Origin of the sequence: Streptomyces sp. NPDC048504, from assembly GCF_043200035.1 — a bacterium.
Classification (GTDB): domain Bacteria; phylum Actinomycetota; class Actinomycetes; order Streptomycetales; family Streptomycetaceae; genus Streptomyces.
The window spans coordinates 284,342-340,864 of the sequence record NZ_JBICXA010000012.1 but is presented as its reverse complement, the minus strand read 5'-3'; the positions used below and the strand labels follow the sequence as shown (position 1 = coordinate 340,864).

Below are 56,523 nucleotides of genomic sequence, written 5' to 3'. Positions count from 1 at the left end.
ACGGTCTGCCAGGGGCCGTACCGCTCAGGAAGATCCGGCCAGGGCACCCCGGTCCGGGCCCTGAACAACACCCCGTTGACCACTTTCCGATGATCCGCCCACTGCCCACCGGGCCTGCCGTTGGCGGGCAGCAAAGACTCGATCTTCTGCCACTGCGCATCCGTCAGCTCGTGTCGCCGCACCATACGGAGCTGCTGCCCGGCAAACCCCGAGATCCACCCAGCCCACCAAGAGCCATCAGAAACGGCCTAGCCCCGACCGTCGAGGCGGTCGCCTACTTCACCGTCTCCGAAGCCCTGGCCAACATCACCAAGCACGCCCCCGACGCCACCCGGGCGGACGTCGCCGTCGAGATCCGCGACGGTAGGCTCCGGGTCACCGTCGCCGACGACGGTCCCGGCGGCGCCGACCCCGCCCATGGCTCCGGCCTGGCCGGACTCGTCCGCCGGGCGGCCTCCGTGGACGGCGCGTTCACGATCAGCAGCCCCGCCGGAGGCCCGACCGTCATCACCGTGGAGTTGCCGTGCGCCGTCTCGCCGTGATCGCCGAGGACTCGGTCCTGCTCAGGATCGGCCTCGTCAAGGTCGTGGAGATGGCCGGCTACGAGGTCGCCGCCGAAGCCGGTGACGCCGACGCCCTGCTCGCGGCCGTCGCCGAACACCGCCCCGCCGTCGCCGTCGTGGACGTCCGTATGCCGCCCGCCCAGTCCGACGAGGGGGTGCGCGCGGCCCTGGTCATCCGCCGCGAGTGGCCGACGACAGCGGTCCTGCTGCTCTCCCAGTACGTCGAAGAGCGGTACGCCGCCGACCTGTTGACGACGAACACGGGCGGGGTCGGCTACCTGCTGAAGCAGCGTGTCGCCGATGTGGAGGACTTCATCGACGCCCTCCGCCGTGTCGAGGCGGGCGGCACCGTCCTGGACCCCGAGGTCGTGGCCCAGCTCCTCCTGCGCCGGGCCAGCGACCCACTGGACCGACTGACCCCACGTGAGCGTGAGGTGCTGACCCTGATGGCCGAGGGGCGCTCCAACTCCGGCATCGCCCGACAACTCGTGGTCAGCGACAGTGCGGTGGCCAAGCACATCAACAGCATCTTCACGAAACTCGATCTGCCGTCGGTCGACAGCGATCATCGCCGGGTGCTGGCGGTACTGCGGTTCCTGAGTTCCGGGTAAGGGATGTGCTCCGCAGAGCGCAGTAATTAATTGCCTTTCGCGTGAGGCCCCCAGGAGCTAACGTCCCAACCGCCAGTGACCGCCCAGAAGTTGGAGCCCAGAGATGCCCGGTCGTCCGGGCGCGCGTTGACGGCATAGGCCGAGATCGGCCCGTCATCGCGTGCCGCCCTTGATGTCGCTGCGGCACAGCGAGCCTTTCCCTCCCCGCTCGAACCGTGGGCGCGTCCTTCGCGCGCGCCGGGTCGCGGGTCTCGTTGTCGGCAACTCAAAGGGTTCCTGTGCCGTCCACTTCGAACAAAGACTTCCGCTGGCTCTGGCTGGGGCAGACAGTCTCCCAACTCGGCGAACAGACAAGCCTGGTGGTGCTGCCGCTCTTCGCCGTCCTCACGCTCGACATCGGTGCCGGACAGCTGGGCGTCCTGCGCGCGGTGGAGCAGGCGCCGATCCTGCTGCTCTCGCTCCTCGTCGGTGCCTGGGTGGACGGATGGCGCACGCGCACGGTGATGGTGGTGGCCGACGTCGGCCGAACCCTGGTGCTGGGCGTCGCCGCCGTAGCCGGATCGCTCAACTGGCTTGGTCTGCACGCCCTGTTCGTGCTGGTCTTCGTCGCCGGGGTCCTGTCCGTGTTCTTCGACGTGGCCTACCAAGCCTCTCTCGTACGGCTGGTGACGTCCGATCAGTTGGTGCGGGGCAACAGTGTGTTGGAGGGCAGCAGGTCCGCCGCTCAGATCGGTGGGCCCGCTCTCGGCGGCGCGTTGGTGACCCTGCTGTCGGCGCCGGTCGCCGTCGCCTCCAGCGCGCTGTTCTTCGCGCTGTCGTTCCTGTCGGTCCGACGGATCCGCCGTACCGAGTCCGTCCCGGAGCGCTCGGAACGTTCCCCTCGCGTAGGGCGGCGGATCCATGAGGGTCTCCGTTTCGTTGTCGGTGAATCCTTGCTGCGGACCGTTTGCTTCGCGGCAGCCGCCTTTCAGTTCTTCTTCGCGGCGATGATGACCGTCTATCTGCTCTTCCTCCCCCGGGAACTGCACCTGTCGGGCACCGCCGTAGGCCTGGCGCTCGCGGCGACCGGTCCGGGCGCACTCGTCGGCGCGCTGTTGGCCGCCCGGCTGCCGGGCCGGTTCGGATGCGGCCGGGTGATCGTGGTCGCGGCGGCACTCGGCGACGGCGCGTTCGCGTGTGTGCCCGCGCTGCACGGTTCGACCGCGATGACGATGGCCGTACTCCTCGCGGTGAACTTCGTGTTCGGGATTGCCGGGCAGTTGGTGAACGTCACGGTCATGGCCGTCCGGCAGGCGGTGACTCCGGACGGGTTGCAGGGGCGGGCGGCGGCGACGATCACGTTCGTCGGCATGGGGTTGTCGCCCCTGGGCTCGCTGTTCGGCGGGTTCCTCGCCCAGGAGTGGGGGCTGCAGACCGGCCTCCTGGTGTCGGCCGTAGGCATGGTGCTGTCCCCGGTGGTGCTGGCGCTGTCCCCGCTCGCACGCCTGGGTAGGGATCTTGACGCTCTCGTACGTGATCGGCCTGGTGCCGAGTAGGGGAGTGGCGGCGGGACCTTGGTTAATCTGCACGGGTGACTGTTGACCTGACCCTGCTGCCGCGTGTCGCCCATCGAAGACAGGAGGTCACCGCGCCCCGTCTCCGCGGACTCCTCGCGTTGCTCGCCGGCGACCTGCGCACCGGCTGCAGTACCGAGCGGCTGGTGGAAGGGCTCTGGCCGGACGAGTTGCCGGAGCGGCCGGGCAAGGCGCTGCAGGTCCTCGTGTCCAGGGCGCGGGCGCAGCTCGGCGCGGACTTCATCGTCAGCACACCCACCGGTTACCGGCTCGCCCTCGCCGAGGACCAGGTCGACAGTTCCGCCCTGCTGCTGCATGCCGCCGCCTGCGCGGACCGGGCCAGGGCCGGGGACCACGCGGGATCGCTGGCCGCGGCCGAGGCCGGGCTCACGCTGTGGGAAGGCACCCCCGACCAGGGTGGTGACAGTGATGACCCGGTCGCCGCGCTGCGTGCCGAGCGCGCGCCCGTCCGCGACACGCTCGTCCGCGCGCAGGCCCTCGCGCTCGCCCGCCTCGGCCGGCACGCGGAGGCCGCCGGACCACTGGCCGCGGCCGCCGAAGCGCATCCGCGGGACGAGGAGGTGCTCGGTGAGCTGCTCCGGGGCGAGGCGGCGACGGCCGGCCCGTCCGCCGCGCTGACCCGGTACGAGGCGTACCGCCGTGAGTTGCGCGACGAACTCGGCACGGACCCGGGGGCCGGACTCAAGGCCGTACAGCAGGAGTTGCTGCGTGGCGAGGCGCCCGTGGCCAGGCACGGGGTGCCGCACGAGCCGAACCCGTTGCTCGGCCGGGACGAGGACATCGCGGCCGTCGAAGGGTTGCTCCGCTCCTCGCGCGCCGTCACCGTCGTAGGACCCGGTGGTCTCGGCAAGACGCGGCTCGCGCACGCCGTCAGCCGTCGGGCCGAGCAGCGCGTGGTCTACTTCGTGCCGCTCGCCGGCGTCACCGCGGACGCGGACGTGGCCGCCGAGGTCGCCTCCGCGCTCGGCGCCGGTGCCATGAACGGGCCGGGCTCGGCTGACCCGGTGTCCGGCATCCTCGGCGTGCTCGGCTCCGGGCCCGCGCTGCTGGTCCTCGACAACTGCGAGCAGATCATCCGGGGCGCGGCCGACCTCGTCCAGGCACTCGTCTCGTCGTCCAAGGACCTACGGGTGCTCGCCACCAGCCGATCCCCGCTCGGCCTCACGTCGGAGGCGGTCTACGCGCTGCCTGAACTCGGCCTCGGTGTCTCGGCCGAGTTGTTCACCCAGCGGGCCCGGGCCGCCCGGAGCGGGGTGGAGCTGCCGCCGGACGCGGTGGCCGAGCTGTGCCGGCACCTCGACGGGCTGCCGCTCGCCGTGGAGTTGGCGGCCGCGCGGGTACGCGTCCTGTCGGTGCCGGACATCGCCCGCCGCCTCGGCGACCGGTTCGCGCTGCTGCGCGGCGGGGCACGGGACGTCCCGGAGCGCCACCGCACCCTGCACGCGGTTGTCGAGTGGAGCTGGAACCTGCTCGCCGAGGACGCCCGGGCCGCGCTGCGCACCCTGTCCGTCTTCCCCGGCGGCTTCTCCGGCGAGGCGGCCGAACAGGTGCTGGGCGACGACGCGTTGCTCCTGCTGGAGCAGCTGGCCGACCAGTCGTTGCTCACCGTCGCCGACACCCCGGCCGGTGTGCGGTTCCGGATGCTGGAGACCGTACGGGAGTTCAGCGCGGCCAGGCGTACCGAGGCGGGGGAGGACGAGGCGGTCGTAGACCAATTCCTTGTCTGGGCGCGGGACTTCGGGGTCGGGCATCACGACTGGTTCTTCGGCTCCGAGCCTCGGTCCGCCTGGGAGAGGATCAGGGGTGAGCAGGACAATCTCGTGCTGGCCCTGCGGTACGCCCTGGCCCGTACGGACTGTCCCACCATCGCCGCTCTCACCGCTGTCCTCGCCGCCCTGTGGTCCACCGGCTCCAGCTACCCCCGCCTCACCGCGCTCGCCGCGGACACCGGCCCGCCGTTGTCGCACTACTACCCCGAGCCCGAGTACGTCGAAGTCACCCGGGCCGCCGCGGTGTTGTGCACGGCGAGCCTGTTCATGGGCTACGGTCCGCAGGTCATACGCCAGCTCGTCACCCTGCGACGGCTGCCCGCGGCCCCGCCAGACACCCTGCTGCGCGCCATCTCGGCCGTGCTGAGCGCGGTCCCCGAGATGCTGCCCCCGGACTACGAAGTGCTGCGGAAGCTCTGCGACAGCGAGCAGCCGCTGCTCGCCGGCATCGCCGAGTGCGTCGCCACCTATGTCTGGGAGTACGAGCACGACATCGACCGTTCGCTCGCCTCGGCCCGTCGGAGCATCGAGGCGCTGGCGCCAGTCGATCACCCCTTCCTCCAGGTTCTGGGGCACGCCCGGCTGAGCGAGCTGTGCCTGCAGACGGAGCAGGGCGAGACGGCGTACGCACATCTCAGGGCGGCGCTCGCGGCGTTGCCACGCCTCGGCGACGAGCACGACTCCATCGGCGTCCGCTGGGGACTCGTCCTCGCCTGCCTGCAGCGCGGCGAACCCGACGAGGCCGAGCACTGGCTGCGGCAGGCGGAGGACCACAATCCCGCGCAGAAGGACGACGTCTACAGTCCTGACTTCGGCGGCCGCGCCGAGATCGCGCTCGCTCGCGGGCTGACGGAGGTGGGGCTCGGCCTGTGGCGGCGCAACGTGGAGGCGATCCCCGAGGCCGGCTCGACGCAGAGCGACGACCCCTTCTTCGACCGGTGGCTGCTCCAGGTCCAGTCGGCGGCGGTGACGGCGCACGCGCACGCCGGCCGGCTCGAACTCGTCGCGGAGGTGGTCGACCGACTGCGGCAGCGGATGCGGACCCTGCTCTCGGGGCCGGACCGATCGCCCATGGAACTCCCCGTGTTCGGGACGGGGTTGCACGCCCTCGGCATGGCGGGGCTGGTCTCCGGCGACGCCTCCGCCGTACGGATGATCGCGCTGGCCGAACGGCTGCGGGTGTTGCGCGATTTCCAGCCGACCATGTCGGCGGACCGTGCCCGGCGGGCGGTCGGGGCCGCCGGAAACGCTGCCGGGGCGGCGTACGCCGACGCGGTGTCGGAGTACGCCGCCCTGGAGCGGGACGAGTTGCGGGAGGCGGCCCGCGCTGCCATGACGGCTACTTCAGGCCGCGGTTGAACTGTGACGTCGACCAGCGGTAGCCGAGCACGGTCAGGCCGACGCACCAGGCGAGCGCGATCCACCAGTTGTTGCCGATCCCGGTGCCGAGCAGCAGGCCGCGCAGGGTCTCGATGGTCGGAGTGAAGGGCTGGTACTCGGCGATCGGCCGGAACCAGCCCGGCATCGTGTCGGCCGGGGTGAAGGCGCTGGAGATGAGCGGGAGGAGGATCAGCGGCGTCGCCATGTTGCTGGCGGCCTCGGGGTTGGGGCTGGCCATGCCCATTCCGACCGCGATCCAGGTGAGTGCCAGGGCGAACAGTACGAGCAGTCCGACCGCCGCCAGCCACTCCAGGAACGTGGCGTCCGTGGACCGGAAACCGATGGCCACGGCGACGGCACCCACGAGCACCAGGCTGGCGAGCACCTGCAGCACACTGCCGACGACGTGCCCGATGAGTACGGAGCCGCGGTAGACCGCCATCGTACGGAAGCGGGCGATGAGGCCCTCGGTCATGTCCATGGAGACGGAGATCGCGGCTCCGATCACGGTGCTGCCGATGGTCATCACCAGGAGGCCCGGGACGAGATAGGCGATGTAGTCGGAGCGGTCGGCGCCACCGCCACCGATGCCCGCGCTCATCACGTTTCCGAAGACGTAGACGAAGAGCAGCAACAGCATGATCGGCGTGAGCAGCAGGTTGAGGGTCATGGACGGGTAGCGCCGTACGTGCAGCAGGTTGCGGCGCAGCATCGTGGACGAGTCGCGGACCGCGAGGGAGAGGGTGCTCATCGGACGTTCTCCTTGGGCTGGTTGGGCACGCGGGGCTGGTGGGCGACCTTGGCGCCGCCGGTCAGGGCGAAGAACACGTCGTCGAGGTCGGGGGTGTGCACGGTCAGCTCGTCCGCCTCGATGTCGGCGGCGTCCAACCAGTCGAGGATGGCGCGCAGTTCGCGCTGGCTGCCGCCGCTGGGGATCTGCAGCGAGAGCGTCTCGTCGAACCGGGTGACCTCGCGCAGGGCCGTCGCGGCGGACTGGTAGGTGACCGGGTCGGTGAAGCGGAGCCGTACGTGTCCGCCGGGGACGAGCCGCTTCAACTCCTCGGCGCTGCCTTCGGCGACAAGCTTGCCGTCGTTCAACACCGCGATGTGGTCGGCGAGTTCGTCGGCCTCGTCCAGGTACTGGGTGGTGAGGAAGACGGTCGTACCGCCGGAGACCAGCTCCCGGATGATGCCCCACATGTTGTGGCGGCTGCGGGGGTCGAGGCCGGTGGTCGGTTCGTCGAGGAAGATGATCCTAGGGTTGCCGACCAGGGTCATGGCGAGGTCGAGGCGGCGCTTCATACCGCCGGAGTAGGTGGAGGCGGGCTTCTTCGCGGCCTCGGTGAGGTCGAAGCGCTCCAGCAGCTCGGCGGCGACCAGCCGTCCCTCCTGCTTGGACAGGTGGTGCAGATCCGCCATCAGGAGCATGTTCTCCTCGCCGGTGATCAGGCCGTCGACGGCGGAGAACTGCCCGGTGACACCGATCGCGGCCCGCACGGCCTGAGCGTCGGTGGCCAGGTCGTGGCCGCCGACCCGCAGCTCGCCGACGTCGGCGGTGACGAGCGTGGAGAGGATCTTGACGGCGGTGGTCTTGCCGGCGCCGTTCGGACCGAGCAGGGAGAAGACGGTACCGGCCGGGACGGCCAGGTCGATGCCGTCGAGCACTGTCTTGTCGCCGTAGGCCTTGCGCAGCCCGGTGGCCGAGATCGCGAGTTCGCGGGTCGTTGTCGTCATGCCGCAGAGCTTGCGGGAGGGCGCATTCAGCGCGGTTTCACGGTGGTTTCAGTGCCCTGGAACCCGTGGGCTCGCTGACAGGGAGCACGGGCGGAGCCGCGCCGATAAGCTGATGGTGCTCGGCACATCAGCGCGCACCCAGCCAAAACTCCCCACCGCAGCACAGGAGGAATCGTGGCCGGACAGTTCGAGGCGACAGCCGAGGTCAACCGCCCCGTCGAGGAAGTCTTCGCCTTCCTCGCCGAGGGCACGAACGACCCCAAGTTCAGCCCGAGGGTCCAGGAGATCACCAAGACTCCGGAGGGCCCGACGGCCGTGGGCACCGTCTTCACCAGCACGGTCAAGGACGCCGGTATGAAGACGGGCCGGAAGTTCCGGATCACCGAATACGAGGCCCCGCACCGCATCCGCTGGACCGAGGCCTCCAAGAACGTCGTGACGGCGGCCGAAGGCGGCTACGACCTGGAATCCACCGGCCCGGGCACGACCCGGGTGCGGATCTTCAACGTCCTCGAAGGCCACGGCGTCGGCAAGCTCCTCGTGGGTTTCGCCCTGGGCGCGGCCCGCAAGGACGCGCCCGCGTTCGGGCAACGCATCAAGACGGCGGTGGAGGAGTCCTGACGGACCAGTTCCTAAGAACTCGCTGTTGCTGTGCGGCTGTTGTACGCCTCCACCTCCAGAAGCGGATGACCTGAGGTCAGAGCCCCGGTCGGCCAGGACAGGGCGACGGTCTGGGACTCGTCGGGCAGCAGCCACAGGTAGTTGTGGCTGTACAGCGTCGGCAGCACGCGCCGGCCGGTCGCGCCGTCCTTCAGCGAGAGGCGGACCATCGCGGCGACGGCCGGCCCGTGATTGCGGACGGTGGCGGTCAGTTCGGTACGCGTCCCGGAACGGGACACGCGCCCGAGCGTCGCGGAGACCTTCGTCCGCGGCGCCTTGCCCAGTGCCCGCATGGCGGCCGGCGTGCGGTAGCGCCAGTAGGTGTTGCGCGACAGGACCCGGCCGTCGCCGCCGGTCAGCGTCAGGCGGAGGAGATGCAGGTCCGGCAGGTCGTCGGTCCAGGCCGCGGTGAACGCCTTCGTGGTCGTGGCCGGTGCCACGTCCAGTCGGGTGCTCTTGTTCCCGCCGAGCCGACGACCCGTCAGATCCATCAACTGGGCCGAGACCACGGCGTTCTTGAGGCCGTCGCGCGTGTGGTTGACCGCGATGACCCGCCCCTCGGGATCGGCCTGGACATGCAGGGGCTCGCAGGCCGAACGGGCGCCGTAGTACGTGCCGTTGACGTCGAAGTCGTAGTCGTAGGTCTGCCAGACCGTGCTGTGCCACGCGGGGTGGGACATCCACAGCATCAGGCCGCTGGCGTTGTCCCAGAGGTTCGCGTTCCAGGCCTCGAACATGGCGCGTGTGTTCTCGTAGTTGACGAACTGGGCCTTGCGCGCGAAGTCGTCCAGGCCGGTGGCCGTTCCGAGGCGCGCTTCCACGGCCGCCTTGTAGGTCTGCGGTGCCTGGTTCCCGCGCTCGCTCCAGTCGTGGTAGTACCACGCGCCGCGAATCGGCCACTCGGGCTCGTCGCCCGTCATGTTGCGCATGCTGGCGGCGGTGGAGACGACGGGCATGCCGATCTCCGTGTGGAACCCAAAGTCCTTGCTGCCGTAGGTGGTTGGATCGAAGTACTTCTCCGGTTCGACCCAGCCGTACGGGCCGCCGCCGGTGATGATGCCGCCGGCCGAGTTGTTCTGGTAGAGGATGCCGGGGGCCTGTCCCTGCACGGCCTCGCGCATGCCCTGGTCGATGGCGGCCGGCGGGTTGCCCTCGTTGGCGCCGCACCAGATGACCACGCTGGGGTGGATGCGGTAGCGCAGGACGTTGTCCCGGGCGATCGAGTTGAAGGCGTCGTGGTCCGGCGGGTCCATGCCCCACGCGTTGGGGAAGTCGTTCCACACCAGGATGCCGTGCTCGTCGCAGGCGGCGAAGAACTCCTCCCGGTCGGACGTGCCCACCCAGTTGCGGATCATGGTGAAGTTCATGTCGCGGTGCATCCGCACGGCCGCGTCCATCCGCTCCGGCGGCATACGGCGCAACAGCTCGTCCCAGCCCCAGTTGCCGCCCCGGGCCAGGACCCGCACCCCGTTCACGCTGATCTTCAACGGGTCGGGGGTGTTGGATACCGACTTCACGTCGGTCCAGGTGTCCGCGTCGTCCGACACCTGGATCACATAGGTCTTCGGGTAAGCCGACTCCCAGAGGATGGCGACCCGGTCGAAACGTCTTGAGGCGCCGAGATCGACCTGGATCCACTGGTGGTCGTCGTACTCCGAGGACCAACGGGTGCTCGTGTCACCGTCGGTGGCGTGTGCGGCCGGGTGGTCGGGGTCCTCGGTGGACGCGGTCGTCCTCTGGTGCAGGGCCAGGTCGGTTCCGGGCGCGGTGCTGTCGACGACGCCGAGGGACCACAGGGAGTTGCCCCAACTGGTGTTGCGCAGCCCGCAGTTGATACGGACGTAGCGGGCGGTCCGGGCGGCGAAGTCCTCCACCTGCAGGCTCGCGTTGCCGTTGTCGAACGGCAGCGGAACCGCGCTGTTGTCCACCGCAGCGGCATCGGTCCAGGTGACGTTGTCGGCGGAGACCTGCACCAAGTAGGTCTTCGCGTACGCCTGTTCCCAGACCAGGTCGACCCCGTCGACGGACTGCACGGACCCCAGGTCGACCCGTATCCACTGGTCGTCCGCGTAGGCCGAGGACCAGCGCGTGCCGGGATCACCGTCGGTGACGTTGCCGGCGGAGTGGTCGTCCCCGTCCGTGCTCGAAGCGTCGGCCTGCGCGTGCAGGGCCAGGTCGGTCGCGGGCCGAGCACTGTCGCGTACGGCCAGGGTCCACAGGGAGTAGCCCCAACCGGAGGCCCGGGTAAGGCACTTGACGCGCACGTAGCGGGCCTGTCGCCGGTCGAACGTCACGGACTGGGTATACGGGTCGCCGGAGTCGGCGAACGGCAGCGGCACCTCGTACTCGTAGCCGAACTGCCGGATGCCGAACCGGGTGGTGCGGCGGTCGCTCTCGGAACCGTCGAGCGTCGCGGTGATCGTGAGCTTGTGGAGGGCGGGGTCGCCCAGTCCATTGGGCCACCACAACTCGGGGTTGAGCAGCCGTAGTTGACCGAAGGCGGCGGGCGTGAACGTGACGTCGACGCTCTCTCCCGTCGGCACGGTGACGACCTTGCTGACCCGCACACCGTCGAAGGCCGCCGAGACCGTCGTCCTGTGGTCGGCGGTGTCGGCATTGCGGACCGGCACGACGATCGTCAGCTCGGCGACCGACACCTGGGGCAGGTTCGGCAGCACGGTGTCGACACGCGGATCGCCGATCACGACATGGCCGGTCGTTCTCAGCCGGACGTGGTTCCAGATGCCGGCGGCCCGGTCGCGTACCGCCGGCATCCAGTCCCAGCCCGAAGAGGCCAGGTAGGTGGGGGAGTTGAGGTTCATCTGGTTGGCACCGGCGTCCACCCAGGACTCGCCGGCGGGGCCCTTGTCGCCGGGGCTGCCCGGTACCGGCATGGGCGTGATCTTCACCGCGAGCGCGTTCGCGCCGCCCGTGGAGAGCAACTCGGTCACGTCGTGGGCCGAGCGGGCGAACGGGTAGGTCAGACCGCCCACATGGTGACCGTTGAGCCAGATGTCCGCCGCGTGGTTGATGCCGTCGAACTCCAGCCAGGTCCGGCGCCCGGTCCCGGTGCGCAGACCGCGCGGCAGCTCGAACTCCCGCCTGTACCACCACGCATGACGTGACAGGGCCTCGGGGACGTGGAGGTTGTTCAGTCCGGCCACGGGGTCGGGCAGCTTGCCCTGGTCCACGAGTGAGCCGAGTACCGTGCCGGGGACGGTGGCCGGCAGCCAACTGCCGGTGTCCACCGACGTCTTCGACACCTTTGAGCCGTCGCCCTCGGCCCAGTCGTCCAGTGTCAGCCGCCAGCCGGACTCCACCGGGACCGTGCCGTCCTCGGCCACCGTCAGCTTGGGGGCCGGTCCGGAGTGGGTGCCCCAGTCCGTCCAGCCCGTGGCCGACGGCCGGTGGCCGGCGACGGTGCCGTAGACCTCGAAGCCGTTCAGGCCAAGGGGGTTGGGGTTGGAGCGACGGGTCGAGGTCAGCCGTATCCAGCGGGCGGTGACCGGGCGCGGGGGCTGGATGTCCACCACTCCGCCCGTGCCCGCCGTGGTGCGGTACACGCTGGTCCAGGTCGTGTGGTCGGTCGAGGTCTCGACGACGTACTCGGCCGAGTAACTGGACTGGATCTCCTTGCCCGTTGTGCCGTCGGCCGGGTTGCCCGTGGTGGGAGGCGTGAACACCGGGTCGCTCGCGTCGGCCTCGAAGGTGAGGCGGATCGACGTGACGGCGCACGCGGCCTGCAGATCGATCGCGATCCACTGCGGGTCGCCCGCCGCCGCCCGCCATCCGCTGCCGCGCACACCCGGCGAGGCGAGCCGGTCCACCACGAACGAACCCGGGGTCGGCGCGTAGGCCGTCGAGGAGACGGACACGGGGCGGTGGAGCGCGAGTTCGCCGGGTGTGCCGGGGGAGGAGGGCACGGTCGTCGAGCTGTCGGCGGCGGTGGCGGTCGACATGGGCAGCAGGGAACTCAGCCCGAACCCCGCGAGCAGGGTGGAACCCGTGGTGACGACGGAGCGGCGCGACAGGCGTGGCGAACCCGATTGATCTGTCATGAGCGTGATGTCCCATCAAACGTCGGCGGCACTGACAACGTTGCCAAAGGCTGTGACGCGAGGGAGGCTGTGTCAACCCCTGATGCGGCGTTCTAATAAATTAGGAATTAATATTGACAGGGTTTCGGTCCCGCGCCACAGTCGTCGCCGTGACGCCGGAAGCCCCTGTCGCAGTGCGGCCCGCGTCACGTCCTCCTGCTTCCCAACCCTCGGGAGAGGCAAGTGACTTCACATCCGCAGGTCCGCACACCCGCGGCTTCGAGACGGACGCGCCGCGCCACCGTCGTCGCCATCGCGACCGTACTGGCGGCGACCGCCGCCCCGGTGGCCACGGCACAGACCGGCGCCGACCAGGGCGCACCCGACTACTACGACAGCGGTCTCGCGCCGACGCCGTACATGGGCTGGAACACCTACTACGGTCTGGGCGCGCCCACCGAACAACAGGTCCGCTCGGTCGCGGACAAGCTGGTCAACAGCGGTCTGCGGGACGCCGGTTACGACATCGTGTGGCTCGACGGCGGCTGGCAGTCCGACAACCCGCGTGACGCGAACGGGCGGTTGGTCGCCAATCCGGACCGATTCCCGTCCGGCATCCCCGCGTTGGTCTCCTACCTGCACAAGCGCGGCCTGAAGGCGGGCATCTACACCGACGCCGGCACCTACGACGGCGGCAAGAGCTGCGGGCTCGGCAGCAGGGGCCACTACGACGAGGACGCGCGGCAGTTCGCCGGCTGGAAGATCGACGCGGTCAAGGTCGACTTCCTGTGCGGGATCGGCGCCAAGCTCGATCCGGGCCCGGCGTTCAAGGAGTTCAGCGACGCGGTCGCCAAGTCCGGCCGCACGATGCTGCTGAACCTGTGCAACCCGCTCACCGACGACTGGGGCCTGCCGCACACGCCCGAGCAGGACGCGCACAACACGTACGTCTACGCCCCGACGATCGCCGACTCCTGGCGCACCGGCACGGACATCGCCTGGGGCACCCCGAGCCCCGGACAGTGGCCCAACATCCTGCGCAACATGGACGCGAACGCCTGGCACCCCGAGGCGCAGGGACCCGGGCACTACAACGACCCGGACTACCTCATCCCCATGCGTCAAATGGCTGATGGCTCGCTGGAGTTGACGCAGGAGGAGTCCACCACGCAGTACTTGATGTGGGCCGAGATGGGCTCGCCGCTCGTGCTGGGTTCCGACCCGCGCACCCTGTCCGACTCGATGCTCGCCACCCTGCGCAACCCGGAGATCATCGCCGTCGACCAGGATCCGCTTGCTGTCCAGGGCGTCCGCGTGGCCAGCGACTCGGTCGGGGACGTGTACAGCAAGGTGCTGGAGGGCCACGGGCAGCGCGCGGTCGTCCTGCTCAACCGGTCCGACCAACCCGCCCTGCGCACCGTGCAGTTCGCGGACGCCGGGCTCGGCGGGCCGGTCAAGGTCCGGGACCTGCGGGCTCGTACCGACCGGGGCACGCACACGGGGTCCTACACCGTCGAGGTCCCCGCGCACGGCACCGCGCTCCTGAAGCTGACCGGGGCGGACGCCCTGCCCGGTACGAACCTCGGCCGGAAGGCCACGGCAAGCCCGGCCGTCGTCCGTGACGGCGACACGTTCACCACCTTCCTGCGCGGACCGCACGGCTCGCTCGTGCAGCAGGCCGACGGCAGGACCCGTGACCTTGGTGGTCCCACGAAGGGCGAGATCCTCGGCCAGCCCGCCGCGTACGCCTCGGCCGGCGGACGGATCGACGTCTTCGTGCGCGGCGCCGACTCCCGGGTGTACCGGCGGGTCTACGTCGGCGGCCGCTGGGGAGCATGGCAGAGCCTGGGCGGCCGGGTGGCCGACGCGCCGTCGGTCGCGTTCACCGACCCCGCGCACTGGACGCTGTTCGCCACCGGCACGGACGGGCAGGTCGTGCAGCGCGGGCCGTCGACCGGCTGGACCTCGCTCGGCGCACCCGGTGGCCGGGCGGTGTACGGGCGGCCGTCCGCTGCCGTGGACGCTCAAGGGCGGGTGTATCTCGCCGTGCGCAGCGCGGCCGACGACGTGTGGACGCGGTCCCGGGATCTGTCGGGGGAGTGGTCGCCGTGGGCGTCGGCCGGCGGGACCGTCAGCGGGAGTCCGACGCTGGTCGCCGTAGGGGATGCCGTGGTGCTGTACGCGCGGGCCGCCGACTACACGCTCTGGCAGCAGCGGTACGAGAACGGTGCGTGGCAGGGCTGGACCAAGCAACTGGCGTTCCCCAGCGCCGCGTTCGACGGTGCGCTCGGGGCGGTGGCCGGGCCGGGTGGGGCGGTCGACGCGGTGTTCCGCGGAGTCGACGGCTATGTGCACCTGACCCAGTTCAACTAAATTAGTAATTATTCTTGACGTGGTGGGGACGCCACGTGAATCTGGAACCGCGTGCATCTGGATCCGCGCGGGATCCACAGGGAGCCATCCATGACGAATCATCAGCCCGACCGACGCCGGTTCCTCGCCGGACTCGGTGCCGCAGGGACGGCGGCGCTGCTCAGCGGCTGTGTCACCTCGACCTCTTCCAGCAAGAGTTCCTCGAAGGGAGCGGTGACCCTCCAGTCCAACCTCTCCGCCCCGCAGGCCAAGGCCGCGATGGAGGACCTCGTCGCCGCCTACGCCAAGAAGGGCTCCGACCGCGCGAGCCTCAACACGGTCGCCGCGGAGACCTTCCGCACCCAGCTGCCGACGTACCTCACCTCGGCCAACCCGCCGGACGTCTACACCTGGTACCCCGGCTCGGTCGCGGAGGCCTACGCCAAGAAGAACCTGCTGCTCGACCTCGATGACGCATGGTCCTCGTCGCCGGACCTCAAGCGGTACTCCAAGGCGCTCAACTCGCTGTGCACGTCGACGAGTTCGGGCAAGAAGGTCTTCGTGCCCACCACCTACTACTGGTGGGGCATGTTCTACCGCAAGTCCAACTTCGCCAAGTGGGGCGTGAGCGAGCCCAAGAGCTGGGACGACTTCCTCGACCTGTGCGACAAGCTCAAGAGCAAGGGCGTCACCCCGATCGGGCTGGGAGCCGGCGGCGGCACGGCCTGGGTGGCCTCGGCGTGGTTCGACTACCTCGACATCCGGATCAACGGTGCCGAGTACCACCGCCAACTTCTTGCCGGGAAGCACCGGTTCGACGACCCGGAGGTGCGCAAGGTCTTCGACCGCTGGCAGGAGGTGCTGCCGTACTTCGACCCGAACGGCGCCGCCGTCGCCTTCCAGGACGCCACGACCTCGCTGCTCAACGGCCGGAGCGGCATGATGCTCATCGGCACCTTCTTCGCCGACGCGGCACCGAAGAACGCCCTCGACGACATCGACTTCTTCCGCTTCCCGGTCATCGACGCGAAGGTCCCGCTCGCCGAAGAGGCGCCCACGGACGGCTACTTCGCCAGTGCCCGCACCGGCCGGCACGACCAGGTGATCGACCTGATGAAGTACCTCGCCACCGCCGAGGCCCAGGAGATCTACATCAAGGGCTCCTCCGGCACCGTCCTGCCCTGCAACCCCGCCGCGAAGGACGCCGGCACCGCGCTGGTCAAGAAGGGCCGCAAGCACGTCGATTCGGCCGTCGAGATCACCCAGTTCTTCAACCGGGACTCCAGCGACGCCCTCCAGCCCACCGCGGACAACGCGTTGACGAAGTTCCTGGCCAAGCCCAAGTCGATCGGGAGCATCCTCACCGACTGGCAGCGCGACGCCGAGAAGATCTGGAACGCGTGACATGGCCGTGCTGACCGCGCCCGACCGGAAGTCCCCGGCCCGAACGCCCGCCCAGGGCAAGCGGGTTCGGGGCCACCGGCGCACATCCCCGCTGGTGCTCCCGTTCGTCCTCGTCCCGCTTCTCGTCGAGGCGGTGTGGGTGTTCTGGCCCGCCGTGCAGGGCTTCTACCTCGCCCTCACCGACTGGGACGGCGTCTCCCCGCCGACGTTCGTGGGCCTGGGCAACTTCCGGGAGATGGCCCACGACGACGTCTTCCGCAGCGCGGCCGGCCACACCGTCCTCTGGCTGGTCCTCTTCGGCGGCCTGTCCGCCCTGCTCGGCCTCGCCGCCGCGCTCCTGCTCCAACAGGAGCGCCGTGGCGTCGGTTTCTACCGCGCGGCCCTGTTCCTGCCGGTCGTCTTCTCCCTGGTCGCCACCGCCCTGGTCTGGCAGGCGATCTACCAGCCCGACGGCGTCCTCAACCAACTCCTGCAATCCGTAGGCCTCGGCAGCCTGCGCCACGCGTGGCTCGCCGACCAGGACACCGCCCTCTACGCCGTGATCGTGCCCGCGCTCTGGCGCCAGATCGGCTACGTCATGGTCCTCTACCTGGCCGGCCTCAAGGGCATCGACCCGGCCCTGTACGAGGCCGCGAAGGTCGACGGCGCCAGTGCGTGGCAGCGCCTGCGGCACGTCACCCTGCCCCAACTCCGCAGTGTCAACGCGGTGGTGCTGTCGGTCATCGTCATCGACTCGCTGCGCTCCTTCGACGTCGTGTGGTCTCTGACCCGAGGCGGCCCCTACCACTCCTCCGAACTGCTGAGCACCTACATGTACTCAACCGCCTTCCAGTCCCTGCGACTTGGCTACGGCTCCGCACTCGCCGTCGTCATCTTCGTGCTGGCCTTCGGCGTCATCTGCTCCTACCTCGTCCGCGCGTTCCGGGAGGCCGACTGATGTCCGCCAACTCCACGGCCCTGCGCCGAAAGCGGGCCGCGACCGCCGGATTCCACCTGGGAGCGGGGGCGTTGGCGATCCTGTGGCTGCTGCCCATCGCCCTGGTCCTGGTGACCAGCCTGCGCTCCTTCGACGACATCGCCGCCCACGGACTGGGCAGTTGGCCGCACTCCTTCACCCTCGGCAACTTCCACCAGGCCTGGGCCGACGGCGGCCAGCCGCGCGCCCTCATCAACAGCCTGATCGTCACCGTCCCCTGCGTCCTGATCACCCTGGCCCTCGCCGCGATGGCCGCCTTCGCCCTCAGCCGCTACGAACTCCCCTTCCGCCGCTCCCTGTTGCTCCTCATGCTCGGCGGCAACCTCCTCCCGCCGCAGATCCTCCTCATCCCGGTGTCCAAGCTCAGCGAAGTGATGGGCATCTTCGACACCCTGCCCGCACTCATCGGCGTACAGATCGGCTTCGGCGTCGGCTTCTACGTCTTCGTCCTGCACGGGTTCATGCGGTCGATCCCGGCGGAGATCCAGCAGGCGGCGGTCGTCGACGGCGCCGGCCCCTGGCAGATCTTCTGGCGGATCATCCTCCCGCTGACCCGGCCCGCCCTGGCCGCGCTCAGCGCCCTGTCCTTCACCTGGATCTTCAACGACCTGCTCTGGGCCATCACCGTGCTGCGCAGCGACACCAAGATGCCCATCACCGCCGCGCTCATCGGACTTCAGGGCCAGTACGTGTCGATGTGGAACGTCATCGCGGCCGGCTCCGTCATCGCCGCCGCACCCACGGTCGCCGTGTTCCTGCGCTTCCAACGGCACTTCGTGGCCGGGCTCAACCTCGGGGCGGTCAAGTGACGTACCAGCGCTGGACCTTGCGCACGGAGAACACCAGCTACACCGTGCGCCTGTCCCCGGACGGCCCGTGGGCCGAGCTCGACGCGTGGGGACCGCTCGGCGTCGAGGACGGTCCCTCCGCCCTGGACTGGTCGCGACGCACACACTTCATCACACCCGCCGACGCGGCACCTGCCGAGTATCTCCCGTACGGGCTACGGCCGTTCACCGGATCCGAGCTGGTGGCGTCACGTCCGGACGGCGAAGACCGGGGAGTGTGGTGGGAGTTCACAGGCGCGGAGACGGACGAGGGAGCACTACGACTCGCCTTCCACGACGAGCAGTTGGGCCTCCGGACCGTCCTCCACTACGAGACCGTCCCGGGCACGGACGTGATCCTCCGCCGGACGGAGTTCACCGCCACGGACGAACTCCGCCTGGAACGCCTCGACTCGGCCGCCGTGAACATCCCCGTCGCCGGAGTCGCCCGCCTGACCTACCTCACGGGGCAGTGGTCGCAGGAATTCCAGCGCACCCAACTCCACCTGCCCAGAGGCACGTTCACGATCGGCAGCCTGCAAGGGGCGCCGGGCCACGCGTACGCGCCCTGGCTCGCGGTGCAGGACGGCGAGTCGCAGGCCGTGTACGGCATCGCCCTCGCCTGGCCCGGCAACTGGCACATCACCGCCGAAGCCGAACCCGGCGGAGCCGTGCGGGTACGGGCGGGCCGCGTCCCGCACGAGGGAGCGGTGATCCTCGCACCCGGCGAGACCCTCACCACCCCCCAACTCGCCTGCGCCTTCAGCCCGGAGGGCCTCGACGGACTCTCCCGCGTCTGGCACCGCTACGAACGACACCTCTCCGGCGAGCGCCTGCACCGCCCCCGCAAGGTCCTCTACAACTCCTGGGAAGCCACCGGCTTCGACATCGACGCGGCCGCGCAACTGGAGCTGGCGAAGACAGCCGCCGACATCGGGGCCGAGCTGTTCGTCGTGGACGACGGCTGGTTCACCGGACGCGCCGACGACACCGGGGGACTGGGGGACTGGTGGCCCGACCCGGCCGCCTTCCCGCAGGGATTCGACCAATTCATCGCGGACGTCAGGGCGTTGGGCCTGGACTTCGGTCTGTGGATCGAGCCCGAGGCAGTCAGCCCCGGGAGCCGTCTGTACGCCGAACACCCCGAGTGGGTCTACCGGATCGAGGGCCGCCCCGGCCGCCTCGTCCGCAACCAGCTCCTCCTCGACCTCGGCCGGACCGACGTCCAGGACTTCGTCATCGGGACGCTCGACCGGCTGCTCGGCACCCACGCCATCAGCTACCTCAAGTGGGACATGAACCGCCCGCCCACCGAGCGCGGTCGCCCCGGTGCCGGCCGCGTGGACCTGGACGCCGAGCATGTCGCCGGATACCTGCGCGTTCTCGACCACCTCCGTTCCGCCCACCCCGACGTCACCGTCGAGGGCTGCGCGGGCGGTGGCGGGCGGATCGAGCACGCGACCCTCGCGCGCACCGACGTGGTCTGGCCCAGCGACAACACGGCACCGCTGGACCGGCTTTCGACCCAATACGGCTTCCTGCACGCGCACGCCCCGCACGTCATGAGCTCCTGGGTGACCGACGCGCCCGGTGTCTTCGATCCCCGCCCGCGCAGCCTCGCCTTCCGCTTCGTCAACGCCATGTGCGGGGTGCTGGGCGTCGGCGCCGACCTGCGCGCGTGGACGCCGGAGCAGCGGGCCGAGGCCGCCCGGTGGATCGGCCGGTACAGGGAGGTGCGGGACGTGATCCACCATGGTGAGGCACGGCTCCTCGGTACGCCGGAGGAGCCGAGCTGCGGGGTGCAGTACGACGCCGGGGACCGGACCGTCGTCGCCGCGCTGAGCACCGGGCGGCTCGACGGGGCGCCGCTCGTGCCGGGGCGTCCCGACCGGCTCCGGCTGCGGGGGCTCGACCCGACGGCTCGCTATCGGGACACGGCGACGGGAACGACGTACAGCGGAGCCCATCTGCTGCACTACGGGCTGCCGTTCGCGTGGAGCGCCGATCATGATGCCGACCTGATCGTGCTGATGCGTGAGTGAGCCCCTTATGTTTCCAGCAAGCCCTTACTCGTGAACAACGCGCAGGACGCGAAGGAGTCGAACCCCGATGGACCAGTCCGCACGACGGCATGGCGCCCGTTTCACCGGACGCACGGCCGTGGTCACCGGCGCGGCCTCCGGCATCGGAGCCGCCACGGCCGTACGCCTCGCCGAGGAGGGAGCCGCCGTCGTGCTCGTCGACATCGCAGAGGAGCGGGGCGAGGCGGTGGCGGAGCGGATCGGCAAGGACGGCGGGCGGGCGCGGTTCGTGGCCGCCGATGTCGCGGTCGAGGACGACTGGGCGCGGATCGTCGGCGCAGCGCACGACTTCGGGCCCGTCGACGTCCTCGTCAGCAACGCCTTCACCGTCGACGTCACCCCGGCCCACGAGATGACCCTGCCGTCCTGGCAGCGGCAGCTCGACGTCAATCTGACCGGCAGCTTCCTCGGGTTCCGGGCGGTGCTGCCCGATCTGAAGGAGCGGCGGGGGGCGGTGGTGCTGACCTCGTCCGTGCACGCCCACAAGGGCATCCCCGGGCATCCCGCCTACGCCGCCGCCAAGGGCGCGCTGCTCTCCCTGTGCAGCCAACTCGCCGTCGAATACGGGCCGGTTGTGCGCGTCAACGCCGTTCTGCCGGGACCGATACTGACCGCCGCCTGGGACAGAGTGCCGCCCGAGGAACGGGAACGCAGCATCGCCGAGACGGCCGTACGCCGCTTCGGCACGCCCGAGGAAGTGGCCGCGGCCATCGCGTTCCTCGGCGCCGACGAAGCCTCCTACATCACCGGGACGAGTCTCGTGGTGGACGGCGGCTGGAGCGTCGTCAAGGCCTCCGCATGACCACGCTCCCCAATCAGCAGAAAGGCTGTACGACATGACGCCCTATGCCCGTCGAGGCGTCCACGGCCAGACCGTGGAACTCCTCGCCCGCCGCATCCTGGGCGGTGAGATCGCCGAAGGGGCCACGCTCGATCTCGTGGCGCTGCAGAGCGAGTTGGACGTGAGCCTGACCGCGCTGCGCGAGTCGCTCAAGGTGCTCGCGGCCAAGGGGATGGTCGACGCCCGGCAGCGGCGCGGCACCTTCGTGCGCCCTCGCGCCGAGTGGAACCTGCTCGACGCCGACGTACTGCGCTGGCAGTTCGAGGGCGCCTCCACCAGCGAGTCCGACCGGGCGTTGCTGCACAACCTCGCCGAAGTGCGCGCCATCATCGAACCCGCCGCCGTACGGCTGGCCGCCCAGCGCCGCACCGACGCGGACCTGGCCGCCCTGGACGGCGCCCTCGACGCGATGGGGGAGCAGGGCAGCGACGCCGCCCACGCCGTCGAGGCCGACCTCGCCTTCCACCGTGCCCTGCTCGCCGCCACCCACAACGAACTCCTCGAACGCATGGAGATGGTGATCGAGTCCGGCCTCGCGCACCGCGACCGCATCGTGCACAGCGCCCCGCACAGCGAGGACCCGGTCCCGGCCCACCGCGCCGTCCTGGACGCCGTACGCGACCAGGACCCGCAGTCCGCCGAGGCCGCGATGCGCGCCCTGCTCGACCAGGCCGGCCGCGACCTGGACCGCCTGGACGACTCCGAGGAAGAGGGTTCCCCCGTGGACTCCGCACAGGACTCCGAGGAAACGGAAGGCTCCCGGTCTCAGTGAAGATCACCCGTGTCGAGACCTTCCTCGTCCCGCCCCGCTGGCTGTTCTGCCGCGTCGAGACCGACGACGGCGTGGTCGGCTGGGGCGAACCGGTCGTCGAAGGACGCGCCGAGGTCGTGCGCGCCGCCGTCGACGTCCTGGCCGAACACCTCGTCGGCCAGGACCCGTTGCGCATCCAGGACCACTGGCAGGTCATGTCCAAGGGCGGCTTCTACCGGGGCGGCCCGATCCTCTCCAGCGCCGTCGCGGGCCTCGACCAGGCGTTGTGGGACATCGCCGGGAAGACCTACGGCGCCCCCGTGCACGCCCTGCTCGGCGGCCCGGTGCGTGACCGCGTCCGGGTCTACGCCTGGGTCGGCGGCGACGAACCCGCCCAGCTGAGCGAGCAGATAGCCGCCCAGGTCGAAGCCGGTTTCACCGCCGTGAAGATGAACGCCGCCGGAGCCACCTCGCCGATCCCCACCCCCGCCGAGACCGCCGCGATCGTCGCCCGCGTGGCCGCCGCCCGCGAGGCACTCGGCCCCGACCGCGATGTCGCCGTCGACTTCCACGGCCGCTTCACCGCCGCCGGTGCCCGCCGCGTCCTCGCCGAACTCGCCCCGCTGCACCCGCTGTTCGTCGAGGAACCCGTCCTGCCCGAGCACGGACATCAGCTGGCCGACTTGGTCGCGTCGAGCCCGATACCGCTCGCCACCGGCGAACGCCTTTACGGACGCGCCGAGTTCCTGCCCGCACTCGCCGCGGGCATCGCCGTCGCCCAGCCCGACCTGTCCCACGCCGGCGGCATCTCGGAGGTCCACCGCATCGCCTCCCTCGCGGAGGCCTACGGCGCCCAGCTCGCCCCGCACTGCCCGCTCGGCCCGATCGCACTGGCGGCCAGTCTGCAGGTCGCGTTCGCCACCCCCAACTTCCTCATCCAGGAGCAGAGTCGGGGCATCCACTACAACAAGGACGCCGACCTGCTGTCCTACCTCGTCGACCCGACGCCCTTCCGGTTCGTCGACGGTCACGCGGTGCGCGGTGACGCCCCCGGCCTCGGCATCACGATCGACGAGGCGGCCGTACGCGCCGCCGACCGCACCGGCCACGCCTGGCGCAACCCCGTGTGGCGGCACCCCGACGGCTCCTTCGCGGAGTGGTGACCGTGCCGCTGGACATCGTCACCGACCTTGCACACGGCGGGCGTTGGACCTCGTTGCGCACCACGGGAACGGGACGCGAATGGCTGTGGCGGCGTGCCGCGCCCGAGCGGGACAACGTCTCCCCCGGCGACAGCTTCGTGGACGCGGGCGGGCTGGAGGAGTGCGTAGCGACGGTCCGGGGCGCTCCCGACCACGGTGACGCCTGGTCAAGACCCTGGACGCGGGAAGCGGGGGCGGATGTCCTGCGCTGCGACCGCTTCGGCTTGGCGCGCACGGTGCGTGCCACCGCCGACGGGGCCGTGGCCGACTACGTCCTGACGGCCGACGCGGGATTCCGCTTCGTGTGGGCCGCCCATGCCGTGCTCGACCTCTCCGACCATGCCGGGCTGCACATCCGCAACGGAGCGCATACCCGGCTTTTCCCCGAAGCGGCGCCGCTGTTGGACCGTGCGTGGCCGGACGGTGCCTCTTGGGTGGAGGGCGACTGGCCCGCACCGTGTGGACTGCGCCTGGACCGGTTCGGGCCGGAGGACGGCACCGCCGTAGGAGCCGTCGTGGACGCTTCTCACTGCTGCGTCCACGACCAGGCCGACCGGCTCTCACTCGCCCTCGAAGCCGATGGACAGCCCCTGTCCATCGCGCTCTGGCGCAACCTGGGCGGCTTTCCCGCCCAACACCCGTACCGCAGCACGGGCGTTGAACCGATGCTCGGCCGCGTCTTCGACCTCGCCGAGGCGGGTCCCGGTGACGCCGCCCGGGTACCCGCCTCGGGCGAAGTGCGGTGGCGGCTGACGCTGACCACGAACTGCCGTTGTGCCTGAACCGACCTGTACAGGAAGGGAATTCGTCACATGGATCTGCGAGCGGCCCTGGCCGCACACCGCCTCGTCGCGATCATTCGCGGCACCGATCCCGAGGCCGCGGTACGCACCGTACTGACCCTCGCCGAGGAGGGCGTCGAACTGATCGAGGTCTCCCTCACCGGTACGGACGCCCTGTCCGTCATCGAGCGGGCGCGCAAGGAACTCGGCCCCGACCGACCCCTCGGTGCCGGCACGGTCCTGACCGCCGATGACGCCCGCGCCGCCCGTCGGGCCGGCGCGAACTTCGCCGTCACCCCCGCACTGGGGGACGGCATCCGCGAGGCACACCGGCTCGAACTGCCGGTAATCGCGGGTGTGTTGACCCCCACCGAGATCCTCGCCGCACGCCCCCTCGGTGTCGCCGCGCTGAAGATCTTCCCGGCCGCGGAGGCCGGAGGTCCCGCCTATCTCAAGGCGTTGCGCGGCCCGTTCCCGCACGAGGTGTTCGTACCGGTGGGCGGCGTCGACGAGTTGGCCGCGCGGGAGTATCTGAACGCCGGAGCGACCGCCGTCGGCGTCGGCTCGCCCCTGGTCGGCGACGCGGCCGACGGCGGCAGCCTGACCGCGCTGCGCGCCCGTACTCGCTCCCTGCTGACCGTCGTAGAGGAAGCCTCGTCCGTGCGGGAGGTGTCATGACGAACGGATGGCGGTTGGCCCAAGGCGGGGTCGTCTGTATCGGGGAGACCATGGCGGCCCTTGCCCCCGACCCGTCCTCGTCGCTGGAGTGTGCCGACGATCTGCGGGTGTCGGTGGCCGGGGCCGAGTCGAATGTGGCCATGTATCTGGCCGACCTGGGCATTCCCGTCTCGTGGCTCTCGGCGGTCGGGGACGACGCGTTGGGGCGGCGGGTGCGTGCCGAAGTGGGTGCGGCAGGGGTCGATGTGAGCGGTGTGCGGTGTGATCCGGAGCGGCCCACAGGACTGCTCGTGAAGGAGCCGACCGGTGCGCGGACCCGGGTCCACTACTACCGCGGCAACTCGGCGGCCTCGGCGATGGGACCCGAAGTACTCGACGACGACAGACTGAGATCGGCCGCCGTCCTCCATCTCACGGGCGTGACACCGGCGTTGTCCCCGTCCTGCCGGAGCCTGGTGGCCACCGCGCTCACCGTCCCGGCCGCCGAACGGCCGTATGCCATCAGCTTCGACGTCAACCACCGCCCCGCGCTGTGGCCGCCCCGTACGGCCGCCACCGTGCTGCGCGACCTGGCCGACCGGGCCGACATCACCTTCGTCGGCCTCGACGAGGCACGGGAGTTGTGGGACCCGGACCTCCAACCGGCCGACGTACGGGCACTGTTGCCGCACCCGCGCCTCCTCGTCGTCAAGGACGGCGGCCATTCGGCCATCGCCTTCAGCGACGAAGGTGTGCGGACCGTGCCCGCGCTGGACACGGACGTGGTGGAACCCGTCGGCGCGGGCGACGCGTTCGCCGCCGGAGTTCTGACCGGGCTGCTGCGCGGGGACGGGATCGAGCGTGCGCTGCGGTTGGGACACATCACGGCGGCATCCGCCCTCAAGGTGACCGCCGATCACGGGCCGCTGCCGGAGAGCGCCCGGATCGAGCGGCTCCTTGAGCTTCCGTCGAGCGAGTGGGCGGCCGGGGCCGGGAGCGGTCTCCGCGGGTGACCAGGTGCGTCATCGCGGTCGGTCAAGGTTGGGGTGACGCGTCGACGTCGCCCGACTCAGGAGGACCCGGCAGGGCATCCGTGGCGTTGGGGGTGGGGGACACCGACGGGCCGTTCGCGGGCCTGACCGGTGGCTCCCGGACCTCGTGGATCGCCACGAACAGGACGCCGATGACCGCGGCGGCCACGACGAGCAACGCGACGGCGGTGCGCCGGACGGGGTGGAGGGCCGGGAGCCGGAACAGCCGGGGCCGACCGGTCGGCGGGGCCGAGGGACGCAGCGCGTGCAGGTCGACGGAGTCGGCCCGGGCGCGCAGGGCGTTGCGCAGCCGTTCTTCGAGGGGGTCCGGAGGAAGCCCGGAACCGAGGTCCTGCTCGATCATCGGGACGCCTCCGGGGTCACGCGTGTCGTCATCGGGACGCCTCCAACTCTCGGCGCAGGGCGGCCAGTGCGCGGCTCGCGGTGGACTTGACCGCACCGCGGGACAGGCTCAGGGTGTCGGCGATCTGGGCCTCGCTGAGATGGGACCAGTACCGCAGGACCAGCACTTCACGCTGCCGCCGGGTCAGCCGGTGCAGGGCGGCGATCACTTCCCCGTGCTCCTCGCGCAGCAGCACGGGTTCCTCGGCGGAGGGCGCGTGGCCTTCGCGTTCGGGGACGTGGGCCCGGACCGTACGGCGGCGGCGCAGCACCGAGCGTGAGGTGTTGACCACGCTGGTGCGCAGGTACGCGTCGGGGTTGTCGAGGCCGGTCAGGCGCTCGCCGTGGCGGCGGTAGAGCGCGGCGAACACGTCCTGCACCACGTCCTCCGCCGTGGGGAGGTCGTCCACCAGGAGCAGGGCCAGCCGGACGAGGGGCAGACGTCGGTGGGCGTACAACTCGTCGATACCGGGTTCACCGAGGTCGGCGCGGACGGCCGGTGCGTCCGGCGCCACCGGGAGGTCCTCGCGCGGCTGAGACACCCCGCGCACCAGATGCCGTAGCGCGCGTCGCAGCGCGTCCGACCAGGTACGGGCCGGGAAACGTGGGGGGCTGTACCTGCCCGTCGGTACACCGTGGGCCGGGGTCGTCGCCGCGTTCATGGATCTCCAGGACAGCAAGGTCTTCGTACATGCGCCCGGTGTCGCCGGGCGGGCGGTGGGGCCGCCGGGCAGGTACGCGGCGGCTCCACCTCGGCCACGGTCCGCCGAATGGCGCCTGGCCGATCAGCGGCAGTCAGCCGCGCGCGTCACCGCTTGGCGGGAGCAGGCTTGGCGTCCTGGGCGGAGTGGTCCGGGGCGCCGTCATTCCCGCCGGGCACGGCGTCGACCGGAGTGCCCTTGCTCGGGTCCGGGGCGGTGCAGTCGTCGCCGGGCACCGCGTCGACCGGGTCGTCGCCGAGGAGGGTGTACGACACCTGCTTTCCCTTGAAGGGGCCGGCGACCCCGCTCGGCACCGCCTCGACCGGCTCCGGGCACTGGTCGGCGGGCGTGCCCTTGGCGGGCACCGGCTTCGGGGCGGGCGCGGAGTTGTCGGCGTGGGCGGTGAACGAGCCGCCGAGGGCGAGCGCGGCGGCGGCGCCGGTGACGCCCAGGGCGATCCGCACCCGGCCCGCGCGGAGGCTGCGGCGGACGGTGTGACCTGCAGACATGTGATTCCTCGAATCGTCGATGCTGACGGGACTGGCGGGCCGCCGCCACGGTTGGCTTCCCGTGGCGAAGGCCCTGGCTCGGAGGCGCCTCCACCCGGACAGACGTTCCGAGGGCATCGAGGTTGCAGGTCGGAAGAATCTTTTCCACGGGGCGTGCGTGATGGGTCTTACATGTCCAGGACGATGTCAGTGCCCGGGCGGGCGCAGCAGATCAGGATCTCGCCGTCGGCCGGTGGCTCCAGCGGATCGGGGGAGTAGGTGATCGTGCCGGACAGCAGGGGCGTGACGCAGGTGTGGCAGACGCCGGTGCGGCAGCTCCAGCGGGTGGGTACGTCGCAGGCGTCGGCGAGGTCGAGCACACTGCGGTCGTTGTCGTCGTCGAACGGGACGGCGATGCCGCTGCGGGCGAACGTCACCGACGGGCCGGTTCCGGGCGGGCCCTGGGGCTGGTGAGGTGCGCGGGCAGGGTGGTCGGTGAGGCCGGGGTTGATGGCGCCCAGGGTTCCGAACAGCTCGGTGTGGATGCGGGCGGGGTCGATGCCGGTCTCGGTGAGGGCCTGCCGTATGTCGGTCATGAAAGGGGCGGGGCCGCAGATGTAGGCGGTCGCGTCGGCAGGGACCGACAACGCGATCAGCCTGTCCTTCGTGACGCGCCCCGGTGCCGCGTGGGCGCGCTGCAGTTCCTCGGGTGTGGCCGCGCTGTAGAAGACGTGCTCGTGCGCGTCCGGCAGGGAGTCGAGCAGGTCGTGTACCTCGGTCGCGAGGGGGTGTTCCCGGGGGCCGCGGGCACCGTGGATCCACCAGACCTCACGCTTGCTGCCCTGCGCGGCCAGCTCGTGCAGCATGGACAGCACCGGCGTGAGCCCGATGCCGGCGGAGACGAGGAGCACCGGCCCGCTGTCCTCGGCGTACACGAACTCCCCACGGGGCGCGGCGACTTCGAGTTCGGCACCGGGCCGTAGCCGTGTGGTCAGATAGCCGCTCGCCGTGCCGCGGGGCTCGTGTTTGACGCTGATCCGGTAGCTGCCGGTATCGGGGGCGGCGGAGAGTGAGTAGCTGCGTACCGGGGCGGGGCCGGTCGGAGCGGGGACGCGCAAGGTGAGGTACTGGCCCGCGCGGGCGGCCGGGAGCGGGGAGTCGTCCGGGGCGGTCAGGCGGATCGAGGTGACCGTCGTGCTCTCGGGGACCACCTCCGTCACCCGCAGTGGACGGAAACCGTCCCAGGCCGGGCGGGCGGTGGCCGTCGTACCGTCTTCTGCGGCGAGCAGTTCACGGAACGACCCCTGCCAGCCGGGGCTCAGCGCGGGCACGTCCAGGGCGAGGCGCAGCTTGGCGGGGTCGCGGCCGGGGAGATAGAGCAGCGCGTCGGTGTCTGCGACGCTCAGCTCACCGGGACCGGTCCTGGTCCGTACGATCCCGTCGCCGGCCTGCACCCGTCCCTCCCGCACGACCCGCATGTAGAACCCGGGACGGTGATGGCTCACCAGCAGCGCGGCCAGCTCGGGTTCGCCGAAGCGCATGCCGACGCGGTAGCAGGTGACGCGCGGCTGGGTGACCTCGAACTCGGCCTCGCCGATGCGGTACCGGTCACCGATGCAGACCTCGTCGTCGGGCAGACCGTCCACGGTGAGGTTCTCGCCGAACTGGCCGTAGCCGAGGTCGTCGCGGCCGAAGTGCTGCTGCCAGTGCCGGTACGACTGGATCTGGTAGACGAGGACCGCCCGCTGCTCACCGCCGTGGCCCGCGGTGTCGCCCTGGCCGTCGCCGTCGATGTTGAGCCGGCGGACCATGGCCGGGCCGACCACCGGGTACTTCCACACGCCCGTACAGACGGTCTTGCCCTGCCAGGGAACGTCCTTCGGCATGCCGACATTCACCGACAGCAGGGTGGGCACGGGGAACTCCTTCCCGCGGGGGATTTTCCCCAGGGACGACTGGTACGGCAGCCATCCCTCCCATAGTGAGGGTGCGGCCCCCGCTGCGCGAGACCGCGCCCTCTCCGTATCGGTCTAGTTCGGTGCCGTGATCCGGAGCCTGATCGTCCGGGCTTCCGGGCGCAGCGCGAACTCCGGCCACACATCCGGACCGCAGGCCCGTGAGCCGAGCCCGTGCTGGGCCGCGTCGACGAACAGCCGGCTCGTCGTCGACTCCGGCAGCTCGAAGGGGTGGCCGGCCTTGGCGATCTCCTGCGGGGTGTGCCGGATGAGCGTGAAGCCGGGACGGCGACCGTGCGTGTCCGGGAGGGCCTCGACGCGCAGCACTTCGGCGTCGCCGCTGGTCAGGGCCAGTCGGCGCAGTTCGGAGCGGTGACCGGTCTCCTGGGGGCGCGCGTAGTCGACCGAGAGGTCGCGGATGCTCGCGGAGAAACGGCCGGTGCGGGCCGCGCGCACGCTGTCGGGGTAGGACTCCAGCGGGCCGAGGCCGAACCACTCGGCGCCGTCGACCGGAGCCGTACCGTCGGGCAGGTCGAAACGCACCCCGATCCGCGGCCACACCGTCCGCCAGCCGTGCGAGGGCTGGATCTCCACCCGCAGCTCGACTTCGCCGTCGCTCTCGCGCGACCACACGGACTCCACCAGCACCGACAGGGCCGAGTCGGCGGCCGACACCTTGTCGACCGTGCGCAGCGCGCCCGCGCTCTGCTCCACGGACACCCGGCGTGTGGTCAAGCGGTCGAGCCCGTCACGAAGCCACAGCTCGGCGTTGGACACCCCGGAGACGCTCGCGTCGCTCTCGTCGACCTCGCCCCACGCGCCCTTGTCGTTGTCGGTCGGCGCGCGGAACAGCTCCAACCGCGGTCCTGCTACGGCGCGTTCGCCCAGCTTCACGAGAGACCCGCCGACGAACTCGGCGACGCCCAGCGTGAGCGTCCCGTCGCCGGGCCGCCAGTCGAACCGGCCACGGCCGCCGGGTACAGGACGGCGAACCGATCGGTCCAGCTGGGCAGTTGCGACGACATGACCCTCGGGCGCCCAAGGGGTTGCCGTCGCCAGCACCGCGTCGATCGTCAGCCACGTCTCGGCATCCGGCGACACCGGAATCGACGGCAGCGACACCCGGCCCGAGTCGCCCGCCGCGACGAACGGGACCTCCAACTCCCCTGATTCCACGGTCAGTCCGTCGTGCTCGACCCGCCAGCGGAAGCGCAGGTCGGACGTGTCGGTCGTGTGCCGGAGGTTGGTTACCGCGACCTTGTCGCCGTCGAAGGCGAACTGCACCGGCGCCACGACGGCCTTGAACTCGTGGAGGCTCGGGGTCGGCACGTCATTGCTCAACACCATGCCGTCCATTACGAAGTTGCCGTCATGGACGACCTCTCCGAAGTCGCCGCCGTACGCGTAGTACGGCGTCCCGTCCGGAGCCGTGGCCAGGATGCCGTGATCGCGCCACTCCCAGACGAACCCGCCGTGCAGGCGCGGGTGTTGGCGCACCAGCGCCTCGTACTGGTCGAACGCGCCCGGCCCGTTGCCCATCGCGTGCGCGTACTCGCACAGCAGGAACGGCCTGGTGCGCTGCCGAGTGCCCTGCGCGGGCGTGCAGTTGAGGAGCGGGGCGCGTGAGCCGTCGGTGCCGATCTGCTCGGTCTCCAGCACGGACGCGTACATGCGCGAGTAGACGTCGGTGTACTCGCCGGTGTAGTCGCCCTCGTAGTGCACGGGGCGTTCGGTGTCGCGGGCGTGGACCCACGCCGACATGGCGGCGAGGTTGCTGCCGGTGCCCGCCTCGTTGCCGAGCGACCAGATCACGATGCTGGGGTGGTTCTTGTCCCGCTCGACCGTGCGCTCGATACGGTCGAGGTACGCCTCGCGCCAGGCCGGGTCGTCACTGGGATTGCCGACCCAGTCGACCTTGCCGAAGCCGTGCGTCTCCAGATCGCATTCCAGGATCACCCAGAACCCGAGCTCGTCGGCGAGGTCGAGCAGCCGGGGGTGCGGCGGGTAGTGGCTGGTGCGGATCGCGTTCACGTTGAACCGCTTCATCAGCGCCAGGTCCGCACGTGCGTGCTCCTCGTCGAAGACACGGCCGCGCTCGGGGTGGGTCTCGTGCCGGTTCACGCCGTGGAACACGACTCGGCGCCCGTTCACCAGGAACTGGTCCCCGCGGATCTCGACCGTACGGAAACCCACCCGCAGGGAGACGGTCTCCGCGGCCGTCGAGACGGTGGCGTCGTACAGGCGCGGCAACTCGGCCGACCAGGGCTCCACCTCGGCGATGTCGACGGAGGCCACGTCGTCCGGTGTCGCCCAGACCTGCTCGACACCGAGTTCGGGAATGCGCAGGGTGACCGGGAACGCCGTGGCGTCGGCGACGACCTCGGCCTCGACCCGCCCGCGCCCGTCGTCGAAGCCGGTCCGCAGCCAGACGTCCTCGATGCCGCCGGCCGGACGGGCGGTCAGGGTGACATCGCGGAAGATGCCCGGCAGCCACCACTGGTCCTGGTCCTCGGCATAACTGGCCGCCGACCACTGGTGCACCCGCACCGCGACGACGTTCTCACCAGGGCGTACGGCGTCCGTCACATCGAATTCGTGGGCGAGCCGGCTGCCGCTCGCGCCGCCGATCCCGACGCCGTTGACCCACACACGGAACAGCGACTCGACGCCGTCGAAGCGCAGCACGACCCGCTCCGCGTCCGACCAGTCGGCGGGGACGTCGAAGGTGCGGCGGTAGTCGCCGGTGGGGTTCTCGTCCGGGACGTACGGCGGATCGATCGGGAACGGGAACTGGACGTTCGTGTAGATCGGGCGGCCGTACGCTCCGTCGCCCTCAAGCACCCAGTGCGCGGGCACGGGGATGCTGTCCCAGGCGTTGTCGTCGAAGCCGTCGGCCGCGAAGTCCTCCGCCGCCGACGCCGTGGGGGACAGGCGGAAGCGCCAAGCCCCGTTCAGGGAGAGGGACGGCGCGTCGGAGTGCAGCCACGAGCGCGCCGGGCGCAGGGCGCCATGTCCGGGTGCGAGGTCGTAAACACGGGAGGAGGGCTCGGGAAGCAAGAGGTCACAACGCTTTCGTGGGTGCGGAACGGGTGCAATGCATTCGATCATGGCCGCCTATCGGAGCACGACGGTGCGGATCTCCCAGGGACCGAGGGCGAGTTCCAGCTCGTCCCGGACCTGGGTGGGGGAGATCGTCCGGCCCAGCAGATCGACGGTGACGGCCTCGGTGAACGCCCCCGTCACGCGGACCGTCGACGCGGTGTCGCGCATCGCGGTCAGCCGCACCTCGGTGCCGGACCCGTGCTCGTCGCCGATGACACGGCGGACGGCCGAGACGAGGACGTCCTCACCGTCGACTCTCAACCCCGCCGTGTCGGGCGGCAGTTGACGCACGGCGGGCGCGGTCCCGCGGGTGACCAGTACGTCGTTGCGGAACTCCTCGGCAAGAGCGACCGCGTTCGCCCCGCGCCAGCCTGTCGCTGAGGGGACGACCGCGAACCGGTTCTCGATCCGCATCCCGAGGTCCTGCGCACCGGGTACGGGGATCTCACTCGCCGCCGGTTCATCGCGCAGGGGGTGGATGTTGACACTGATCGAGCCGATCGCGCGCAGCAGCGTGATCGCGAGTTCGGAGCCGTCGCCGACGAGTTCGTACTCGCTGGAGTGGTCGAGCAGGACGGTGGCGGCGCCGGCCGACACGAACGAACCGGCCGGGAAGGTCGGCAGCGGATACTCGCCCCAGCCGCCCTCGGCGGTCAACCCGCGCTCGGTGACGGCGAATTGGCCGGCCGACGCGGAGGAGGCCACCCGCTCGGGCAGCGGTACGTGGAAGCGCAGCCGGTGGTCGGCGGACTGGTTGAGGAAGGACGTGGAGACCCGTACGAAGGGCTCGCCCGCGCGCACCTCCACGAGCGTCTCCACCGGCGTCGGCACGGTCTGTTCGCTGCGGAGATCCCGGTCGGCGGAGAGCGCGGCCGGCCATGCGTAGACGCGGGTGACCCGCAGCCGTGCGCGCAGCGGGCCGGTTTCGACGACTTCTACGGCGATCTCCGTCGGCTCGGAGACGAGGACGTCGTGCGCCGGGGGAGCGTAGTTGTAACTGTCGCCCCGGTCACCGCCGTCGACGAGGCGGCCGACTCCGTACAGCACGGTGCCGTCGGGCCCGGTCAGATCCAGGGTGCCGTCGGCGGCGACCGCGACCTCGACCAGGCCGTTGGAGAGGGCGCGGTCCGTCGCCGTGGCGGGTGCGTGCGACGGTAGGGCGGCGGAGGCGCGGTCGCTCGGCTCGACGCGGAAGGACGCCAGCCCGGAGGCGGGAACGTTCACAGGGACGAGCGCGGTGGCCCGCGCTTCCTCCAGCGTCAACACCCGCCACTCACCCGGATGTTGGGCCGCTGCCTCGGCGACCTCGCGGCGCAGGATCAGCAGGTCGAAGGGGCCGGCGGTCGGCACCTCGGCGAGGTGGAACACGAGGGCGCCGGGGGTGAGTTCGTAGTGGTCGATCTGGCGGCCGAAGAGTTCGCGGCGGTGGATACGGCGCAGGACGCGTTCGAGCTGCGAGGCGTCCATGCGCTCGTCACTGAGGACGGTCGGGGCCTCGGAGATCAGTTGCACGGGCGCCGTCGAGCCGTCGGCGGCGGTCGCGAGCAGGTCGGTGCCCTCGGGCGGGGCCACGACGTCCACCTCGACCAGCACCGAGCGGTCGAACGGCAGCGGGTTGGCGACCAAGCAGCCGTCGCTCGGGACCAGTTCGGCGGGCTCGGTGAGTGCCGCGTCCCGTACGGCACGCGCTGTCTGCGCGGCTTCGGCGAGCCGTGCGGCGACCTGGTCGCAGGTCTCGTCGGTGCCGGAGCCGACGACCGAGTCGTGCGCCGTCGACTCGATGATCTTGTGCCAAGCGAGATCGAGGAACGGCGAGTCGTCGCGCCGCGACCACAGGGCGTTCATGCGCTCGGCGTGGTCGATCGTGCGCTCCGCGATGGCCATCCGCTGCTTGAGCCCGAGCCGCACGGAGAGCACGCCGGGGAGGATGTTGCCGCGCACATGGCTGCGCAGCTCACCGGTGACGACGGCGGACACCTCGTCACGGACATGCTTGCGGAGGTACTCGTCGAGGGTGGCGATGGTGATCGCACGGCCCTCCTCGGCGGCTTGCCGTAGCCAGGAGGCGAGTTGGGGGTCGGGCGCGTTGTGGTCGGTGCCGGCCATCGCCAACACCGGGTCGCCGCCCCAGCGTTCGGCCGTCATCTCGGCGTAGTCACCGAGGGCGCGGCCGATCCGGTCGGGTACCAGCAGGACGTCGAGGCCGTTGTCGTAGCCGTCGAAGAGGAACTCGGTACGGACCTGGGAGCCGTCCGGCGCACGCCAGTTGAAGGCGTGGCCGTCGACCGTGCCGGGCACTCCGCGCCACAGTGCCGCGTGTTCGATGCCGGCGCGCGCGAGGATCTGCGGCATCTGCGCGACGTGGCCGAACATGTCCGGCAGATAGCCGATCGGCATCGCGCCACCCAGCTCGGCCGCCGCTGCCCAGCCCATCTGGAGATTGCGCACGATGGTCTCGCCGGAGCAGAGGAACTCGTCGAGCAGGATCAGCCATGGCCCGACCGCGAGCCGGCCCTCGCCGACCAGGGCCGCGACCCGGTCACGGTTCTCCGGCCGCATCTCCAAGTAGTCCTCGACCGCGGCCATTTGACCGTCGACGGTGAACCGGAAGTCCGGGTCCGTCTCCGCCGTCTCCAGCACGGTGTCGAGAGCGGCGACGAGCCGGTGCCGGAACACCTGGAAGGGCTCGTACCACTCGCGGTCCCAGTGGAAATGAGGCACGAACACAGCGGGGTTGGGCATCGCGAGAGGCACCTTCTGTGCGGGGACGGTCACTTGAGGGAACCGGCGGCGAGTCCGGTGCGCCAGAACCGCTGGAGCAGGATGAACACGATGATCACGGGCACGATCGACACCAACGAGCCGGTGATCACGGACTCCTGGAGCAGCGGGGCGCGGGCGGTCTGGCCGTTCCACTCGTACAGGCCGAGCGTGATCGGGAAGAGGGACTCCTTCTGCAGCATCACCATCGGCAGGAAGAAGTTGTTCCAGATCGCGACGAACTGGAACAGGAAGATCGTCACCAGCGAGGGCGTCATCAGCTTGAACGCCACCGAGAAGAACGTGCGGAACTCACCGGCGCCGTCCAGCCGCGCCGACTCCAACAGCTCCTGCGGGACAGCGGCGTTGGCGAAGATCCGCGCGAGATAGACGCCGAACGGGCTGACGATGCTGGGCAGGAACACCGCGAAGTACGTGTTGACGATGCCCGTCGCCGAGAACAGCAGGAAGAGCGGGAGCGTCAGCGCGGTGGTCGGGACGAGGACACCGCCGAGGATGACCGAGAACAGGAACTCCCGCCCCCGGAAACGGAACTTGGCGAGCGCGTAGCCGCACAGCGCGGAGATCAGCGTTCCCACGAGGGCGCCGAACACCGCGTAGATCACGGTGTTGACGATCCACTTGCCGAAGATGCCGTCGCTGCGGCTGAACAGGACCCGCAGGTTCTCGAACAGGTTGAAGTGCGAGAACGCCAGGCCGTTGGTGGCGGCGAGGTCGCCCTGCGGCTTGGTGGCGGCGACGATCAGGAAGTAGATCGGCAGCAGGAAGTAGATCGCCAGGAGCAGCATCAGGGCCATCGCGGCCGTACGGCTGACCTGGCTCTCACGGTTCACCGAACGGGTGTTGGTGGATCGGTTGTTCACAGGCCGGCCCTCTTCGACGTCAGTCGCATGAACCCGAAGCTCAGGACGAAGGTGATGACGGCGATGACCACGGAGATCGCCGCGGCCTGCTGGTAGTTGTTCCCGGAGGCCACCGCGTAGGCGAGCATGTTCGGCGTGAACGTGCTGGAGATGTTCGAGGAGATCTGCCGCAGCACGGCCGGCTCGGCATAGAGCTGGAGGGTGCCGATGATCGAGAACACCGTGGTGAGGACGATCGACGGGGCGATGATCGGGACCTTGATCTGCCAGGCGATGGTCCAGTTGTTGGCGCCGTCGAGCTTGGCGGCCTCGTACAGCTCCTGCGGGATCGACTGCAGCGCCGAGAACATGATCAGCATGTTGTAGCCGGTCCACAGCCACGTCGAGATGTTCGCCGCCGACCACAGCACGGCACCCGGGCCCAGGAAGTCGGGCTTGAGCCCGATGTTGTTCAACAGGTCCACGACGGGGCTGAGTTGGGGCGAGTAGAGGTACGACCACATGATCGCGGCGATCACACCGGGCACGGCGTACGGCATGAACGCGGTGATGCGGAAGACCGGCTTGAGCCTCAGCAGGGGAGTGTCGAGGAGCAGCGCGATGACCAGGGCGACGAACAGCATCACCGGCACCTGAACGATGCCGAACAGGCCGATGCGCCCGACGCTGGACCAGAACTCGCTGTTCTGGAAGACCTTCTCGTACTGGTCGAAGCCGCCGAACGTCGTGTACGAGGTGCCGTACTGGCCGCCGGTGCGGCGGACGACGCGGACGCTCTGCCACAGCGCGTAGCCGACCGGCACCAGGTAGAACAGCACGAAGGGCAGGAAGAACGGGATCACGAAGGCGAAGATGGTGCCCGCCCGGGGGCCGCCGCCGTTGAGACGGCGTCGGCCCCCGGGTGACCGCACCACGCGAGTCGCGCGGGTTGCGATGTCGGTCATTTCGCGGTCACTTGCCCGCCGCGGCCGGGATCGCCTGGTCCTTCATGGACTTCAGCGCGGCCGCCTGAGCAGCCGCCAGCGCGTCGCTGAGCGTGCCGTCACCGGCCGCGGCCTTGGCCATCGCGTCCTGCAACGCGAGGTTCACCGTCTTCTGGGTGGGACCCCAGGCGAAGCTCGTGTTGATCTTCTTGGACGAGTCGGCGAAGACGTCGAAGATCTTCTCGTTGTTGTAGTACGGAACTCCCTTGGACAGCGCGGGCAGTTGGAGCCCCGCGTTGGCCGCCGGGTAGAGGCCGCCCAGCTGGTTCTCCAGCGCGAGGGCCTCCGGGTCGGTGTTCAGCCAGGTGTTGAACTTGACCGACTCGTAGAGGTGCTTGCCGCCCTTCATGAACGCGACGGTCGAACCGCCCCAGTCACCGGAGGCGCCGTTCGAACCCCACGTCGGCATCGGGACGATCGTCCACTTCCCGGCCTGCTTGGGGAGGTTGTCGCGGAACATGCTGTAGCCCCAGGCCGCGCCGACGTAACTGGCGATCTGGTCCTTCTGGTACGCCGCGTACATCTGCGTCGAACCGTTGGCGAGGTCGGTGCGCACGAGCTTGCCGGAGATCAGCTTCTGCCAGTAGTCGGCGACCTGCTTGCTCTGGTCCGAGGCGACGGTGACCTGCCACTTGTTGTCCGAGTAGCTGTACATCTGCGAGTCGTTCTGCCACAGCAGCCCGTTGAACCACTCGGCGTTGTTCGGGTCGAAGAACGTGATGTCGAGGTTGGGGTCCGCCTTGTGCAGCTTGGCGGCGGCGGCCGCGTACTCGTCCCAGGTCGTGGGGATCGCGATCTTGTACTTCTTGAAGATGTCACTGCGGACGTAGAGCGCCATCGGGCCGGTGTCCTGCGGCAGGGCGAAGACGCCGGTGTTGCCGAAGCTGGTCTGCGACCAGGTCCACGGCACGAACTTCGACTTGGCCGTGGTGGCCGCCGAGCAGGAAGAGGCGTCCACGAACGCGCTCTGGGTGCGCAGGTTGGGCAACTCGTCGTAGCCGACCTGGGCGAGGTCCGGCGCCTTGCCCGCCTTGAGGGCGTTGCTGAGGATGCCGTACTGGTCGTTGGAGATGTTCTTCGTCGAGACCTGGATGTCCGGGTTCTTCTTGTTCCACAGGGCGACGACCTTGTCCATGCCCGGAACGGTGTTCCAGTACTGGAGGGTGACCTTGCCCTTCGCCGGTGCGCAGGAGGCTGCGGATGTCTTCGTCGACGGCGAGGACGACGAGCATCCGGCGAGTACGGCGACACTGGCGGCCACGGCTACGGCGCCGAGGCGGATGCGCGTGATTGTGCTGCTCATGGTTTCCGTTCCAGACAACGACTAGCGACGGTGCTAGGCGGCTCGATGCTGATCCCGAGGGCGGGATGCCTTCTGGGTGGAAGGGACGTGGGCACACCATTTCTCCGGGGTCTAAAAGCGTCACGTGAGCGCTCCCGTGAGCGCTCACGGGACTGCCTGCAGATAGACCTCGATATGCATTTTGGAATGTTCGGAAGTCTGCGCTCCGCCGCGGGCGAGTGTCAAGACATTCGGACCGGATGCGCACGAGTGGCGGTCAGGCGGAGCCGCTCAGCCGCAGTTCACCCCGCACGACCAGGTCGTCGGCGGCCAGCGCTTCCTCTCCCGAGAGCAGCCGCGCGACCTGCTCGATGGCGAGCGCGCCGAGCCGGCGGGTGTCGAGGGCGACGCTGGTGAGCGGGGGCTCGACGAGCGCCCCGAGCTGCAGACCGTCGAAGCCGATGACCGCCAGCTCCTGCGGGATGCTCCTGCCGAGTCGGCGTGCCTCGCGCAGGGCGCCGATCGCGATGATGTCGTTGAACGTGAACACGGCGGTGACCTCGGGATGGTCGGCGAGCAGTTCCCTGAGCGCCGATCCGCCGCCGTCGGCCGTCTGGTCCGCGGGGACCATCAGGCCGGCGTCGATCCCGTGGGCCGCCGCGGCCGTCGTGAACCACTCGTGCCGGATGCTCGGTTCGGCCCGGGTGTGGTGGTCCAGCATGCCGATCCGGGTGTGCCCCCGCGCGACCAGGTGGGCGACCGCGGCATGGACCCCCGCCGCGCCGTCGATCTGGATCGCGCTGAACCGCGTGCGCTGTTCCCTGCCGATGAGCACCACCGGCATGCCACGCGTGAACTTCTCCAGTTCGCTCTCGGGACAGCTGAAGTAGCCGATGACCGCGTCCACTTGGGAACTGATCACCTGGAGCGTGCCGAGCTCCTCCTCCGCCCGGTCCCCGGTGTCGTACACGACGACCTGCCAGCCACGGGTCCTCGCGGCCTCCAGTGCGGCGGCGGCGACCTCGGTGAAGAACGGGTTGAGCAGATCGGGGATCACCAGCCCGATGGTCATCGTGTCCTGCCGGACCAGACCCCGGGCGAACCGGCTCGGGCGGTAACCGAGCGCGCGGGCGGCGTCGAGCACCCGCTGTTTGGTGACGCTGTCGATCTCGTCCTTGTCGTTCAGCGCCCGTGACACCGTCTGCCGGGACACCCCGGCGGACTTGGCGACGTCATTGATCGTGATTTTCCGGGGTTCCGTCCCCGTTGCCGACGGCACCACCATCGCCCACCTCCCGCTTCTCGCGAACGCCGGTGCGCGCGCAGAGCCCGAGTATGCATGGACGAGGGCGAACGCACGAAGCCACGAGGGGAAGGCGGAGGACGATTTGTGTGGGCGTCGTGCTACTGGGACGGCACGGGAATCGGGGTCCGGGCGAGCGCCGGAACGCTGGTGGGATCGTCGAGCAGGGCGTCCCGGCAGGTCTGGAACGCACCCCGCAGTGTCGCCTCGCCGCCGAGCACGCCGAAGGTGATCACCGGCTGCATGCCGGGCGCCAGGGCACGGCGTCCGGCGAGTCGTGCCTCCAGGCCGGGCATGAGCCAGGAGGCCCAGGTGGCGAGGTATCCGCCGAGGATGATCTCGCCCGCGTCGGTGACACCGGACACGCCGAGGACGGCAGCTCCGAGCGCGTGCCCGACCGTGCCGAGCGCGGCGACCGCGTCCGGATCACCCACGCGCAGCCGTCGGTCCAGCTCGGCCAGCGCCGCCTCGCCGCCGTCCGACTCGGCTACGGCGTCCAAGCCGGCCGCGTGGATGAGGGGTTCGGGGCCGATGTACATCGCCAGGCAACCCCGTGTCCCGCAACGGCAGTCGGGACCGTCGAGGGCGATCGGCAGATGCCCGATCTCACCCGCCAAGCCGTGACTCCCGCTGTGCACACGGCCGTTGACGAGAAGACCGCCACCCACGCCGGTGTCGGCCTTGATGTAGGCGACGGTGTCGGGGTGCTCGACGCCGTCGGCCGCGAGGGCGTGGTACTCGGCCAGCGCCGCCGTGTTCGCGTCGTTCACCACGTCAACTGGGCAGTCCAACGAGGGGAGTTCGGCGACGACCAGGGCGCGCAGGTCGGTGCTGTGCCAGCCGAAGTCGATGGCGGCGGCTACCAGTTGGGAGGTACCGACGACCGGTCCGGCCATGGCCACGGCGAGTTGGAGGAGATGCGCGTGCGGCGTCGCCTCCCGTACCGCCGCCTCGGCCGACCGCACCACACAGCCGATGGCCGCGGCCAGGGCGCGCGGATCGCCGTACGGCGCGTGGTGGGGCGCAGACTCGCGGTGCAGGACCCGGCCTTGGAAGTCCGCCGCCATCACGTGCACGGACTCCAGAGTCACCTGCGCGGCGAGGATGACCACGCGCTCGGGGACCAGCCGCAGCAGACGCCGGGGGCGGCCTCGCCCCGCGGCCGGCACGGACCCCGCTTCACACACCAGGCCGCGGTCGATCAGCTCCGCGACCAGCGCGGTGACGGTGGCGTGCACCAGCCCGGTGCCGACGGCGACCTCGGTACGGGCGCACGGGCCGTGGGCGTCGAGGTACCGCAGCACGAGGGCCAGATTGCGGCGTCGTACGTCGGCGGAGTCGGCGGGGGCGTTCATGCCAACGATTGTGCCCCTGCCTGACGGGATCCGGACATGATGGCGAAGTTATTTTTTTCGGCTCTTGAAATAAATAAATCGGCGTGGCCATACTCCCGGCACCGGCTTCTGGGTATCGCCGCGCCAACACCCCGATTTCGCCTGGGCGTTCGTGGCCCGCATGACGTTCATCCTCGGCTACTGGGGAGTCGCCACCTATCAGCGCTACGCCCTTCAGGACTACGTCGGCCTGGACGCCGACGCCGTGGACAGCGCCCAGCAGCTGATGTCCGTGCTCGCCCTCGTCGGCACCCTCGCCGGTGCGATCCCGGCGGCGAAGATCTCCGACCGCACCGGCCGCCGCAAGATCTTCGTCATCGGCGCCTCCGTCCTGCTCGCCCTGTCCATGGCCATCCCGCTGGTCAGCCCCACCCTGCCCGCCATGTATGCGTACGCGCTGGTCAGCGGCATGGGATTCGGTACGTACATGTCCCTGGACATGGCCCTGATGACCGAGGTCCTGCCCAAGGGCGCGGCGGCCGGGAAGGACCTGGGCATCCTCAACATCGCCACCAACGTCCCGCAGGCCCTGGGACCGATCATCGCCTCCGTACTCATCACCTCGTTCGCCGCGGGCTCCGACAAACTCCCGGGCTACCGTGTCCTGTTCGCCTTCGCCATGGCTGTCGTACTGGTCAGCGCGCTGGCCGTCCGCCCGATCAAGGGCGTCAAATAGCGGGCCGAGTATCGATCCCCTGCCCCGACCCCCCCGGCCTCCACAAGGAAGTTGCTCCGTGCCCCAGTCCGTACTCGCTGTCACGTCCCTGGGCCCCGTCCGCGGGACGTGGCAGCACACCACCGCCCGCTTCCTCGGCATCCCCTACGCGGAGGCCCCCGTCGGCGACCTCCGCTTCGCCGCCCCCGTCCCGGCCAAGCCGTGGACCGAGCCGCTCGACGCCACCCGGTACGGGCCCACGGCGCAGCGTCGCCCCTTCATCCTCGACGGCCCCACGACCATCCCCGAGCCGTCGATACCGGGCGACGGGGTGCTGAACCTCAACGTCTTCACCCCGGACCCGACCCCGGGCGCCGATCTGCCGGTCCTCGTCTGGATCCACGGCGGTGGCTACGTCGCCGGATCCGCCGCCAGCCCTTGGTACGACGGCTCCGCCTTCGCCCGCGACGGCATCGTCCTCGTCTCCATCGGCTACCGGCTCGGCATCGAGGGCTTCCTCCACCTCGACGACGCCCCCGACAACCGCGCCGTGCTCGACTGGATCGCCGCGCTGGCCTGGGTGCGCGACAACATCGACGCGTTCGGCGGAGACCCCGGAAAGGTCACCATCGCCGGCCAGTCGGCGGGCGGCGGGGCCGCACAGACCCTGATGGCGACGCCCTCCGCGCACGGCCTCTTCCGTGCCGCGATCTCCCAGTCCGGCGCCGTCAAGTCCCCCCAGCACCGCCGCGACGCCCTGGCCGACTCGGCCCGCCTGACCGAACGCACCGGCGTCCCCGCCCTCGCCTCCGCCCTCCGCGACCTCACCGGCGACGAACTGCTCGCCCTCCAGGACGCTCTGGCCACACCCGAGGCAGGCTTGACACTGGCGCCTTTCGCGGACGGCGAGTTGATCCCGGTCCCGGTCCCCGACGCCTTCGCGAACGGCAGCGCCGCCCCTGTCCCACTCCTGCTCGGCTTCACCCGGCGCGAGTTCTACCCACCGCCCGGAACCACCCCAACACCCGTACCGACCGAGGCCGTTGACGCCGTGCTCACCGGTCACGGCGTGGGTCCCGAAGCCGTGACGATGCACACAGCACTCCAGGACAGGACGGACCCGTCACTGCGCATCGGCCAGGCCCTGACCGACGCCATCTTCCGCGGCCCGTCCCTCGCCCTCGCCGAGTCCCACGCCCACCACGAACTCCCCACCTGGCTCTACCACTTCACCTGGGGCAGCGCCGCCCACTGCATCGAGATCCCCTTCGCCTTCGACCTCCTGAACGCCGAACGCGTCACGGCCGCGACGGGCCCGCATCCGCCTCAGTCCCTCGCGGACGCGATGCACAGCGCCTGGGTCGCCTTCATCCGCGACCTGGACCCGGGCCCCAACTGGCCCCGCTACACCAACAAGCGCCGCACGACGATGACTTGGGACACCGTTCCGGAGGCCCTCGACGACCCGTTGAGCGCCGAGCGGCGTATCTGGACCATGTCACCGGACGCGCCATGAACCGGCTGGACGTCCGCCACCGCGACGGCGTGCCTATGCTGCGCTGAGGCAGGGCGACGGGAGGCGTGTATGCACAAGCCCGGCATTCAGGTGCTGGTCAGGGCGACGGCGGCAGTGGTCGTGATGATCGCTGCGGCGGCATGCGGCGGTCATCAGGACCCGGCGGCGCCAGCCCCGTCCGCGACCGCCTCCCCGGATTCCTCCGTGTACACCGCCGAGTTGGAGAAGAGCGACCTCCCCTGGAACGGCAGCCCCAGCCCGTACAACGCCCAGGTGAAACTCGATGACGGTCGCCGCGTGGCCCTGCACTACGTGCGCGGCAAGGGCCTCGTCGAGCAGCACTACAGCCCTCGGGCGAAGGCGTGGACCGAACCCAAAGTCATCTACCGCACCAAGACCGACGCGTGCCAGGGCATCCAACTGCGCACCAAGAACGGAACCGTCGCCGCGATCGCCGACTTCGGTTCCTACTGCTACGACGGCGAACCGCCGACAGAGTCCATCGCCGCCGTCGGCACCAGCAGCCTGGCCGAGTGGAGCGTCAACGTCACGAAGAACTTCGACGGTTGGGAACGGGCCGCTGTCTCCGATGACGGGCAGCAGGTCGTCTTCGGGAGGGACACCACGCTCCGTTGGAGCCGGGCCGACGGGTTCGAACGGCAGTAAGTGGGCCCAGCGGGGGTTGGTGCGCGTCATGAACCCCATAAGCACGACGACACGACACCTGTCCCCGACTACGCCCCCAGAGAAAGGGCTTGCCGCCGTCGCCGCGAGGCTGGCACGATCGCTGCCTTCCTCACCCCGAGTAATGGGGGGGCGGTCATCTAGGAGGTCCGGTGTCCAAGCGGTGGCTGTTCCTGTCGGCGGCCGCGGTGCTCATCGTCGTCTCCCTGGCCCTGGTGCTCCTGCCCGGCCAGAAGGGTGACGAGGACGTGAAGGCCGAGGCGGGAAGCGTCGCGGCCGAACCCTCCGCGACCAGCTCCAGCCCGGTGAACTCGCCCTCCGCGAGCGGTACTTCGACCGCCTCCGCACGGGCGACCGCCGCATCGAAGAAGCCGTCGGTGACCCCGTCCGCCCGCGCGACCACCAGGCCGGCCGCCACGGCGGCCACGAAGACCCGCCAACAGGTCTCCGGCACCGCTCCGTTGGCCGGACGTATCCGCCCCGGCGTCACCTACCGAGGAGTCGCCACCTTCTACGACGCGGACGGCGGTGGCTCCTGCCTGTACGACCCGAGCGGCGACGTCATGACCGGCGCGATGAACACCGCGGACTACGAGTCGTCCAAGGCGTGCGGGGCGTACGTGCTCGTGCACGCGGCCGGCGGCGCGACCATCACGGTCCGCATCACCAACGAATGCCCGGGCGACTGCGCCCCCGGCCAGATCGACCTCAGCGCACAGGCCTTCGCCAAACTCGCCGCCCCTTCGGCCGGCCGGATCCCGATCACCTGGAACCTGGCGAGCCCCAGCACCTCCGACAGGATCTCGATCCGCTACAAGACCGGTTCCACCCGCTACTGGTGCGGCATCCAGGCGATCGGCCACCGAAATCCCCTGGCCCGCCTCGAAGTCGCCGTAGGCAGCGGCTGGCGGCAGCTGGAGCGCACCGACTACAACTACTTCATCTCCGAGGACGGCAGCGGCTGCGGCGGCGCGCTCAGGCTCACCGACATCTACGGCGAACAACTCACCGTCCCCGCACTCGCGGTGCGAGCGAACGTCACGCAGCCCACGCACGTCCAGTTCGCCAAGCACTGACCCGCTGGAATCAGAGGGTGGGCACACGCAAGCTGTCACCGGCCATCGCCCGCCGCAACCCGGCCTCGTCCGAACTCCCGGGCGCGGCCGTCAAGATGACGATCTTCAGCTCGGAATCGCCGTCCGTCAGGACATCGCAGTCCACGTCCACGGGCCCGGCCTCGGGATGTTCGACCGTCTTGCGGTCCTCGCGGTGCGCGCCCACGGTGCCGCTCGCCCACAATCGGGCGAACGTCTCGTTGCCCGCGGTGAGTTGACGGATCAGCTTCGCCAGGCGGACGTCCTGCGGGAAGCGGCCGGTGGCGCGGCGCAGGTCGGACACGATCGCGAGGTCCGAGGCGGCACTGTTGCGCACCAGCACCGGCCATGAGGCGATGCGTACGTCCCGTACGTCGTCGCAGGAACCGGTCGGAAACCGCTCGCGCGCGAAGTTCCGCTGCTCGGGCGGCTTGTCCGACGGGTCGCCGAGCAGCGCCGCCCACCCGGGGTTCCACCAGATCAGCTGCCAGTCGGCGGCGAACACGGCGACGGCGACGTCCCCGAGCCGGTTCAGCACCCGGTGCACCCCCGACGGCAGGTGATCGGGAATCGGCTCGCCGTTCGGCGGGACCAGCCCGGCCATGCGGTAGAGGTGCTCCCGTTCCACGGCGGTCAGTTGGAGGGCCCGCGCGAGCGAGGCGACGACCTGGGCCGAAGGCGCCGTGGACCGTCCCTGCTCCAGTCGCACCACATAGTCCACCGATAGCCCGGCCCGCTCGGCGAGTTCCTCACGGCGCAGACCGGCCGCCCGCCGGGGCCGACCGGACGGCAGCCCCACGGCCGACGGGGACAACCGCTCCCGCCAGGCACGGATCGTCGCACCCAGCCCCAGATCGATCCCATCGTGCGTCGCCATGCCTTCCATCTTCCACCCGCAGCCCCTGGTCCTGGTAATGCCGTTCCTACGGTCGAGACGTCCCTGGCAACACACCCGCGCGGTGGGGACGATGGCCGCATGACCACCACGTTCATCACCGGAGCCAACAAGGGCCTCGGCCACGAGACAGCCCGCCGCCTCCTCGCCCTCGGCCACACCGTGATCGTCGGAGCGCGCGACGAGGAACGGGGTGCGGAGGCCGCCGCAGCGCTCGGCGCGCGGTTCGTCCGTATCGACGTCACCGACGACGCCTCCGTCGCCGCAGCGGCGGCCGACGTGGCCGCACACGAAGGTGTCCTCGACGTCCTGATCAACAACGCCGGTGTGCACGGCCCGCACGGCGATCCCACCGACCTGACGGGTGCCGACGCGCTCGGCGTCTTCGATGTCAACGTCTTCGGTGTGGTCCGGACGATCACGGCGTTCCTCCCGCTGCTGCGCCGCTCACCCGACCCGGTGATCATCAACGTCAGCAGCGGCATGGGCTCGCTCGCCATCACCCACGATCCGTCGCGGATCGAGTCCTCCGTCGTCGCGCCGCTGTACACCGCCTCCAAGGCGGCCCTCACCATGTTGACCACCCAATACGCCAAGGCGCTCAAGGACGTTCGCGTCAACGCCGCCGATCCCGGCTACACGGCGACCGACCTCAACGGCCACAGCGGCCCCCAGACCGTCACGGAGGGAACCGACGCGATCGTCCGGCTCGCGACAGAGGAACCGGGCGCGGGCTCGGGCCGCCTCATCGACCGCGACGGCCCGCTCGCCCTGGCCTGAACCGCACTCACCCTGTTCTGAACCCCACTCGCGCAACACGGCTGACACAGCTTGGTTTCCTTGGGTGCTACCGGCGGTAACAACTGTGGTGTCGCGGCACGTTCCACGTGTCGGGTACACCTCCCGCACCTCCCGTATCTGATCCGGAAGGCACCCCATGGAGAACTCGGCCCCCACCACGATCAGCAGACGAAGAGCCCTGACGGTGGTCGGCGGTGTCGCCGCCGGCGCCGCCCTCGCGGCGCACGCGGTACCGGCGTTCGCGGCCGGCACCTCGTCCGCGGACGCCATCGTCGTCGGCCACGGCCTCGCCGGTCTCGTCGCGACCGCCGAACTGGTCGCCGCGGGAAAGAAAGTGCTGCTCCTGGACCAGGAACCCGAGTCCAACCTCGGCGGCCAAGCGTTCTGGTCCTTCGGCGGACTGTTCCTGATCGACTCAGACGAGCAGCGGCTCATGGGCATCAAGGACTCCCAAGAGCTGGCGTGGCAGGACTGGTTGGGCACGGCCGGCTTCGACCGCGGCATCGACGACCCGACCGGCCAGGACTACTGGGCCCACAAGTGGGCCGAGGCGTATGTGGACTTCGCGGCCAACGAGAAGCGGTCCTGGCTCTACGGCCTCGGCATCCGCTGGTTCCCGATCGTCGGCTGGGCCGAGCGCGGCGGCGGCCTCGCCGACGGACACGGCAACTCGGTGCCCCGCTTCCACGTCACCTGGGGCACTGGTCCGGCCGTGGTCGAGCCGTTCGAGAAGCAGGTGCGGGCCGGGGTCGCCGGCGGCAAGGTGACCTTCAAGTTCCGGCACCGCGTCGACGAGATCGTCCGCACCAACGGCGCCGTGACCGGCGTGCGCGGCGCGATCCTCGAACCCAGCACCGCCCAGCGCGGCAAGGCCACCTCCCGCACCGTGGTGGGCGCCTTCGAACTCAACGCGCCTGTGGTGATCGTGACTTCGGGCGGCATAGGCGCCAACCACGATCTCGTACGGCAGAACTGGCCGGCCCGGCTGGGCAACCCGCCCAAGACCATGATCACCGGTGTGCCCGCGTACGTGGACGGCCGGATGCTCGGGATCACCGCGTCGGCGGGCGGCCGTATCGTCAACCCCGACCGGATGTGGCACTACACCGAGGGCCTCCGGAACTACGACCCGATCTGGCCCAACCACGGAATCCGTATCCTCCCGGGACCGTCGTCGATGTGGTTCGACGCCACCGGCAAGCGGTTCTCCGCCCCCGACATGCCGGGCTACGACACCCTCCACACGCTGGGCTCGATCACCGCCGGCGGATACGACTACTCGTGGTTCGTCACCACGAGCAAGATCATCGCGAAGGAATTCGCGCTCTCCGGCTCGGAGCAGAACCCGGACCTCACCAACAAGGACATCCTGATGCTCCTCTCGCGCATCTGGCAGACGCCGGAGCCGATCGAGAAGTTCAGGAAGAACGGCGTCGACTTCATCACCGCCACCACCCTCTCCGAACTCGTTCTGGGAATGAACAAGTTGACCGGCGACGGACTGATCAAACTTTCCGACCTGCAACGGCAGATCGAGGCCAGGGACCGCGAGATCGACAACCCGTACTCGAAGGACGCCCAGGTGATGGGCATCCGCAACGCCCTTTCCTGCACTGGGGATTCACTCAGCCGCACGGCCGCGATCCACAAGATCCTCGACCCGAGCGCCGGACCCCTGATCGCCGTCCGCCTCAACATCCTCACCCGCAAGACCCTCGGCGGGTTGCAGACCGACCTCTCGGGCCGCGTTCTGGACGCCACCGGCACGCCAATTCCCGGTCTGTACGCGGCCGGTGAGGTCTCCGGCTTCGGTGGCGGGGGAGTTCACGGCTACCGCTCGATGGAGGGCACCTTCCTTGGCGGCTGTCTGTTCTCCGGCCGTCAGGCGGGCCGCGCGGCGGCTGCCGCGATCTGAGTGCCACGGCCGCTCGCCGCCCCCTCGGCAACTCGGCCGACCTCGGGCCGAGTTGCCGAGGGGGAGCGGGACTATCCCAGGACGAGCGGCAACTTGTCGTCCAGTGAGCCAAGTTGAGCTTTCTCCTCGTCGGTCGGAGGGCGCCGGCCGGTGCCGACGAGCAGTGCGGCCGTGTCGGAGAACGATGACGGGAACGCGGACCCGGCGATCCTCTCCAGCAACTCCCGTGCCTCGGCGAGCACTTCAGTCGACGGACCCGCCGAGTCCGGGAGATGTGCGACCAGGTCGAGGTGGTGCAGGGCCCACTCAAGGACGTACGCGGAGAGGTAGTCGCCTGCGGTGAGAACCTCGTCCCGCGTGCTCACCCGTAGGTCAGGGTCGGCGAGCCGGGCGGCGCGGCCCGCGGCCGAACCCACGTCGTCCAGATGGAACTTGAGCAGCCAGGGCTCCTCGTACGCGGCGGCCAGCCGCACGATCAGCGCGTCGAGCGGGTCGTCGCCGGTGGGCGGTCTCTGGGCGACGGTCCAGTAGGTCACCGCGTCGCGGGTCGGTTCCGTGTAGGCGGGCGTCACGAGGGTGATCAGGACGTCCTGGGCGTCGATGACAAGATGACAGACCAGGTCCCGCACCAGCCACCCCGCACAGCCCGACGGCCGCGCGAAGTCCTCGTCCGAGAGGTCTGCCGCCGCCGCGAGGAGCGCGGTCCAGGAACGTGAGAAGAGATCCACGTCGGCAAGCTAGTGCGATCCTGATCACGCGAGACCATCAGTAGCCAACGAGATGCATTAGCTCTAATATGATTAGAGCTAATGCATCTCGTTGGAAGGATCACGCCCGTGGACCTGCGGCAGCTCTTCGACGACCTGGTGCGCTTCGAGACCGACCTGTGGAACGGGATCGACGCCCGGCTCCGGCAGGAGTGCGCGGTGACCCTGGGCGGTCTGAACGTGATGCTCGTCGTGGAGCGCGAGGGTTCCTGCCGGGTGAACGACATAGCCGCCGCCCTCTCGATCACGGTCGGCGGCGCGAGTCAGGCCGTCGACCGGCTGGAGAAGCTCGGCCACTGCACCCGGCGCCCCCACCCCGCCGACCGCCGCTCCTCGATCGTCGAACTGACGGCGGCCGGACGGGAGTTGCTGGCGGAGTCCGGCCCCGTGTTCGACCGTGAACTCGCGGCACGGCTGGCCGGCCCGCTCCCCGACACGGCGCTCGGCCACCTGGCCAACGCGCTCGCCGTACTCCGTGCCTCCACTCCACCCAGCCCAACACCCCTGACAAAGGAGACCTGATGAGCACCACCCAAGCGCGAGCAGTGCGCTTCGACGAGTACGGCGACCGTGACGTCCTCCGCGTCACCGAGGTGCCGATGCCCCAACCCGCCGCAGGAGAAGTCCTCGTGGAGGTCCGGGCGGCCGGCATCAACCCCGGCGAGGCGGCCATCCGCTCGGGCGCGATGCACGAGCGGTTCCCCGCGACCTTCCCGTCCGGCCAGGGCAGCGACCTCGCCGGAGTCGTCACCGAACTCGGCGCGGGAGTCACCGACTTCGGCCTCGGCGACGAGGTCCTCGGCTTCTCCTGGCAGCGCTCCAGCCAGGCCACCCACGTCGTCGTACCGGTGTCGCAGCTCATCCTCAAGCCGGCTGCCCTGAGTTGGGAGGTGGCCGGCGCCCTCTATGTCGTCGGCTGCACCGCGTGGGCCGCCGTCGAAGCGGTGGCCCCCAAGCCCGGCGAGACCGTCGCCGTCTCGGCCGCCGCCGGCGGCGTGGGTACCGTCGTCGTCCAACTCCTCGCCGCACGGGGCGCGCACGTCCTCGGCATCGCCTCGCCCGCCAACGCCGACTGGCTCACCGCCCACGGCGCGACCCCGGTCCCATACGGCGACCGGCTCGCCGATGCGCTCACTGCCGCGGCGCCCGGCGGGATCGACGCGTTCATCGACCTCTTCGGCCCCCAGTACGTCCAACTCGCCGTGGAACTAGGCATTTCCAGGGACCGGATCGAGACGATCATCTCGTTCCAGAAGGCACAGGAACTCGGCACCAAGAGCGCGGGCAGCGCAGACGCCTCCACCCGCGAGGTCCTCACCGAGATGGCCGACCTCGTCGCCTCCGGCCGTATCGAGATCCCGGTCGCCGCGACCTATCCGCTCGACGGCGTCCGTGACGCGTTCGCCGAACTGGAGAAGCGTCACACGCGCGGAAAGATCGTGCTCATCCCCTGAAGCGACCTGGCATCACTTGCCGCCGCGCAGCGCCGATGTCGTCTTCCCCGTGCGCTCGCGGAGGAGCACCCGCAAGGTGTTGGGGTGCTCGTAGCCGACCTTCCTGGAGATGGTCTCCAGGGAGAGGCCGGTGGTGCGCAGGAGATGTGACGCGCGTTCGATCCGCAGGTCCTGGACGAAACGGATGGGAGACGTCCCGACCGTGCGCCGCACGGCACGCTGCAGGGTCCGTTCGCTGACGCCGACGGCCTTGGCCGCCTCAGGGATGCTGATGGGCTCGGCCAGATGCTCACGGGTCCAGACCTCGAAGGCCGCGACGGTGGGATCGCTCTGGGCCAGCGCGCCGGGAATCGTGTACGCCGCCTGCGACGGGCGTTCGTCGACCACGAGGTAACGGGCGACCAGGTCGGCGAGCGCGGGGCTGCCGGCCCGGACGATTGCCAGCGCGAGATCGACGTGGCCGAAGGCCGCGCCGGCGGTGGTGATGCCCTCGCAGTCGATGACCATCCGGCTGTGGTCGAGCTGGACCTTGGGATACCGGTTCCGGAAGGCAGGCGACAGCCACCAGGTCGTCGTGGCGCGCAGCCCGTCCAGCACGCCCGCCTCGGCCAGCAGGAAGGTGCCCGCGCACGCCGAGGCAATGGGCGTACCGCGCCGGCGAGTTCGGGTGATCAGCTCGCGGACGGGCCGGGACGCGTCGCCGCCGACATGGTCGAGCAGCGCCGAGGGATCGCTCTCCCCGAGTGCCGGTACGACCAGGAGGTCGGCGGTATCGGCGACGTCGAGCGGCTCGGGCGCCACGAGGAGGCCGGCACCCGTCCGTACCTGTGGAGCCGGGCCGACCAGGGTCACGTTCCAGGTGGGCGAGGACTCGTGGATCTGCCCGCCCAGCGCGTTGGCGTTGCTCAGCACATCGAGGATGGCCGAGAGACCCGAGTCGAACAACCCGTCGTAGACGACGACCGCTACACGCATGGCGGAAACAGTATCAACCGTGTCGTTTCTGCCGCTGATGTGATCACCAGGCGCCGCCATAGGTTCGTTGTGCGCCGGAAGCCCGGCGGTTCGTATGCGAGGAGTGGTCACAGTGAAGGTCGGTCTGTTGGTACGTATCGAGGCCAAGCCGGAGTACGCCGACGAGGTGGAGGCCATGCTGCGCGGCGCCCAGGAGTTGGCCGAGCGGGAAGAGGGCACGGTGGCGTGGTTCGCGTTCCGCGAGAGCGCCACCACCTTCGGGGTGTTCGACACCTTCGAGGACGAGCAGGGACGCCAGGCCCACCTGGCGGGGCGGATCGCCGCCGCGCTGGGGGAGGCCGCGCAGACGAAGCTCAGCGCGCCACCGGTGATCGCCCCGGTCGACCTGCTGGGGACCAAGGTCTCCTGACCGCGGCCGGCCCGCGCCGCGGCGGCGTGCCTCCCGGAGCGTTCTCCGTCATCGAGGCACAGCCCACCACCTGACCGCCGACGTCGAGAGTTCAGCGGCGCAGCCCCAGCGCGTCGCGCCCCGCGTACCGTGCCTCGTCGCCCAAGTCCTCCTCGATACGGACGAGTTGGTTGTACTTGGCGGTGCGGTCGGACCGGGACAGTGAACCGGTCTTGATCTGGCCGCAGCCGGTGGCGACGGCGAGGTCGGCGATGGTGGTGTCCTCGGTCTCGCCGGAGCGATGGGACATGACGACGGTGTAGCCGGCACGGTGGGCCGTCGCGACGGTGGCCAGGGTCTCGGTGAGGGTGCCGATCTGATTGACCTTCACCAGGATCGAGTTGGCGATCCCGTCCCGGATCCCGGCGCTCAACAGCGCCTCGTTGGTGCAGAAGACGTCGTCGCCGGTCAGCTGGCAGCGCTCGCTGAGCCGGGCGGTGAGCGCCTGCCAGCCGTCGTGGTCGTCCTCGGCCATCGGGTCCTCGATCGACGCGATCGGGTAGCGGTCGACCAACTCGGCCAGGTAGTCGGCGTGTTGGGCGGGCGTACGGCGGACACCCTCGCCCCTGTAGTCGTAGACGCCGTCGTGGAAGAACTCGGACGTGGCCGGGTCCATGACGAGGGTGATGTCGGTGCCGGGCTTGTAACCGGTCTTCTCGATGGCGTGGACGACGAAGTCGAGGGCCTCGTCGGCGGTGCGCAGATCGGGGGCGAAGCCGCCCTCGTCGCCGACGTTCACGCCGTGGCCGGCGGCGATCAGATCGCGGCGCAGGGTGTGGAAGACCTCGGAGCCCATCCGGACGGCCTCGGCGAAGGTGGCCGCACCGATGGGCGCGATCATGAACTCCTGGAAGTCGAGCGGATTGTCGGCGTGCGCGCCGCCGTTGACGATATTCATCATCGGCACCGGCAGCAGGCGGGCGTCGACACCGCCGATGTAGCGGTACAGCGGCAGCCGATGGGCGGCCGCGGCCGCCTTGGCGGTGGCCAGGGAGACGCCGAGCAGGGCGTTGGCCCCGAGCCGCGACTTGCTGTCCGTACCGTCCAGTTCGATCATGGTCCGGTCCACGGCGGCCTGGTTCTCGGCGTCGAGTCCGATCACGGCGTCCGCGATGCTCTCGTTGACGGCGTCGACGGCGCGCCGAACTCCCTTGCCGTGGAAGCGGGTCGGGTCGCCGTCGCGTAGTTCGACCGCTTCCCGGGCGCCGGTGGAGGCGCCCGACGGTACGGCGGCCCGGCCGAGCGAGCCGTCCTTGAGTTCGACGTCCACCTCGACGGTGGGATTGCCCCGGCTGTCGATGATCTCGCGTGCGACGACCCGGCTGATGGCGGTCACGGTGCAACTCCTCACGCAGGGCCCGCGTCTCGGATATCGGCGGGCAGTAAGTTCCACTGAGAAACAAAGTGAGTCCTGAAAGAGAACCTACTATGGGCGCATGAGGATGCACAACGCCGACGAGACCTGCGGCATCGCCCAGGCCGCCGTGGTTCTGGGGGACTGGTGGACCGTTCTGATCCTGCGGGAGATCGCCCGTGGCCACGTCCGCTTCGACGCGCTGGCCGCCGAGATCGGCCTGTCCCGCAACGTCCTCACCGAGCGGCTGGGCCGACTCGTCTCCCAAGGCGTCCTGCGCCGCAGGCTCTACCAACGACGTCCGGTGCGCTACGAGTACATACTCACCGATGCCGGACTCGCCCTGCTCCCGCTCCTCGTCGCCATGCAGGACTGGGGCGACCGATGGGTGCTCGGCGACGGAAGCCTCACCGCCACGGCTGCCGGTGACAGCGCCGAGCACGCTCGTGTGCACGCGCTGGCCGGCACCCGCGTACCCGAAGACCTCCAACTCCCGGGCACGCAGGGCACCGACCTGCCCGTGGTCTCGCCGGACGCCGCCGCGACCGTGCTGTTCGCCTACCCCGGTACGGGAGTCGACTGGGACGAGCGGATCCCCGGGGTGGCGGGTTGCACCCTGGAGAACCGCCTCTTCCGGGACGCCTGGCCTGACTTCCGCCGGGCGGGCTTGGACGTACGGGGCATCAGCACCCAACTCCCGCACGAACAAGCGGAGTTCGCCCGCGCCGAGGAGATCCCGTACCCGCTCCTCTCCGACGCCCACCACCAACTGGGCGCGGCCCTACGACTCCCGACCTTCCGAGGTGCCGGGCGCCTCCGCCACAAACGCCTGATTTTGATCGTCGACGCCGAACGGACCGTACGGCACACGCTGTTCCCGGTCGACGACATCCCGCATGCCGTCGAGCAGAGCCTGCGGCTGGCTGGGGATTGCGCACGTACGGCTTGAGGCGGGTGAGCGTGAGGGGGAGTCCGGCTGGGGCCGTCAGACGATGGGCCGCCCCAGTGCTGCTACGCGAACCCGCCGTTGCTCATGAGGAGTTGGCCGTTGATCCACTGGCCTTCCGGTGAGCAGAGGAAGTCGACGAGGTGGGCGGTGTCCTGCGGGGTGCCGAGGCGGTTGAGCGGCGTCCGCCGAAGCACGCCCCCTCGTCCCTCGTCGGTCATCCAACCGGTGTCCACCGGCCCCGGGTTGATGACGTTGGCGGTGATGCCGAGGTCGGCGAGTTCGTGCGCGGCGGCCAGGGTGATGCGGTCCAGGGCGCCCTTGCTGGCGCCGTAGGGGAGGTTGCCCACGGTGTGATCGCTGGTGAGGGCGATGATCCGGCCGCTGCCCGGGGTCGCGGCGAACCGTCGGCCGTACTCGCGGATCAGCAGCCAGGTCGCGCGGGCGTTGACCGCGAAGTGCCGGTCGAAGCTCTCGACCGTGGTGTCGAGCAGGCCGGAGTCGACGGACTCGCAGTGGCACATCACCAGGGCCGTGACACCGCCCAGTCCGCGTTCGACCTCGTCGAAGACACGGGCCGGGCTGTCCGGGTCGGCGAGGTCCGCCTCGACTGCCGTGGTGGCGGCGCCGTGTTGGGTGAGGGTGTCGGTGATGGCAGAGGCCGCGCCGGACTCGGGGCCCCAGGCCATGCGTTCGTCGTAAGGAGACCAGTAGGTGAAGGCGATGTCCCAGCCGGAGGCCGCGAGTTGACGTGCGATACCCGCCCCGATGCCGACGGTCCGGCCTACTCCGGTGATCAGGGCGAGCGGGCGGGGAGACGATTGGACGGGGTTCGTCATCATGGTCGGAGATCGTTCATGACCGGGGTTGGATCGGCAACTGCCTTTTGCATAGGGCTGCTTCTTGTGCGGTAGCGGCTGTCGGATGTCCCCGCCGAGCAGCTCTCGACACTCGCGACGTTCCGTCCGGCGCGGTGGTTCAGGCCTCGATGCGAAGCCAGATGTCGCCGGCGCGAAGCCACAGAAACCCGTCGCTCCCCTGACCACAGCGCAGGACAACGCGTCCTGGCACTCGGGTCTTGTCCCGCTCGGTCACGGTCCAGGTGTCGCCGAGCAGCTCGGCCCGGACGACTTCGGTCATCGGCTCGTTGTGGTCGCGTTTGGTCAGGACCGCCCGATCGCCGCGTACGGCGAATCCGTCCGGTTGGGGCACAGGGCTGGGCCAGCTCGTCACCTCGCCAGTGGAGGGGGTGATCCGAGTGAGGAACGTGCCGCCACGACGGGTGCCGGAGTACCAGATCAGCCACACCCGGTCGCCCTCGGTGGCGGCGGTGCAACCATGCAACGGCCTGTCGGGGAGGCGGCCTTCAGGTGCCCAGATCGCTTCCCCTGCGGCACTCCAGCCGGCAAGCCCGGCCGACGACTCCGGATGCCCTCCGTAGATGCCCTCGTCGCCGTGGGCCGTCCAGATCGATCCGGTGTGGTCGGTCACCAAAGCCGGGATGTCGTCGCCGATGCAGAAGGAGTTCTGCTGCTCGCCGCTCGTCAGGGAGAACACGGCGGCGTTCGGCTCCCACGAACCGGTGTCCTCCTGGCGTGTGCGACCGCCGGCGACGAGGAGCCGAGAGTCCGGGAGTAGGGCGATGTGACTGGGCCAGACCCGCACATCCTTGATCGGCCGGCGTCGAACTGATCCGTCAGCCTGCCGGATCACCAGCACCCCGTCGAACGGCAGCTTCGGGCCCCATCCCACCCAGCCCTTGATGTAGTGGATCCGGTGCAGGTACTTCCGATGAACCAGCAGAATGGCGAGTTCTCCTGCCGGACCGACGGTCCACCACAGAGGGCGTCGCCCTGCCCAGAGATCGACGACAGACGGTGCCCACACCCTCTCCATCTCGACGACCGCCGACATCGCATCCCCCGTTTTTTCGACCGCGGCACGGTAACAGGCCGTCCACGTAAGCTACTTGATCGACCATCCGCCTTCGCCGGCACGCGAGGAGATTCGCATGTCCGCCGACCCCGCCCGTACTTCGACGAAGGGGATGTGGAGGCGGAGGAGCAGGAGTTGACCGGCGGCGGCACCGCACGTGTCTTCCGCGTCGCTGAGACCGTACGGAAGCCGGTCATGCCCTGGGCCCTCGCCGTGCAGCGCCTGTTGGACCACCTCGAACGCTAGGGCTTCGAAGGCGCTCCCGCCCCGCACGGCACCGACGAACAGGGTCGGATGATCCTGACGTACCTGAGGGGCTACGTCGCCAACTACCCGCTGACCGAGGCGATTCGCACCAGCCAGGCGCTCACCACCTCGGCCCGCCTCCTGCGCCGCTATCACGACGCGACCACCGACCTGGCCCAACGCCCCGGCGTTGACTGGCAGTTCAACGCGCTCGCGCCGGTCGAAGTGATCTGTCACGGCGACTTCGCCCCGTACAACTGCGTCTTCACCGGCGAAAGGGCCGTAGGGATCATCGACTTCGACGCCGCCCGCCCGGGCCCCCGCGCGTGGGACCTCGCGTACTCCCTCTACC

47 protein-coding genes and 2 pseudogenes are annotated in these 56,523 nt (G+C 70.1%); 28 read left to right on the top strand and 21 right to left on the bottom strand.

Annotation, left to right across the window (positions count from 1 at the left end; genetic code table 11):
- Positions 1-185: transposase (locus ACGFY9_RS29300; protein ID WP_393759042.1), on the bottom strand; the 185-nt coding region annotated here is incomplete at its 3' end.
- 66 nt (positions 186-251) lie between these two features.
- On the opposite strand from ACGFY9_RS29300, the pseudogene ACGFY9_RS29295 reads away from it, so the two are divergent.
- The 4 genes and pseudogenes from ACGFY9_RS29295 to ACGFY9_RS29280 form a co-directional block, all read left to right on the top strand.
- Positions 252-542 (top strand): annotated as a pseudogene (locus ACGFY9_RS29295) (sensor histidine kinase); the annotation flags it as partial.
- Positions 543-592: 50 nt separating this feature from the next.
- Positions 593-1,174, top strand: coding sequence for a LuxR C-terminal-related transcriptional regulator (locus tag ACGFY9_RS29290; protein WP_393759067.1), 582 nt, complete (start codon positions 593-595; stop codon positions 1,172-1,174).
- Positions 1,175-1,452: 278 nt separating this feature from the next.
- Positions 1,453-2,709, top strand: coding sequence for an MFS transporter (locus ACGFY9_RS29285; protein ID WP_393759040.1), 1,257 nt, complete (start codon positions 1,453-1,455; stop codon positions 2,707-2,709).
- Between the two features lie 35 nt (positions 2,710-2,744).
- Positions 2,745-5,876, top strand: a complete 3,132-nt coding sequence (locus ACGFY9_RS29280; protein ID WP_393759038.1) for an ATP-binding protein — start codon at positions 2,745-2,747, stop codon at positions 5,874-5,876.
- On the opposite strand, the gene ACGFY9_RS29275 is transcribed toward ACGFY9_RS29280, so the two are convergent.
- The gene (locus ACGFY9_RS29275; protein WP_393759036.1) at positions 5,857-6,648 is read right to left on the bottom strand and encodes an ABC transporter permease; all 792 of its coding nucleotides are present in this window, start codon (positions 6,646-6,648) and stop codon (positions 5,857-5,859) included. The genes ACGFY9_RS29280 and ACGFY9_RS29275 overlap by 20 nt on opposite strands.
- On the bottom strand, positions 6,645-7,631 hold the full coding sequence (locus ACGFY9_RS29270) for an ATP-binding cassette domain-containing protein (protein ID WP_393759034.1): 987 nt from the start codon (positions 7,629-7,631) through the stop codon (positions 6,645-6,647). Before ACGFY9_RS29270 ends, ACGFY9_RS29275 begins: the two co-directional genes overlap by 4 nt.
- Positions 7,632-7,805: 174 nt before the next feature.
- On the opposite strand from ACGFY9_RS29270, the gene ACGFY9_RS29265 reads away from it, so the two are divergent.
- The gene (locus ACGFY9_RS29265) at positions 7,806-8,252 is read left to right on the top strand and encodes an SRPBCC family protein (protein WP_393759032.1); all 447 of its coding nucleotides are present in this window, start codon (positions 7,806-7,808) and stop codon (positions 8,250-8,252) included.
- A gap of 11 nt (positions 8,253-8,263) precedes the next feature.
- Here the strand turns inward: ACGFY9_RS29265 and ACGFY9_RS29260 are convergent, their stop codons facing one another.
- The gene (locus tag ACGFY9_RS29260) at positions 8,264-12,349 is read right to left on the bottom strand and encodes a discoidin domain-containing protein (protein ID WP_393759030.1); all 4,086 of its coding nucleotides are present in this window, start codon (positions 12,347-12,349) and stop codon (positions 8,264-8,266) included.
- Positions 12,350-12,571: 222 nt separating this feature from the next.
- Here ACGFY9_RS29260 and ACGFY9_RS29255 point away from each other — a divergent pair, with 222 nt between their 5' ends.
- The 11 genes from ACGFY9_RS29255 (at position 12,572) to ACGFY9_RS29205 (ending at position 25,214) form a co-directional block, all read left to right on the top strand.
- A complete protein-coding gene (locus ACGFY9_RS29255) occupies positions 12,572-14,701 on the top strand; it encodes a glycoside hydrolase family 27 protein (RefSeq protein ID WP_393759028.1) in 2,130 nt (709 codons plus the stop codon).
- Between the two features lie 90 nt (positions 14,702-14,791).
- The gene (locus ACGFY9_RS29250; RefSeq protein WP_393759026.1) at positions 14,792-16,084 is read left to right on the top strand and encodes an ABC transporter substrate-binding protein; all 1,293 of its coding nucleotides are present in this window, start codon (positions 14,792-14,794) and stop codon (positions 16,082-16,084) included.
- A gap of 1 nt (position 16,085) precedes the next feature.
- Positions 16,086-17,021: a carbohydrate ABC transporter permease gene (locus ACGFY9_RS29245; RefSeq protein ID WP_393759024.1), complete on the top strand. Its 936-nt coding sequence runs from the start codon at positions 16,086-16,088 to the stop codon at positions 17,019-17,021.
- The gene (locus ACGFY9_RS29240; protein WP_393759022.1) at positions 17,021-17,869 is read left to right on the top strand and encodes a carbohydrate ABC transporter permease; all 849 of its coding nucleotides are present in this window, start codon (positions 17,021-17,023) and stop codon (positions 17,867-17,869) included. The genes ACGFY9_RS29245 and ACGFY9_RS29240 overlap by 1 nt, the downstream gene beginning before the upstream one ends.
- Entirely contained in the window at positions 17,866-19,929 is a 2,064-nt protein-coding gene (locus ACGFY9_RS29235; RefSeq protein WP_393759021.1) for an alpha-galactosidase, read from the top strand. The genes ACGFY9_RS29240 and ACGFY9_RS29235 overlap by 4 nt, the downstream gene beginning before the upstream one ends.
- Before the next feature lie 67 nt (positions 19,930-19,996).
- Positions 19,997-20,770 (top strand): SDR family NAD(P)-dependent oxidoreductase, encoded by a 774-nt coding sequence (locus ACGFY9_RS29230; RefSeq protein WP_393759020.1) that lies wholly within the window; start codon positions 19,997-19,999, stop codon positions 20,768-20,770.
- Between the two features lie 34 nt (positions 20,771-20,804).
- Positions 20,805-21,581 (top strand): FadR/GntR family transcriptional regulator, encoded by a 777-nt coding sequence (locus ACGFY9_RS29225; RefSeq protein WP_393759019.1) that lies wholly within the window; start codon positions 20,805-20,807, stop codon positions 21,579-21,581.
- Positions 21,578-22,723, top strand: coding sequence for a galactonate dehydratase (dgoD, locus tag ACGFY9_RS29220; protein ID WP_393759018.1), 1,146 nt, complete (start codon positions 21,578-21,580; stop codon positions 22,721-22,723). Before ACGFY9_RS29225 ends, dgoD begins: the two co-directional genes overlap by 4 nt.
- Complete coding sequence (locus ACGFY9_RS29215; RefSeq protein WP_393759017.1) at positions 22,720-23,544, top strand: hypothetical protein; 825 nt, start codon at positions 22,720-22,722, stop codon at positions 23,542-23,544. The genes dgoD and ACGFY9_RS29215 overlap by 4 nt, the downstream gene beginning before the upstream one ends.
- A 30-nt stretch (positions 23,545-23,574) precedes the next feature.
- Positions 23,575-24,222, top strand: coding sequence for a bifunctional 4-hydroxy-2-oxoglutarate aldolase/2-dehydro-3-deoxy-phosphogluconate aldolase (locus ACGFY9_RS29210; protein WP_393759016.1), 648 nt, complete (start codon positions 23,575-23,577; stop codon positions 24,220-24,222).
- Positions 24,219-25,214, top strand: coding sequence for a sugar kinase (locus tag ACGFY9_RS29205; RefSeq protein ID WP_393759014.1), 996 nt, complete (start codon positions 24,219-24,221; stop codon positions 25,212-25,214). The genes ACGFY9_RS29210 and ACGFY9_RS29205 overlap by 4 nt, the downstream gene beginning before the upstream one ends.
- Before the next feature lie 22 nt (positions 25,215-25,236).
- Here ACGFY9_RS29205 and ACGFY9_RS29200 read toward each other — a convergent pair whose 3' ends face one another.
- The 11 genes from ACGFY9_RS29200 to ACGFY9_RS29150 form a co-directional block, all read right to left on the bottom strand.
- Entirely contained in the window at positions 25,237-25,596 is a 360-nt protein-coding gene (locus ACGFY9_RS29200; RefSeq protein WP_393759012.1) for a hypothetical protein, read from the bottom strand.
- Between the two features lie 28 nt (positions 25,597-25,624).
- Complete coding sequence (locus tag ACGFY9_RS29195) at positions 25,625-26,296, bottom strand: SigE family RNA polymerase sigma factor (protein WP_393759010.1); 672 nt, start codon at positions 26,294-26,296, stop codon at positions 25,625-25,627.
- Positions 26,297-26,442: 146 nt separating this feature from the next.
- Positions 26,443-26,844, bottom strand: a complete 402-nt coding sequence (locus ACGFY9_RS29190; protein ID WP_393759008.1) for a hypothetical protein — start codon at positions 26,842-26,844, stop codon at positions 26,443-26,445.
- A gap of 167 nt (positions 26,845-27,011) precedes the next feature.
- Positions 27,012-28,739 carry an MOSC domain-containing protein gene (locus tag ACGFY9_RS29185; RefSeq protein WP_393759006.1) on the bottom strand — a complete coding sequence of 576 codons (1,728 nt, stop codon included), beginning with the start codon at positions 28,737-28,739 and terminating at the stop codon, positions 27,012-27,014.
- A 114-nt stretch (positions 28,740-28,853) separates the two neighbouring features.
- A complete protein-coding gene (locus ACGFY9_RS29180) occupies positions 28,854-31,835 on the bottom strand; it encodes a glycoside hydrolase family 2 TIM barrel-domain containing protein (protein WP_393759004.1) in 2,982 nt (993 codons plus the stop codon).
- Positions 31,836-31,892: 57 nt separating this feature from the next.
- Entirely contained in the window at positions 31,893-34,622 is a 2,730-nt protein-coding gene (locus ACGFY9_RS29175; RefSeq protein WP_393759002.1) for an alpha-mannosidase, read from the bottom strand.
- A 29-nt stretch (positions 34,623-34,651) separates the two neighbouring features.
- Positions 34,652-35,458 carry a carbohydrate ABC transporter permease gene (locus ACGFY9_RS29170; protein ID WP_393759065.1) on the bottom strand — a complete coding sequence of 269 codons (807 nt, stop codon included), beginning with the start codon at positions 35,456-35,458 and terminating at the stop codon, positions 34,652-34,654.
- Between the two features lie 62 nt (positions 35,459-35,520).
- Complete coding sequence (locus ACGFY9_RS29165; RefSeq protein WP_393759000.1) at positions 35,521-36,468, bottom strand: carbohydrate ABC transporter permease; 948 nt, start codon at positions 36,466-36,468, stop codon at positions 35,521-35,523.
- Positions 36,469-36,475: 7 nt separating this feature from the next.
- Entirely contained in the window at positions 36,476-37,810 is a 1,335-nt protein-coding gene (locus ACGFY9_RS29160) for an ABC transporter substrate-binding protein (RefSeq protein WP_393758998.1), read from the bottom strand.
- Positions 37,811-38,066: 256 nt separating this feature from the next.
- A complete protein-coding gene (locus ACGFY9_RS29155) occupies positions 38,067-39,074 on the bottom strand; it encodes a LacI family DNA-binding transcriptional regulator (protein ID WP_393758996.1) in 1,008 nt (335 codons plus the stop codon).
- Positions 39,075-39,193: 119 nt separating this feature from the next.
- Positions 39,194-40,447, bottom strand: coding sequence for an ROK family protein (locus ACGFY9_RS29150; protein ID WP_393758994.1), 1,254 nt, complete (start codon positions 40,445-40,447; stop codon positions 39,194-39,196).
- A 160-nt stretch (positions 40,448-40,607) separates the two neighbouring features.
- On the opposite strand from ACGFY9_RS29150, the gene ACGFY9_RS29145 reads away from it, so the two are divergent.
- The 4 genes from ACGFY9_RS29145 to ACGFY9_RS29130 all read left to right on the top strand — a co-directional run bounded on the left by ACGFY9_RS29145 (position 40,608) and on the right by ACGFY9_RS29130 (position 44,417).
- Positions 40,608-41,162, top strand: a complete 555-nt coding sequence (locus ACGFY9_RS29145) for an MFS transporter (protein WP_393758992.1) — start codon at positions 40,608-40,610, stop codon at positions 41,160-41,162.
- A 58-nt stretch (positions 41,163-41,220) separates the two neighbouring features.
- Positions 41,221-42,657, top strand: coding sequence for a carboxylesterase/lipase family protein (locus tag ACGFY9_RS29140; protein ID WP_393758991.1), 1,437 nt, complete (start codon positions 41,221-41,223; stop codon positions 42,655-42,657).
- A gap of 69 nt (positions 42,658-42,726) precedes the next feature.
- On the top strand, positions 42,727-43,323 hold the full coding sequence (locus ACGFY9_RS29135) for a hypothetical protein (RefSeq protein ID WP_393758989.1): 597 nt from the start codon (positions 42,727-42,729) through the stop codon (positions 43,321-43,323).
- A gap of 170 nt (positions 43,324-43,493) precedes the next feature.
- Positions 43,494-44,417, top strand: a complete 924-nt coding sequence (locus ACGFY9_RS29130; RefSeq protein ID WP_393758987.1) for an expansin EXLX1 family cellulose-binding protein — start codon at positions 43,494-43,496, stop codon at positions 44,415-44,417.
- Between the two features lie 10 nt (positions 44,418-44,427).
- Here ACGFY9_RS29130 and ACGFY9_RS29125 read toward each other — a convergent pair whose 3' ends face one another.
- Positions 44,428-45,321: a helix-turn-helix transcriptional regulator gene (locus tag ACGFY9_RS29125; RefSeq protein ID WP_393758985.1), complete on the bottom strand. Its 894-nt coding sequence runs from the start codon at positions 45,319-45,321 to the stop codon at positions 44,428-44,430.
- Positions 45,322-45,411: 90 nt separating this feature from the next.
- On the opposite strand from ACGFY9_RS29125, the gene ACGFY9_RS29120 reads away from it, so the two are divergent.
- Positions 45,412-46,110 (top strand): SDR family NAD(P)-dependent oxidoreductase, encoded by a 699-nt coding sequence (locus ACGFY9_RS29120; RefSeq protein WP_393758983.1) that lies wholly within the window; start codon positions 45,412-45,414, stop codon positions 46,108-46,110.
- Between the two features lie 157 nt (positions 46,111-46,267).
- A complete protein-coding gene (locus ACGFY9_RS29115) occupies positions 46,268-48,046 on the top strand; it encodes an FAD-binding dehydrogenase (RefSeq protein WP_393758981.1) in 1,779 nt (592 codons plus the stop codon).
- Positions 48,047-48,117: 71 nt separating this feature from the next.
- On the opposite strand, the gene ACGFY9_RS29110 is transcribed toward ACGFY9_RS29115, so the two are convergent.
- A complete protein-coding gene (locus tag ACGFY9_RS29110) occupies positions 48,118-48,774 on the bottom strand; it encodes a maleylpyruvate isomerase N-terminal domain-containing protein (protein ID WP_393758979.1) in 657 nt (218 codons plus the stop codon).
- A gap of 108 nt (positions 48,775-48,882) precedes the next feature.
- On the opposite strand from ACGFY9_RS29110, the gene ACGFY9_RS29105 reads away from it, so the two are divergent.
- Together ACGFY9_RS29105 and ACGFY9_RS29100 are read left to right on the top strand one after the other, a co-directional pair.
- Entirely contained in the window at positions 48,883-49,335 is a 453-nt protein-coding gene (locus tag ACGFY9_RS29105; protein ID WP_393758977.1) for a MarR family winged helix-turn-helix transcriptional regulator, read from the top strand.
- Positions 49,335-50,267: an NADP-dependent oxidoreductase gene (locus tag ACGFY9_RS29100; protein WP_393758975.1), complete on the top strand. Its 933-nt coding sequence runs from the start codon at positions 49,335-49,337 to the stop codon at positions 50,265-50,267. Before ACGFY9_RS29105 ends, ACGFY9_RS29100 begins: the two co-directional genes overlap by 1 nt.
- Before the next feature lie 12 nt (positions 50,268-50,279).
- On the opposite strand, the gene ACGFY9_RS29095 is transcribed toward ACGFY9_RS29100, so the two are convergent.
- Positions 50,280-51,242 (bottom strand): GlxA family transcriptional regulator, encoded by a 963-nt coding sequence (locus ACGFY9_RS29095; protein WP_393758973.1) that lies wholly within the window; start codon positions 51,240-51,242, stop codon positions 50,280-50,282.
- A gap of 112 nt (positions 51,243-51,354) precedes the next feature.
- Between ACGFY9_RS29095 and ACGFY9_RS29090 the strand changes: the two genes are divergently transcribed.
- Positions 51,355-51,651: a putative quinol monooxygenase gene (locus ACGFY9_RS29090; protein ID WP_393758971.1), complete on the top strand. Its 297-nt coding sequence runs from the start codon at positions 51,355-51,357 to the stop codon at positions 51,649-51,651.
- Positions 51,652-51,742: 91 nt separating this feature from the next.
- On the opposite strand, the gene eno is transcribed toward ACGFY9_RS29090, so the two are convergent.
- Positions 51,743-53,026, bottom strand: coding sequence for a phosphopyruvate hydratase (eno, locus tag ACGFY9_RS29085; protein WP_393758969.1), 1,284 nt, complete (start codon positions 53,024-53,026; stop codon positions 51,743-51,745).
- A 100-nt stretch (positions 53,027-53,126) separates the two neighbouring features.
- On the opposite strand from eno, the gene ACGFY9_RS29080 reads away from it, so the two are divergent.
- On the top strand, positions 53,127-53,993 hold the full coding sequence (locus ACGFY9_RS29080; RefSeq protein ID WP_393758967.1) for a winged helix-turn-helix transcriptional regulator: 867 nt from the start codon (positions 53,127-53,129) through the stop codon (positions 53,991-53,993).
- A 62-nt stretch (positions 53,994-54,055) separates the two neighbouring features.
- On the opposite strand, the gene ACGFY9_RS29075 is transcribed toward ACGFY9_RS29080, so the two are convergent.
- A complete protein-coding gene (locus tag ACGFY9_RS29075; protein ID WP_393758965.1) occupies positions 54,056-54,832 on the bottom strand; it encodes an SDR family oxidoreductase in 777 nt (258 codons plus the stop codon).
- A 136-nt stretch (positions 54,833-54,968) separates the two neighbouring features.
- Positions 54,969-55,904: a hypothetical protein gene (locus tag ACGFY9_RS29070; RefSeq protein WP_393758963.1), complete on the bottom strand. Its 936-nt coding sequence runs from the start codon at positions 55,902-55,904 to the stop codon at positions 54,969-54,971.
- A gap of 135 nt (positions 55,905-56,039) precedes the next feature.
- Between ACGFY9_RS29070 and ACGFY9_RS29065 the strand changes: the two genes are divergently transcribed.
- Positions 56,040-56,171: a hypothetical protein gene (locus ACGFY9_RS29065; RefSeq protein WP_393758961.1), complete on the top strand. Its 132-nt coding sequence runs from the start codon at positions 56,040-56,042 to the stop codon at positions 56,169-56,171.
- A gap of 48 nt (positions 56,172-56,219) precedes the next feature.
- Positions 56,220-56,513, top strand: a pseudogene (locus tag ACGFY9_RS29060) (phosphotransferase); the annotation flags it as partial.
- Between the last annotated feature and the right edge of the window lie 10 nt (positions 56,514-56,523).

Coding starts and splice junctions, on each gene's coding strand:
- ACGFY9_RS29290 (WP_393759067.1), top strand. CDS start 593: ATGGCCGGCTACGAGGTCGCCGCCGAAGCCGGTGACGCCGACGCCCTG.
- ACGFY9_RS29275 (WP_393759036.1), bottom strand. CDS start 6,648: ATGAGCACCCTCTCCCTCGCGGTCCGCGACTCGTCCACGATGCTGCGC.
- ACGFY9_RS29270 (WP_393759034.1), bottom strand. CDS start 7,631: ATGACGACAACGACCCGCGAACTCGCGATCTCGGCCACCGGGCTGCGC.
- ACGFY9_RS29260 (WP_393759030.1), bottom strand. CDS start 12,349: ATGACAGATCAATCGGGTTCGCCACGCCTGTCGCGCCGCTCCGTCGTC.
- ACGFY9_RS29250 (WP_393759026.1), top strand. CDS start 14,792: ATGACGAATCATCAGCCCGACCGACGCCGGTTCCTCGCCGGACTCGGT.
- ACGFY9_RS29245 (WP_393759024.1), top strand. CDS start 16,086: ATGGCCGTGCTGACCGCGCCCGACCGGAAGTCCCCGGCCCGAACGCCC.
- ACGFY9_RS29240 (WP_393759022.1), top strand. CDS start 17,021: ATGTCCGCCAACTCCACGGCCCTGCGCCGAAAGCGGGCCGCGACCGCC.
- ACGFY9_RS29230 (WP_393759020.1), top strand. CDS start 19,997: ATGGACCAGTCCGCACGACGGCATGGCGCCCGTTTCACCGGACGCACG.
- ACGFY9_RS29225 (WP_393759019.1), top strand. CDS start 20,805: ATGACGCCCTATGCCCGTCGAGGCGTCCACGGCCAGACCGTGGAACTC.
- ACGFY9_RS29210 (WP_393759016.1), top strand. CDS start 23,575: ATGGATCTGCGAGCGGCCCTGGCCGCACACCGCCTCGTCGCGATCATT.
- ACGFY9_RS29205 (WP_393759014.1), top strand. CDS start 24,219: ATGACGAACGGATGGCGGTTGGCCCAAGGCGGGGTCGTCTGTATCGGG.
- ACGFY9_RS29200 (WP_393759012.1), bottom strand. CDS start 25,596: ATGATCGAGCAGGACCTCGGTTCCGGGCTTCCTCCGGACCCCCTCGAA.
- ACGFY9_RS29195 (WP_393759010.1), bottom strand. CDS start 26,296: ATGAACGCGGCGACGACCCCGGCCCACGGTGTACCGACGGGCAGGTAC.
- ACGFY9_RS29190 (WP_393759008.1), bottom strand. CDS start 26,844: ATGTCTGCAGGTCACACCGTCCGCCGCAGCCTCCGCGCGGGCCGGGTG.
- ACGFY9_RS29175 (WP_393759002.1), bottom strand. CDS start 34,622: ATGCCCAACCCCGCTGTGTTCGTGCCTCATTTCCACTGGGACCGCGAG.
- ACGFY9_RS29170 (WP_393759065.1), bottom strand. CDS start 35,458: ATGGCCCTGATGCTGCTCCTGGCGATCTACTTCCTGCTGCCGATCTAC.
- ACGFY9_RS29165 (WP_393759000.1), bottom strand. CDS start 36,468: ATGACCGACATCGCAACCCGCGCGACTCGCGTGGTGCGGTCACCCGGG.
- ACGFY9_RS29160 (WP_393758998.1), bottom strand. CDS start 37,810: ATGAGCAGCACAATCACGCGCATCCGCCTCGGCGCCGTAGCCGTGGCC.
- ACGFY9_RS29155 (WP_393758996.1), bottom strand. CDS start 39,074: ATGGTGGTGCCGTCGGCAACGGGGACGGAACCCCGGAAAATCACGATC.
- ACGFY9_RS29150 (WP_393758994.1), bottom strand. CDS start 40,447: ATGAACGCCCCCGCCGACTCCGCCGACGTACGACGCCGCAATCTGGCC.
- ACGFY9_RS29145 (WP_393758992.1), top strand. CDS start 40,608: ATGACGTTCATCCTCGGCTACTGGGGAGTCGCCACCTATCAGCGCTAC.
- ACGFY9_RS29135 (WP_393758989.1), top strand. CDS start 42,727: ATGCACAAGCCCGGCATTCAGGTGCTGGTCAGGGCGACGGCGGCAGTG.
- ACGFY9_RS29125 (WP_393758985.1), bottom strand. CDS start 45,321: ATGGAAGGCATGGCGACGCACGATGGGATCGATCTGGGGCTGGGTGCG.
- ACGFY9_RS29120 (WP_393758983.1), top strand. CDS start 45,412: ATGACCACCACGTTCATCACCGGAGCCAACAAGGGCCTCGGCCACGAG.
- ACGFY9_RS29115 (WP_393758981.1), top strand. CDS start 46,268: ATGGAGAACTCGGCCCCCACCACGATCAGCAGACGAAGAGCCCTGACG.
- ACGFY9_RS29100 (WP_393758975.1), top strand. CDS start 49,335: ATGAGCACCACCCAAGCGCGAGCAGTGCGCTTCGACGAGTACGGCGAC.
- ACGFY9_RS29095 (WP_393758973.1), bottom strand. CDS start 51,242: ATGCGTGTAGCGGTCGTCGTCTACGACGGGTTGTTCGACTCGGGTCTC.
- ACGFY9_RS29080 (WP_393758967.1), top strand. CDS start 53,127: ATGAGGATGCACAACGCCGACGAGACCTGCGGCATCGCCCAGGCCGCC.
- ACGFY9_RS29075 (WP_393758965.1), bottom strand. CDS start 54,832: ATGATGACGAACCCCGTCCAATCGTCTCCCCGCCCGCTCGCCCTGATC.
- ACGFY9_RS29070 (WP_393758963.1), bottom strand. CDS start 55,904: ATGTCGGCGGTCGTCGAGATGGAGAGGGTGTGGGCACCGTCTGTCGTC.